This window comes from Streptomyces sp. Z423-1, from assembly GCF_013009255.1.
Lineage (GTDB): Bacteria > Actinomycetota > Actinomycetes > Streptomycetales > Streptomycetaceae > Streptomyces > Streptomyces gossypiisoli.
Genome location: NZ_CP053109.1, coordinates 2,899,569 through 2,956,183, shown reverse-complemented (window position 1 = coordinate 2,956,183; position 56,615 = coordinate 2,899,569). Strand labels below are relative to the sequence as shown.

Annotated in this window: 51 protein-coding genes (2 of these 51 cut by a window edge); 32 read left to right on the top strand and 19 right to left on the bottom strand. The window is 71.2% G+C overall.

What is annotated here, in order from left to right:
• Positions 1 to 229, bottom strand: partial view of a UBP-type zinc finger domain-containing protein gene (locus tag HJD23_RS13225; protein ID WP_171112013.1) — the 5' portion only. The gene continues 32 nt to the left of window position 1, outside the view; 229 of the gene's 261 nt are visible here — the first part of the coding sequence; its start codon is at positions 227 to 229; the stop codon falls past the left edge of the window.
• Between the two features lie 61 nt (positions 230 to 290).
• Here HJD23_RS13225 and HJD23_RS13220 point away from each other — a divergent pair, with 61 nt between their 5' ends.
• A complete protein-coding gene (locus HJD23_RS13220; RefSeq protein WP_171112011.1) occupies positions 291 to 1,886 on the top strand; it encodes a Na+/H+ antiporter in 1,596 nt (531 codons plus the stop codon).
• Positions 1,887 to 1,918: 32 nt separating this feature from the next.
• On the opposite strand, the gene HJD23_RS13215 is transcribed toward HJD23_RS13220, so the two are convergent.
• Positions 1,919 to 2,821: a pyridoxal-phosphate dependent enzyme gene (locus HJD23_RS13215; RefSeq protein ID WP_171112009.1), complete on the bottom strand. Its 903-nt coding sequence runs from the start codon at positions 2,819 to 2,821 to the stop codon at positions 1,919 to 1,921.
• 21 nt (positions 2,822 to 2,842) lie between these two features.
• Entirely contained in the window at positions 2,843 to 3,433 is a 591-nt protein-coding gene (locus tag HJD23_RS13210; protein ID WP_171112008.1) for an N-acetylmuramoyl-L-alanine amidase, read from the bottom strand.
• Positions 3,434 to 3,738: 305 nt separating this feature from the next.
• Here HJD23_RS13210 and HJD23_RS13205 point away from each other — a divergent pair, with 305 nt between their 5' ends.
• Positions 3,739 to 5,145, top strand: coding sequence for a family 2B encapsulin nanocompartment shell protein (locus HJD23_RS13205; protein WP_171112006.1), 1,407 nt, complete (start codon positions 3,739 to 3,741; stop codon positions 5,143 to 5,145).
• 118 nt (positions 5,146 to 5,263) lie between these two features.
• Entirely contained in the window at positions 5,264 to 6,511 is a 1,248-nt protein-coding gene (locus tag HJD23_RS13200; protein ID WP_240980702.1) for a family 2 encapsulin nanocompartment cargo protein polyprenyl transferase, read from the top strand.
• A gap of 150 nt (positions 6,512 to 6,661) precedes the next feature.
• Here the strand turns inward: HJD23_RS13200 and HJD23_RS13195 are convergent, their stop codons facing one another.
• Positions 6,662 to 7,252, bottom strand: a complete 591-nt coding sequence (locus HJD23_RS13195) for a TetR family transcriptional regulator (protein WP_171112004.1) — start codon at positions 7,250 to 7,252, stop codon at positions 6,662 to 6,664.
• 119 nt (positions 7,253 to 7,371) lie between these two features.
• Between HJD23_RS13195 and HJD23_RS13190 the strand changes: the two genes are divergently transcribed.
• The 5 genes from HJD23_RS13190 to HJD23_RS13170 all read left to right on the top strand — a co-directional run bounded on the left by HJD23_RS13190 (position 7,372) and on the right by HJD23_RS13170 (position 11,269).
• A complete protein-coding gene (locus tag HJD23_RS13190; RefSeq protein ID WP_171112002.1) occupies positions 7,372 to 7,956 on the top strand; it encodes a dihydrofolate reductase family protein in 585 nt (194 codons plus the stop codon).
• A 276-nt stretch (positions 7,957 to 8,232) separates the two neighbouring features.
• The gene (locus HJD23_RS13185; RefSeq protein ID WP_171112000.1) at positions 8,233 to 8,649 is read left to right on the top strand and encodes a YciI family protein; all 417 of its coding nucleotides are present in this window, start codon (positions 8,233 to 8,235) and stop codon (positions 8,647 to 8,649) included.
• 9 nt (positions 8,650 to 8,658) lie between these two features.
• Positions 8,659 to 9,885 (top strand): sigma-70 family RNA polymerase sigma factor, encoded by a 1,227-nt coding sequence (locus HJD23_RS13180; protein WP_171111999.1) that lies wholly within the window; start codon positions 8,659 to 8,661, stop codon positions 9,883 to 9,885.
• A gap of 204 nt (positions 9,886 to 10,089) precedes the next feature.
• Entirely contained in the window at positions 10,090 to 11,043 is a 954-nt protein-coding gene (locus tag HJD23_RS13175) for an IS481 family transposase (RefSeq protein WP_033306524.1), read from the top strand.
• 31 nt (positions 11,044 to 11,074) lie between these two features.
• Positions 11,075 to 11,269 carry a hypothetical protein gene (locus HJD23_RS13170; protein ID WP_240980701.1) on the top strand — a complete coding sequence of 65 codons (195 nt, stop codon included), beginning with the start codon at positions 11,075 to 11,077 and terminating at the stop codon, positions 11,267 to 11,269.
• Here HJD23_RS13170 and HJD23_RS13165 read toward each other — a convergent pair.
• Entirely contained in the window at positions 11,256 to 11,990 is a 735-nt protein-coding gene (locus HJD23_RS13165; RefSeq protein ID WP_171118361.1) for a VOC family protein, read from the bottom strand. The genes HJD23_RS13170 and HJD23_RS13165 overlap by 14 nt on opposite strands.
• Before the next feature lie 135 nt (positions 11,991 to 12,125).
• Positions 12,126 to 12,521, bottom strand: coding sequence for a superoxide dismutase, Ni (gene sodN / locus HJD23_RS13160; protein ID WP_141312035.1), 396 nt, complete (start codon positions 12,519 to 12,521; stop codon positions 12,126 to 12,128).
• A gap of 145 nt (positions 12,522 to 12,666) precedes the next feature.
• On the opposite strand from sodN, the gene sodX reads away from it, so the two are divergent.
• Entirely contained in the window at positions 12,667 to 13,101 is a 435-nt protein-coding gene (sodX, locus tag HJD23_RS13155) for a nickel-type superoxide dismutase maturation protease (protein ID WP_171119252.1), read from the top strand.
• Here sodX and HJD23_RS13150 read toward each other — a convergent pair.
• Positions 13,005 to 13,634, bottom strand: coding sequence for a CGNR zinc finger domain-containing protein (locus tag HJD23_RS13150; protein WP_171118359.1), 630 nt, complete (start codon positions 13,632 to 13,634; stop codon positions 13,005 to 13,007). The two genes, sodX and HJD23_RS13150, sit on opposite strands and share 97 nt — an antisense overlap.
• A gap of 100 nt (positions 13,635 to 13,734) precedes the next feature.
• Between HJD23_RS13150 and HJD23_RS13145 the strand changes: the two genes are divergently transcribed.
• Entirely contained in the window at positions 13,735 to 14,493 is a 759-nt protein-coding gene (locus tag HJD23_RS13145) for a class I SAM-dependent methyltransferase (protein ID WP_171118357.1), read from the top strand.
• A gap of 96 nt (positions 14,494 to 14,589) precedes the next feature.
• Here the strand turns inward: HJD23_RS13145 and HJD23_RS13140 are convergent, their stop codons facing one another.
• The 3 genes from HJD23_RS13140 to HJD23_RS13130 all read right to left on the bottom strand — a co-directional run bounded on the left by HJD23_RS13140 (position 14,590) and on the right by HJD23_RS13130 (position 17,388).
• Positions 14,590 to 15,342: an amino acid ABC transporter ATP-binding protein gene (locus tag HJD23_RS13140; protein ID WP_171119250.1), complete on the bottom strand. Its 753-nt coding sequence runs from the start codon at positions 15,340 to 15,342 to the stop codon at positions 14,590 to 14,592.
• Positions 15,343 to 15,446: 104 nt separating this feature from the next.
• Positions 15,447 to 16,385 (bottom strand): amino acid ABC transporter permease, encoded by a 939-nt coding sequence (locus HJD23_RS13135; RefSeq protein ID WP_171118355.1) that lies wholly within the window; start codon positions 16,383 to 16,385, stop codon positions 15,447 to 15,449.
• Positions 16,386 to 16,425: 40 nt separating this feature from the next.
• Positions 16,426 to 17,388, bottom strand: a complete 963-nt coding sequence (locus tag HJD23_RS13130; protein WP_171118353.1) for an ABC transporter substrate-binding protein — start codon at positions 17,386 to 17,388, stop codon at positions 16,426 to 16,428.
• 569 nt (positions 17,389 to 17,957) lie between these two features.
• On the opposite strand from HJD23_RS13130, the gene HJD23_RS13125 reads away from it, so the two are divergent.
• The 4 genes from HJD23_RS13125 (at position 17,958) to HJD23_RS13110 (ending at position 21,288) form a co-directional block, all read left to right on the top strand.
• The gene (locus tag HJD23_RS13125) at positions 17,958 to 19,181 is read left to right on the top strand and encodes an NADP-dependent malic enzyme (RefSeq protein ID WP_171118351.1); all 1,224 of its coding nucleotides are present in this window, start codon (positions 17,958 to 17,960) and stop codon (positions 19,179 to 19,181) included.
• Positions 19,182 to 19,413: 232 nt separating this feature from the next.
• A complete protein-coding gene (locus HJD23_RS13120; RefSeq protein WP_171118349.1) occupies positions 19,414 to 20,379 on the top strand; it encodes a zinc-binding dehydrogenase in 966 nt (321 codons plus the stop codon).
• 136 nt (positions 20,380 to 20,515) lie between these two features.
• On the top strand, positions 20,516 to 20,725 hold the full coding sequence (locus HJD23_RS13115; protein ID WP_129802197.1) for an HTH domain-containing protein: 210 nt from the start codon (positions 20,516 to 20,518) through the stop codon (positions 20,723 to 20,725).
• The gene (locus HJD23_RS13110) at positions 20,725 to 21,288 is read left to right on the top strand and encodes a Clp protease N-terminal domain-containing protein (RefSeq protein ID WP_171119248.1); all 564 of its coding nucleotides are present in this window, start codon (positions 20,725 to 20,727) and stop codon (positions 21,286 to 21,288) included. Before HJD23_RS13115 ends, HJD23_RS13110 begins: the two co-directional genes overlap by 1 nt.
• A gap of 109 nt (positions 21,289 to 21,397) precedes the next feature.
• Here HJD23_RS13110 and HJD23_RS13105 read toward each other — a convergent pair whose 3' ends face one another.
• The 3 genes from HJD23_RS13105 to HJD23_RS13095 all read right to left on the bottom strand — a co-directional run bounded on the left by HJD23_RS13105 (position 21,398) and on the right by HJD23_RS13095 (position 23,770).
• Positions 21,398 to 22,441: a PadR family transcriptional regulator gene (locus tag HJD23_RS13105; protein WP_171118346.1), complete on the bottom strand. Its 1,044-nt coding sequence runs from the start codon at positions 22,439 to 22,441 to the stop codon at positions 21,398 to 21,400.
• Between the two features lies 1 nt (position 22,442).
• Positions 22,443 to 23,387 (bottom strand): DUF4097 family beta strand repeat-containing protein, encoded by a 945-nt coding sequence (locus tag HJD23_RS13100; protein WP_171118344.1) that lies wholly within the window; start codon positions 23,385 to 23,387, stop codon positions 22,443 to 22,445.
• Between the two features lie 203 nt (positions 23,388 to 23,590).
• The gene (locus HJD23_RS13095) at positions 23,591 to 23,770 is read right to left on the bottom strand and encodes a DUF6104 family protein (RefSeq protein WP_023586593.1); all 180 of its coding nucleotides are present in this window, start codon (positions 23,768 to 23,770) and stop codon (positions 23,591 to 23,593) included.
• Between the two features lie 135 nt (positions 23,771 to 23,905).
• Here HJD23_RS13095 and HJD23_RS13090 point away from each other — a divergent pair, with 135 nt between their 5' ends.
• The 7 genes from HJD23_RS13090 (at position 23,906) to fxsT (ending at position 35,036) form a co-directional block, all read left to right on the top strand.
• Positions 23,906 to 24,256, top strand: coding sequence for a CU044_2847 family protein (locus HJD23_RS13090; protein ID WP_171118342.1), 351 nt, complete (start codon positions 23,906 to 23,908; stop codon positions 24,254 to 24,256).
• Positions 24,253 to 26,217, top strand: coding sequence for a trypsin-like peptidase domain-containing protein (locus HJD23_RS13085; RefSeq protein ID WP_171118340.1), 1,965 nt, complete (start codon positions 24,253 to 24,255; stop codon positions 26,215 to 26,217). Before HJD23_RS13090 ends, HJD23_RS13085 begins: the two co-directional genes overlap by 4 nt.
• 169 nt (positions 26,218 to 26,386) lie before the next feature.
• The gene (locus tag HJD23_RS13080; RefSeq protein WP_171118338.1) at positions 26,387 to 27,409 is read left to right on the top strand and encodes a MoxR family ATPase; all 1,023 of its coding nucleotides are present in this window, start codon (positions 26,387 to 26,389) and stop codon (positions 27,407 to 27,409) included.
• A 3-nt stretch (positions 27,410 to 27,412) separates the two neighbouring features.
• Positions 27,413 to 30,634, top strand: coding sequence for an SAV_2336 N-terminal domain-related protein (locus HJD23_RS13075; protein ID WP_171118336.1), 3,222 nt, complete (start codon positions 27,413 to 27,415; stop codon positions 30,632 to 30,634).
• The gene (locus HJD23_RS13070; protein ID WP_167529700.1) at positions 30,631 to 30,783 is read left to right on the top strand and encodes a hypothetical protein; all 153 of its coding nucleotides are present in this window, start codon (positions 30,631 to 30,633) and stop codon (positions 30,781 to 30,783) included. Before HJD23_RS13075 ends, HJD23_RS13070 begins: the two co-directional genes overlap by 4 nt.
• The gene (locus HJD23_RS13065; protein WP_171134022.1) at positions 30,780 to 31,979 is read left to right on the top strand and encodes an FxsB family cyclophane-forming radical SAM/SPASM peptide maturase; all 1,200 of its coding nucleotides are present in this window, start codon (positions 30,780 to 30,782) and stop codon (positions 31,977 to 31,979) included. The genes HJD23_RS13070 and HJD23_RS13065 overlap by 4 nt, the downstream gene beginning before the upstream one ends.
• 99 nt (positions 31,980 to 32,078) lie before the next feature.
• Positions 32,079 to 35,036 (top strand): FxSxx-COOH system tetratricopeptide repeat protein, encoded by a 2,958-nt coding sequence (gene fxsT, locus HJD23_RS13060; RefSeq protein WP_171118334.1) that lies wholly within the window; start codon positions 32,079 to 32,081, stop codon positions 35,034 to 35,036.
• Between the two features lie 71 nt (positions 35,037 to 35,107).
• Here the strand turns inward: fxsT and HJD23_RS13055 are convergent, their stop codons facing one another.
• The 4 genes from HJD23_RS13055 to HJD23_RS13040 form a co-directional block, all read right to left on the bottom strand.
• On the bottom strand, positions 35,108 to 38,914 hold the full coding sequence (locus HJD23_RS13055) for a multifunctional oxoglutarate decarboxylase/oxoglutarate dehydrogenase thiamine pyrophosphate-binding subunit/dihydrolipoyllysine-residue succinyltransferase subunit (protein WP_171134021.1): 3,807 nt from the start codon (positions 38,912 to 38,914) through the stop codon (positions 35,108 to 35,110).
• A gap of 281 nt (positions 38,915 to 39,195) precedes the next feature.
• A complete protein-coding gene (locus HJD23_RS13050; protein ID WP_171118332.1) occupies positions 39,196 to 40,305 on the bottom strand; it encodes an ATP-binding protein in 1,110 nt (369 codons plus the stop codon).
• A complete protein-coding gene (locus tag HJD23_RS13045; protein WP_171118330.1) occupies positions 40,302 to 41,042 on the bottom strand; it encodes a response regulator transcription factor in 741 nt (246 codons plus the stop codon). The genes HJD23_RS13050 and HJD23_RS13045 overlap by 4 nt, the downstream gene beginning before the upstream one ends.
• Positions 41,043 to 41,155: 113 nt before the next feature.
• Positions 41,156 to 41,803 (bottom strand): spermidine synthase, encoded by a 648-nt coding sequence (locus tag HJD23_RS13040; RefSeq protein ID WP_346770336.1) that lies wholly within the window; start codon positions 41,801 to 41,803, stop codon positions 41,156 to 41,158.
• A 501-nt stretch (positions 41,804 to 42,304) separates the two neighbouring features.
• Between HJD23_RS13040 and HJD23_RS13035 the strand changes: the two genes are divergently transcribed.
• The 6 genes from HJD23_RS13035 (at position 42,305) to HJD23_RS13010 (ending at position 48,576) form a co-directional block, all read left to right on the top strand.
• A complete protein-coding gene (locus HJD23_RS13035; RefSeq protein WP_332111813.1) occupies positions 42,305 to 43,045 on the top strand; it encodes a rhomboid-like protein in 741 nt (246 codons plus the stop codon).
• A 1-nt stretch (position 43,046) separates the two neighbouring features.
• Positions 43,047 to 43,703 carry a hypothetical protein gene (locus HJD23_RS13030; protein ID WP_171118326.1) on the top strand — a complete coding sequence of 219 codons (657 nt, stop codon included), beginning with the start codon at positions 43,047 to 43,049 and terminating at the stop codon, positions 43,701 to 43,703.
• A gap of 377 nt (positions 43,704 to 44,080) precedes the next feature.
• A complete protein-coding gene (locus HJD23_RS13025) occupies positions 44,081 to 44,836 on the top strand; it encodes a hypothetical protein (protein WP_171118324.1) in 756 nt (251 codons plus the stop codon).
• Between the two features lie 113 nt (positions 44,837 to 44,949).
• The gene (lon, locus tag HJD23_RS13020) at positions 44,950 to 47,370 is read left to right on the top strand and encodes an endopeptidase La (protein WP_171118323.1); all 2,421 of its coding nucleotides are present in this window, start codon (positions 44,950 to 44,952) and stop codon (positions 47,368 to 47,370) included.
• 177 nt (positions 47,371 to 47,547) lie between these two features.
• Positions 47,548 to 47,868 carry a hypothetical protein gene (locus HJD23_RS13015; RefSeq protein WP_171111924.1) on the top strand — a complete coding sequence of 107 codons (321 nt, stop codon included), beginning with the start codon at positions 47,548 to 47,550 and terminating at the stop codon, positions 47,866 to 47,868.
• Positions 47,869 to 48,084: 216 nt separating this feature from the next.
• Positions 48,085 to 48,576: a MarR family transcriptional regulator gene (locus HJD23_RS13010; RefSeq protein WP_171119244.1), complete on the top strand. Its 492-nt coding sequence runs from the start codon at positions 48,085 to 48,087 to the stop codon at positions 48,574 to 48,576.
• 10 nt (positions 48,577 to 48,586) lie between these two features.
• Here the strand turns inward: HJD23_RS13010 and HJD23_RS13005 are convergent, their stop codons facing one another.
• Positions 48,587 to 49,375: a protein phosphatase 2C domain-containing protein gene (locus HJD23_RS13005; RefSeq protein WP_171118321.1), complete on the bottom strand. Its 789-nt coding sequence runs from the start codon at positions 49,373 to 49,375 to the stop codon at positions 48,587 to 48,589.
• A gap of 375 nt (positions 49,376 to 49,750) precedes the next feature.
• Between HJD23_RS13005 and HJD23_RS13000 the strand changes: the two genes are divergently transcribed.
• Genes HJD23_RS13000 through HJD23_RS12980 form a run of 5 tightly spaced genes read left to right on the top strand, consistent with a single transcriptional unit; the run spans position 49,751 to position 55,852 of the window.
• The gene (locus HJD23_RS13000; protein ID WP_171118319.1) at positions 49,751 to 53,035 is read left to right on the top strand and encodes a nitrate- and nitrite sensing domain-containing protein; all 3,285 of its coding nucleotides are present in this window, start codon (positions 49,751 to 49,753) and stop codon (positions 53,033 to 53,035) included.
• The gene (locus HJD23_RS12995; protein ID WP_171118317.1) at positions 53,032 to 53,535 is read left to right on the top strand and encodes a roadblock/LC7 domain-containing protein; all 504 of its coding nucleotides are present in this window, start codon (positions 53,032 to 53,034) and stop codon (positions 53,533 to 53,535) included. Before HJD23_RS13000 ends, HJD23_RS12995 begins: the two co-directional genes overlap by 4 nt.
• Positions 53,532 to 53,951: a DUF742 domain-containing protein gene (locus HJD23_RS12990; protein ID WP_141315116.1), complete on the top strand. Its 420-nt coding sequence runs from the start codon at positions 53,532 to 53,534 to the stop codon at positions 53,949 to 53,951. The genes HJD23_RS12995 and HJD23_RS12990 overlap by 4 nt, the downstream gene beginning before the upstream one ends.
• A complete protein-coding gene (locus HJD23_RS12985; RefSeq protein WP_171118315.1) occupies positions 53,932 to 54,570 on the top strand; it encodes an ATP/GTP-binding protein in 639 nt (212 codons plus the stop codon). The genes HJD23_RS12990 and HJD23_RS12985 overlap by 20 nt, the downstream gene beginning before the upstream one ends.
• Before the next feature lie 25 nt (positions 54,571 to 54,595).
• Complete coding sequence (locus HJD23_RS12980) at positions 54,596 to 55,852, top strand: styrene monooxygenase/indole monooxygenase family protein (protein WP_171118313.1); 1,257 nt, start codon at positions 54,596 to 54,598, stop codon at positions 55,850 to 55,852.
• Here HJD23_RS12980 and HJD23_RS12975 read toward each other — a convergent pair.
• Positions 55,798 to 56,615, bottom strand: the 3' portion of a protein-coding gene (locus tag HJD23_RS12975; RefSeq protein WP_171118311.1) for a C40 family peptidase. The gene runs 301 nt beyond the window's last position; the window shows 818 of its 1,119 coding nt (coding positions 302-1,119); its start codon lies off the right edge, out of view; its stop codon occupies positions 55,798 to 55,800. The two genes, HJD23_RS12980 and HJD23_RS12975, sit on opposite strands and share 55 nt — an antisense overlap.

The following is a 56,615-nucleotide window of genomic DNA, read 5'->3' as shown; positions in this document are numbered from 1 at the left end:
GCCAATTCTCCCCCGGTTCGAACGTCCTCATCACCGGATGACCGGACTCCTTGAAATGCTCCGTCGCGTGTCGGCCCGGTGAGGAGTCGCAGCAGCCGACGTGACCGCAGGTGAGGCACAGCCGCAGCTGCACCGGATGCGAGCCGTCCGCCAGGCACTCGGGGCAGGTGTCCGTGAGGGCACCGGGCTCCGGGTGCGGCAGTGCGTCGGCGTGCGTGCACTGTTTCATGATTGCCAGGTTACGACGGGCGTGCGGAAGGCCGCGCGGAAAAACGAGGCGGGCGAGAACCATGGATGTGATGCCACTGCTGATGCTGGTGGCGGGCAGTGCCGCGATCGCGGCGGCCGGCCGGCGCACCCCCGTGCCGGCGCCGCTGCTGCTGGTCGCGGTCGGCCTCGCGGTGTCGTACGTGCCCGGAGTCCCGGACTACCACCTCGACCCGCACATCGTGCTGCCGCTGATCCTGCCGCCGCTGCTGCACACCGCGGCCACCGACAGCTCCTACCTCGACCTGCGCGCGCAGCTGCGGCCCGTCGCGCTGCTGTCGGTCGGGTACGTGCTCTTCGCGACCTGTGTCGTCGGCTGGGCCGCCTATGTGATCATCCCGGGACTTCCGCTGACCGCCGCGCTGGTGCTGGGCGCGGTGGTGGCGCCGCCGGACGCGGTCGCGGCCACCGCGATCGCACGCCGCGTGGGACTGCCCTCCCGGATCACCACGATCCTTCAGGGCGAGTCCCTGGTGAACGACGCCACCGCGATCACCGCCTACCGCGTCGCCCTCGCGGCCGCCGTCGGCGAGGGCGCCACCTGGGCCGGCGGAATCAGCGAGTTCCTGATCGCGGCGATCGGCGGTATCGGCGTCGGACTCGTCCTCATGGTGCCGATCCACTGGCTGCGCACCCACCTCAAGGAGCCCCTCCTTCTGAACACCCTCTCCCTGCTGATCCCGTTCGTCGCCTACGCCGTCGCCGAGCAGGTGCACGCCTCCGGTGTCCTCGCGGTCGTCGTGGTCGCCCTCTACCTCGGACACCGCGCGTGGGAGGTCGATTTCGCGACCCGCCTCCAGGAGGGGGCGGTCTGGAAGATGGTCGCCTTCGTCCTGGAGTCGTCGGTGTTTGCCCTCATCGGACTCCAACTGCCGGTGGTGCTGGAGGGACTGGGGGAGTACGAGGGTCTGGAGACCGCCTGGTACGCGCTCGCCGTCTTCCTGGTGGTCGTCGTGGCCCGGTTCGTGTGGGTGTATCCGTCGACCTTCCTGCCTCCGAGGCTGTCGACGCGGATCCGGGAACGAGAGGCGGACCCCACCTGGAAGGACGCGTTCATCGTCTCCTGGGCCGGGATGCGGGGCGTGGTCTCGCTCGCCATCGCCTTCTCGATCCCGCAGGTCGTGGAGGGCGGCGAGCCCTTCCCCGGCCGCAACCTGATCCTCTTTTTGACCTTCACGACGGTCATCGGCACCCTCGTCGTCCAGGGACTCACCCTGCCCCCGCTGATCCGGCTGCTCAAACTGCCCGGCCGGGACGTCCAGGGCGAGACGCTCGCCGAGGCCAACGCCCAGGCCCAGGCGTCCCTCGCCGCCGAGCGACGCCTCGACGAACTCCTCGCCGACGAGCGCAACGCCCTGCCCGAGCCGCTCGCCGCCCGGCTGCGCGGGGTCCTGGAGCGCCGTCGCAACGCCGTCTGGGAACGCCTCGGCCAGCCCAACCCCATCACCGGCGAAACCGCCGACGACACCTACCGCCGCCTCGCCCGGGAGATGATCAGCGCCGAGCGCGAGGTGTTCGTGAAGCTGCGCGACGGTCGCTATATCGACGACGAGATGTTGCGGACGTTGTTGCGTCGGCTGGACCTGGAGGAGGCGGCGGCGTATCGGGAGGCGACGTAGACCTCGTCCGGACAGCGACACAGGAGGGCTGGTCACGGAAAGGGCCGGCCTGTGACGACCGCCGCCACCGTGCTCCCGCGCGCGAAGGCGCCCTCCTCGGCCAGGGCCATGAGTCCGTACAGCATTTTGGCGACATACAGACGCTCGACGGGCAGCCCGTGCCGGTCCTCGAAGTCCGTGACGAAGGAGTCGAGTTCGGGGGTGGTGCGGGCGTAGCCGCCGAAGTGGAAGCGGTCGTCGAGGTGCCAGTCGCCGCGCGGCCCACCGAAGGCGGCCTCCTGGAGGTGTCGTATGTCCGCGGTCAGGAAGCCGCCCCTGACCACCGGTATGCCCAGCGTGCGCTGCCCGGGGCCCAGCCCCGCCGCCAGCCCCGCCAGCGTGCCGCCCGTTCCGCAGGCGATCGCGACGACGTCCGCCTGCCCGCGCAACTCCTCGCCGAGCGCCCGGCAGCCGCGTACGGCCGGGGAGTTGCTGCCGCCCTCGGGGACCACGTACGCGTCCTCGGCGCCGATGGTGCCCAGCAGGGCCGCGAGGCTGTCCGGATCGGTCTTGCGACGGTACGTCGATCTGTCGACGAAGTGCAGGCGCATGCCGTCGGCCGCGCAGCGGGCGAGGGAGGGGTTGAGGGGCCGGTCGGCGAGTTCCTGGCCGCGGACCACGCCGACGGTGCCAACACCGAGGAGGCGGCCCGCGGCGGCGGTGGCGCGCAGATGGTTGGAGTACGCGCCGCCGAAGGTGAGGAGCGTGCGGCCGTGGGCCGCGGTGAGGTTGGGCGCGAGCTTGCGCCACTTGTTGCCGATGAGGTCGGGGTGGATCAGGTCGTCGCGCTTGAGGAGCAGCCGTACGCCCCGCCGCGCGAAGCGCTCGTCGTGCGCTTCTTGCACCGGGGAAGGGAGCCGCGGGTGCAGGGCCGCGAGAGCGTCGGGGCTGGTCACCCGCCCATTGTCGCCCGCGGGCTACTTCAGTCGCTCGGCGATCCGCTGTCGCATCGCGGCCATCGTGAACCCGCGCGGATCCACCTTCCCCGGCTGCCACTCCAGATGGCCGATGACCGACCGGTGCGTCCAGCCGTGCTGCCGGCACACCGCGGCGGCCGCCCGCTCGATGGCCTCCAGCTGGGCTTCGGGCCAGGGGTCCTCGCCGTCGCCGAGGTTCTCGCACTCGAAGCCGTAGAAGTGCCGGTTGCCGTCGGTGTTCTTCTCGTTGTCCGGCGGCAGCGCCTTCTCCGCGATCACCGCGCGCAGGACGTCGTCGTCGCCGAGGCCCGCGTGGTTGGCGCGGCCGTAGCCGACGAGGTGGACCCTGCCGTCCTTGGTGATGACGCCGTGGCACAGCGGTCCGGGCAGGCCCTCGTAGCCGTTCCGGCAGAGGCCCACGGTGTACTCGCTGCCCCGGGTCGCGGTGTGGTGGATCATCACGCCGTGCACGGGACCCCATGGGCCCACATGGTTGCGGTTGTGCTCTCTCCAGTCGCCCACCTCGACGACGGTGAGGCCTTCGTTCCGCAGGCAGTCGAGGAAACGGTTCGCGGACAGGGGTGAGGCCATGTGCGCCTCCTTCGTGCGGCCGCGACGACCGCCCGTCGCGGCCGGCTCGTACATGCTGCTTGTACCGAACCGCGAGGAACCGGAACCACTCGTTCGTACAGTGAGCGAGCCGATTCAGTCAGGCCGGTGGCCGTAAACCGGCCGTACTCCGTTCGAAGCGGAGCCCATGTGTGCCCAGCGGGAGTTGATCCATTCCCGCTCTTTCGGGTAATAGCACGAACGCGGTGTGTGATGGAAGGCTCTCCCGCGGAGATCGGTGCCCGGCGAAAACCGCTGCCAGGGCATGACCGGGAGGGCAATTCCTTATGTCGGTAGGCGAAGAGGTCCGCACGGAGCAGACCAAGCCGCAGCAGAGTCTCGGCACGGCGGCCGCGCGGAACCTGGCCACCACGACCAAGTCCGTACCCCAGATGCAGGAGATCAGCTCGCGCTGGCTGCTGCGCATGCTGCCGTGGGTGGACGTGCAGGGCGGCACGTACCGAGTGAACCGGCGGCTCAGTTACGCCGTGGGTGACGGACGCATCACCTTCGTGAAGACCGGCGACCGTGTCGAGGTCATCCCTGCGGAGCTGGGCGAGTTGCCGGCGCTGCGGTCGTACGAGGACGCGGAGGTGCTGACCGAGCTCGCTCAGCGCTGTGAGCAGCGCGAGATCGCCGCGGGCGAGGTGATCGCCGACTTCGGCAACCAGACCGACGCGGTGTACCTGCTGGCGCACGGCAGGGTGGAGAAGATCGGCCCCGGCCCGTACGGCGACGACGAGAGCCTCGGTGTGCTCGCCGACGGGGCGTACCTGGGCGAGCAGGCGCTGCTCGACCCGGACGCCATCTGGGAGTACACGGCCCGCACGATCACCCCCTGCACGGTCCTCGTCCTGTCCCGCCAGGACGTCGAGCAGCTCGCCGAGCGCGCGGACTCGCTGCGCGAGCACCTGGAGCAGCGGCGGTCCATTCCACGGCAGCGCACCAACAAGTACGGCGAGAAGGAGATCGACCTGGCGGCCGGTCACGAGGGCGAGCCGGACATTCCGCACACCTTCGTGGACTACGAGGCGCGGCCCCGCGAGTACGAACTGAGCATCGCCCAGACCGTGCTGCGCATCCACACGCGCGTGGCCGACCTGTACAACCAGCCGATGAACCAGACCGAGCAGCAACTCCGGCTGACCGTCGAGGCGTTGAAGGAACGCCAGGAACACGAGCTGATCAACAACCGTGAGTTCGGCCTGCTGAACAACTGCGAGTACGACCAGCGGATCCAGCCGCACGACGGTGTGCCCGGCCCGGACGACATGGACGAGCTGCTCAGTCGTCGGCGCGGCACCAAGATGTTCCTGGCCCACCCGCGCGCGATCGCCGCGTTCGGCCGTGAGCTCAATAAGCGGGGTCTGGTGCCGGAGACGATCGACGTCGCCGGGAACCGCATCCCGACCTGGCGCGGTGTCCCGATCTACCCCTGCAACAAGATCCCGGTCACCGAGGCCCGGACCAGCTCGATCATCGCCATGCGTCTCGGTGAGGCGGACCAGGGTGTGATCGGTCTGCGCCAGTCCGGTATCCCGGACGAGATCGAGCCCAGCCTGTCGGTGCGGTTCATGGGCATCAACGAACAGGCCATCATCAAGTACCTCGTGACGGCCTATTACTCGGCGGCGGTTCTGGTGCCGGACGCGCTCGGCGTGCTGGAGAACGTCGAGATCGGCCGCTGGCGGTGACCTTCCCGGTCCGGGTGTCGTGTCCCCGCCCGTCAGGGCGGGTACACCTCGGGGTATGCGCCCGGCCGGAGCGGAAGCGTCACTGTCCGCAGAGTCTCCGAGGGGGGACCTCGATCCCATGACCGAGTCCATGACCGAGTCCGTGACCGAGTCGACGACCCAGCCCACGCCCCAGTCCACCGCCCAGGCCCTGACCACCCAGACCTCGACCACCCAGACCCTGGCGACCGAGCCGTTGGCGACCCAGCCCCAGCCCCAGGCGCAGCCGGAGCGGCGTCCGGCCGGGGCGCCCGAAAGGCGGAGTTCCATCGCGACCCAGACGGACAGCGGGCCGGGGCCGGTCGACGGCCCCGAGGCGGCGGTGATCCTGGAGCGTGCGCGGGCGATGGTGGACCCCGAGCTGCGCTCGGCGGTCGACTCGCTGCCCGGTTCGATGCGCCGGATCGCGCGCTACCACTTCGGCTGGGAGCACGCCGACGGCTCCCCGGCGGCCGGGAACGCGGGCAAGGCGATCCGGCCGGCGCTCGTCCTCGCCGCGGCCGCCGCACTCGGCGGCCCCCGGACACAGGCGAGTGCCGTGCGGGCGGCCGCGGCCGTGGAGCTGGTGCACAACTTCACGCTGTTGCACGACGACGTGATGGACCGGGACACCACCCGTCGGCACCGTCCCACCGCGTGGACGGTGTTCGGCGACGCCGATGCGATCCTCGCCGGGGACGCTCTCCAGGCCCTCGCCCTGCGGCTGCTCGCGGAGGACCCGCACCCGGCGTCCGCGACCGCCGCCGCCCGGCTCGCGGCCTGCGTCGTCGAGCTGTGTGAGGGCCAGCAGGCCGACACGGCGATGGAGCGGCGCGGGCCCCGCGAGGTCACCCTCGACGAGGTGCTCGCCATGGCCGAGGCCAAGACCGGGGCGCTGCTCGGGTGCGCGTGCGCGCTCGGCGCGCTGTACGCCGGGTCGACCGTGGCCGATGTCGAGGCGCTGGACGCGTTCGGCCGGGAGTCCGGGCTCGCCTTTCAGCTCATCGACGACGTCATCGGCATATGGGGCGACCCGAGCCGCACCGGCAAGCCGGCCGGGGCGGACCTCGCCGCCCGCAAGAAGTCCCTGCCCGTGGTCGCCGCGCTGGCCTCCGGGACACCGGCGGCCGTCGAACTCGCCGAGCTGTACGAAGTGCCGTACGCGGGCGGTGACCTGGAGCCCACGGTGCTGGCCGTGGAGCGGGCCGGCGGGCGGGACTGGGCGCAGGTCCAGGCGTCCGAGCGGATGGCGCGGGCCATGCAGGAGCTGTCCCGCGCGATTCCCGACCCGGAGGCGGCGGGCGGGCTGCTGGCCCTCGCCGAGTTCGTGACGCGCCGCAGCGCCTGAGCGCCGACGCGCGGCGAGAAAGACCCCGGGACCGGCGGAGCGTGCGGTTCCTGACCCCGTACGCCCTCCGCCGGTTCCGGCTCCGGCGGGTCCCGCGCATCCCCACGGTGTGCGGGACCCGCCGTTACGCGCTGACGCAGCCTGCCGCGCTCATGCCTCCGGCAGCACGGTCGCCACGATCCGCTCCACGAGCCCCTCCGGCACATCCACCCCGGGCAGCACGCCGTCCAGGACGTCCGGCAGCGTCAGGTGCTCAAGGAGCAGCCCGAGCATCGCGAGGTAGAGCACGGTGACGGTCTCGTCGCCGCCGGGCAGTCCGGCGGTGCGGTGGAACTCGATGCCTTCCTCCAGATCGGCGCGCACCGACCGCGTGTAGGAGGCGCGCAGTTCGGGGCGGCGCGTGGCCTCCAGGCGCAGCTCCAGCAGGGCCAGGTAGCCCGTGCGGTCGCGGGTCGCACGGCCCATCAGATCGTGCATGAAGGCTGTGACCAGCGAGCGGTCCTTCGGCCGGGTCATCAGTTCGGCGATCACCGCGGGGTCCGGTGCGAGCCGTGCGTGCACACGGGCGTCGATCTGGCGGAGCAGGTCGTCGCGCCCGCTGAAGTAATTGGATGCGGTGCCCACCGGCACCCCGGCCGCCGCGTCCACCGCGCGGAAGGTCAGCCCCCGCGCTCCCTCACGGGCGAGCACCTCGACCCCGGCGTCGACGAGCGCGGCCCGGCGCTCAGGGTTGCTGGCCATGCGGAATTCCCTCTCCCACTTTCCCGGTCCCCCGATATTTGGCTTGCGACCACTACAGTCGAAGTACTACAACTGGAGTTGTTGCAGCGGCGGCCGACAGCCTACGAAAAGAGACCGGCTTGCGAAAGCTCACCTACTTCATCGCCTGTTCCATCGACGGCTTCATCGGGGACCCGGACGGCGACGCGTCGGCCATGCTCCCCTTCGTGGACGCGGAGTTCTTCGAGTTCCTCAAGGCGGAGTACCCGGAGACCATCCCCACCCACGGCAGGCGCCCGCTCGGCATCGACGACCTGCCGAACAAGCGGTTCGACACGATCGTCCAGGGCCGCGCCAGCTACGACCTGGCGCTGAAGGAGGGCGTCACCAGCCCGTACGCCCATATGCGCCAGTACGTCGCGTCGCGCACCCTGACGGAGTCGCCCGACCCCGAGGTCGAGATCATCGCCGAGGACCTGGTCGGCAGGGTCCGCGAGCTGAAGGCCGAGGACGGCGAGTTCGGGGTGTACCTCTGCGGCGGGTCCCGGCTCGCGGGCGAGCTGATCGACGAGATCGACGAACTCGTCATCAAGACGTACCCGATCGTGCTGGGCAGCGGCATGCCGATGTTCGGCTCCGGCTTCGCGGTCGGCGAGTTCACGCTGGAGTCGGTGCGCACGTTCGGCAACGGCGCCGTCGTGAGGACGTACAGCAGGAAGCGCTGAGCCGTCGTCCGCCCTACGCTTGGGGGCACGCCCCAAGTGCGAGGCGTACGCCGCGGAAGGCGCCGTGTCCGAGCACAAGTGGCCGACGACGCCCGCCACCACGAAGAAGACCGAAACCGAAACCGTGGCGAAGAAGCCCTGCGCCGAGATGAAGCCCTGCGCCCGAGAAGAAGTCCCGAGAAAAAAACTCCGACCGCGTGTCGAGAATCCCCGGCCGGCTCCGACGTCCCCTGTGAGAGCCGCCCACGCCGGGCGGCCGATCAGAAGGAGACGACGATGAAGTACCTGGTCATGGTGCAGGGCACGCAGGCGGACTACGAGGCGATGCGGGGCAACGCCTCCGAGCACTCCCCGGCCTGGAGCGAGCAGGACGTGCAGGCCATGTACGCGTACATGAGCGCGATCAACGACGACCTCGCCGAAACCGGTGAACTCGTCGACGGACAGGGGCTGGCCGAGCCCGCCAGGACCCGGCTGGTCGGACTGGACGCCGACGGCAAGCCGGTGATCACCGACGGCCCGTACAGCGAGACCAAGGAACTGCTGGCCGGCTACTGGGTGCTGGACTGCGCGAGCCTGGAGCGGGTCACGGAGATCGCCGAGCGGGTGGCCCGCTGCCCCCAGCCCGCGGGCACCCCGGAGTACCCGGTGGTGATCCGGCCCATCATGGAAGGCGTCGGCGACATCGGCTGAGTGGCACCGATGCGCCCGACAGAAGAGGTCGAGGACCTGCTGCGCCGCAACGCGCCGCAGGTCCTCGGCGCGCTGGTGCGCCGGTACGGCCACTTCGACGCCGCCGAGGACGCCGTACAGGAGGCGCTGCTCGCGGCGGCCGGGCAGTGGCCCTCGGCCGGGATTCCGGACAATCCGCGAGGCTGGCTGATCAAGGTCGCCGCGCGGCGGCTGACCGACACGCTGCGCAGTGAGGCGGCACGGCGGCAGCGGGAGGAGCGGGCGGCGGCGCTCACTCCGCGCGACGCGTTCACAGCGCCGCCGCCCGGCGCGGACCGGGCGCCGCGCGAGGACGACACGCTCACGCTCCTCTTCCTGTGCTGCCACCCCGACCTCACCCCGCCCGCCCAGATCGCCCTCACCCTGCGCGCGGTCGGCGGCCTGACGACGGCGGAGATCGCCCGCGCCCACCTGGTGCCCGAGCCGACCATGGCCCAGCGGATCAGCCGGGCCAAGCAGAAGGTGCGGGGCGTGCGCTTCGGCCGCCCGGACAACTGGGCGCAGCGGCTGCCCGCCGTCCTGCACACCCTCTACCTGATCTTCAACGAGGGCTACACGGCCACCTCCGGCGCCGCCCTCCAGCGCCGCGAACTGGCCGGTGAGGCGATCCGGCTCACCCGTACGGTGCACCGGCTGCTCCCCGACGACGGCGAGGTGGCCGGTCTGCTGGCCCTGATGCTGCTCACCGACGCCCGCCGCGAGGCGCGCACGGGGCCGCACGGAGAGCTGATCCCGCTCGACGAGCAGGACCGGACCCGCTGGGACAAGGCGGCGATCGAGGAGGGCGTCGCCCTGGTCACCCGGGCGCTGTCCGGCGGCCGCCCGGGCCCGTACCAGCTGCGGGCCGCCATCGCCGCCGTGCACGACGAGGCCCCGTCGGCCGGGGCGACCGACTGGCGGGAGATCCTCGGCCTGTACGACATCCTCGTCCGCCTGGTCCCCGGTCCCGTCGAGCGCCTCAACCGTGCCGTCGCCGTCGCCATGGTCCACGGCCCGCGGGCCGGCCCCGCCGAACTGGACGCGCTGGAGGGCGAGCTGAGCAGCGGCCACCGTCTGGACGCGGTGCGGGGGCATCTGCTGGAGCGGACCGGGGAGTACGAGGCGGCCCGCGCCGCCTACGAGTCGGCGGCCGGAAAGACGCTGAGCCTGCCGGAGCAGCGGTACCTGCACGCGCGGGCGGCGCGGCTGAGGCGTTAGCGTGACGCCAAGTGCCGTGAGTGCGGGGAGGATTGCGTGAATGCGGGGAGGATTGCGTGACGACGGAGGCCGGGGGCGGGCGTCCTAGGTGTTCTGCCCACGGAGGTTGGTGACAGCGATCACTGCCGTGTGATCTTGAAATGGGTGAGGGCCTTCTGGCCTGGTGTGGATTGCGACATCTGCACCAGCAACAGAAAGGCCCTCGTGCCCCACCGTAATGCACCCCTGACCGAGACCGGCCGCCTGCGCCTGGCCCGCTGCGTCGTAGACGACAACTGGAGCCTGCGACGGGCCGCAGAACGCTTCCAGGTCTCGCCGACCACGGCCCAGCGGTGGGTCGACCGTTACCGTCGGCTCGGCGAGGCCGGCATGGCCGACCGCTCCAGCCGTCCGCGCACCAGCCCGCGCCGCACCCCGACCCGCACCGAGCGCCGGATCATCAAGGTCCGCATCCTGCGCCGGTGGGGACCGGCCCGCATCGCGCACCTGCTGCACCTGGTGCCCTCAACGGTGCACCGCGTCCTGGCCCGCTACGGCCTGGCCCGCCTTGCCCACCTGGACCGGGCCACCGGCCGTGTCATACGCCGCTACGAACGCGACCGGCCCGGCGAACTGGTCCATGTCGACATCAAGAAGCTCGGCAACATCCCCGACGGCGGCGGCCACAAAGTCCTCGGCCGCGCCGCAGGCCGCAAGAACCGCACGAACGCCGGCTACAGCTACCTGCACACCGCCGTCGACGACCACTCCCGCCTGGCCTACAGCGAGATCCACGCCGACGAGAAGAAGGAGACCGCCACCGCCTTCTGGACCCGCGCCCACGCCTTCTTCATCCAGGCCGGCATCACCGTGGAACGGGTACTGACCGACAACGGCTCCTGCTACCGCTCCCGCAACTGGCGCGACCTGCTGGCAGCGGCCGGGATCACCCACAAACGAACCCGGCCCTACCGGCCACAGACGAACGGCAAGGTCGAACGCTTCAACCGCACCCTGCTGGACGAGTGGGCCTACGCCCGCCCCTACCGGTCCGAGGCCGAACGACGGCAGGCGTTCGACGAGTGGCTGCACACCTACAATCACCACCGCGGACACACCGCGCTCAAGGGCCAACCACCCGCCAGCCGCGTCCCCAACCTCACAGGGCAATACACCTAGGGCATGGCGGTGGGCCGTTGTGGTGTGGTCCGTGACCGTGGTCGTCGGGGGTGGGCTGACGCTGTGGTTGCAGGAGTCGGCCGAGCCGCCGGGGCCGTACCGCTGGGAGGAGGCGACACCGACCCCTCTGCTTCAGCAGGACCGGGCCACTGCATGCCCCCCGCCGACGCCCCTGCCCACCGAGGACGGCATCTTCGCCTACGCCTGCATCGTCACGAACGACTAGGCAGCCCGCCCGTCTCCGGGTCCCGGCCGGTCAGGCAGTACGTGCCGCCCGCCGGGTCGCGCATCACCGTCCAGTGGGCGCCGGCGGCGACGAACGTGGCCCCGAGCCGCTCGTGTTCGGCGCGGGTCGCCGCGATGTCGGCGCAGGCCAGGTCGAGGTGGGCGGAGAGCGGCTGATCCGTGCCGAGCCGCTGGAGCAGCACACGCACCGGCAGCCCGGCGGGCGGCTTGACCACATGGAACTCCGGGAGGGAGCCCGGCAGGGACACCCAGCCGACCAGCACCTCGCTCCAGAACGCGACCTCGGCGTCGTACGACGAAGGCGGGACGTCGACGCACACCTGATCGAGTCGGCTGCCCCGCACGACGGGCGGCCGCACCGACTCCCCGTGCCACGGCACGGCACAGAACAGCCGGCCAGCGGGCGACTGCAGCACGGCCCACCCCTCGTGCTCGGCGACCACGTCGGCGCCCGCCCGCACCGCCGAGCCGATGAACCCACCCACGTCGTCGACGGCGAAGTCCAGATGCGCGCCACAGGGCCCGGAGTCGACGCCCTGCACCTTCACGCAGGCGTCCGCCCCCTCGACCGGCAGCAAGGTGATGAACTCCCCCCGGCGCGCGGAGAGCCGGGTGCCTGTGACGGCGGTCCAGAACTCCTCGGCGCGCGGCAGGACTTCGGCGGGCCGGTCGATGAAGGCGTACGTCCAGTGGATCGTCATGGCGGTGATCGTAGGCGGCGAGCCGAAGCCGCACGGAGCGCGAACGCCGAAGGGGCCCGACCGGCAGTCCGGTCGGGCCCCTTCACCTGCCCCTGACAGACGGTGATGCACCAACCGCCGGTCATGTATGAGGCGTCAGGCCTTCTTGGTCTCCCAGAAGATCTTGTCGATCTGGGCGATGTAGTCCAGAGCCTTCTGGCCGGTGGCCGGGTCGGTGGACGCCTTGGCGGCCGAGAGGGCCTTCAGGGTGTCGTTGACCAGCTGGTGCAGCTCCGGGTACTTCTCGAAGTGCGGGGGCTTGAAGTAGTCGCTCCAGAGCACCGAGACGTGGTGCTTGGCCAGCTCGGCGCGCTGCTCCTTGATGGTGGTGGCACGAGCCTGGAAGTGCGGGTCGTCGTTGCCGGCCATCTTTTCCTGGATGGCCTTCACCGACTCCGCCTCGATGCGGGCCTGGGCCGGGTCGTACACACCGCAGGGCAGGTCGCAGTGCGCGCTGACCTTGACCTTGGGGGCAAACAGGCGGGAAAGCATGAAGCATTCCTTCCTCGTGATCGTCTTCTCAGGGGGGACATTACTCCCTGAGCGACTGGATTTCGCGAGTGCCCCCATGGGCTTAGGACAAAAGTCCGGGGTGAGACTGAGACTGGTGGAGGATCGAACCGGGGAGGTGCCGGGGATGCCGGAGCTGTCGCAGGAGACCGAGCGCGAAAGGGGCGTCCCGCCCTTCGGACTGGCCGAGGTGACCGGGCCGTCCATGGTGCCCACGCTGTACCACGGGGACCGGCTCCTGCTGCGCTACGGCGTTCGTGTCAGGCCGGGGGACGTCGTCGTCCTGCGTCATCCCTTCCAGCAGGACCTGCTCGTCGTCAAGCGGGTGGCGGAGCGCCGCGAGGGCGGCTGGTGGGTGCTCGGCGACAACGCGTACGCCGGCGGGGACAGCACCGACTACGGGGTCGTACCCGACGAGCTGATCCTGGGACGGGTCCGGTTCCGCTACCGGCCGCGTCGGCCCGATCAGCGCTCACCGCTGGCGCTGCTGCGCTGGGCGCTGTCGGCGGCCAGGCCCGTCTTCTCCGACCGGTCGGCCTCCAGGCGTTTGCGGGCCCGGTAGGCGGCCACGTTGGCGCGGGTGGCGCAGCGGTCGGAGCAGTAGCGCCGGGAGCGGTTGGTGGATGTGTCGAGGTAGGCGTTGCGGCACGGGGCCGCCTCGCACAGGCCCAGGCGGTCCACGCCGTACTCGGTGAGGTGGAAGGCGAGGCCCATCGCCGCGATGGCCGCGTAGCCCGCGGTCGCGTTCGACGGGTGGTCCGCGAGGTGCATGTGCCACAGGGGGCGGCCGTCGTCGTCGCGGAAGTCGTGGCCGGAGATCTGGGGGCTGACCGGGAACTCCAGCAGCAGGGAGTTCAGCAGATCCACGGCCAGGGTCTCGTCGCCGCTGTCGGCCGCCTCGAAGACCGCGCGCAGCCGGGCCCGGACCGAGCGGAACCGCGTCACGTCCGCGTCGGTGGCGCGGCGGGCCGCCGACTGGTTGCCGCCGAAGAGCTCCCGGACTGCCTCGACCGAGGTCAGCGAGTCCTTGCCCCGGGCCGGTTCCTCGCTGTTGACGAGTCGTACGGCGTAGTCCGAGTAATAGGCCAGTTCCACTTGTAGTCCTTACGGAGGGGCTCTATGGTCGTGTCTGCGGTCACGTAACAGCTGATCGTGCTTCCAGGGTATTACGCAGGTGAGTCAAGAGGGGGTTTCCATGACCACGAGCATCGGCACCGACTGGAATGCCTGGCAGGAGAGCTGGGACCGGCAGCAGGAGTGGTACATGCCGGACCGCGAGGAGCGCTTCCGGGTCATGCTCGACATGGTCGAGGCCTTCGCCGGCACCGCGCCGCGGGTACTGGACCTCGCCTGCGGCACCGGCACCATCACCGCCCGCCTGCTCGCCCGCTTCCCCGACGCCACCAGCACCGGCATCGACCTCGACCCCGCCCTGCTCACCATCGCCCGCGGCACCTTCGACGGCGACGACCGCGTCACCCTCGTCGAGGCCGACCTGAAGGACCCCGACTGGCCCACGCGGCTGCCCTACGACACGTACGACGCCGTCCTGACCGCCACGGCCCTGCACTGGTTCCATGCCGAACCCCTTCAGGCGCTGTACGGCCGGATCGCCGGGCTCGTCCGGCACGGTGGCGTGTTCATGAACGCCGACCACATGATCGACGACACCACGCCCCGCATCAACGCCGCCGAGCGCACCCTGCGGCACGCGCGCATGGACCGGGCGCAGAAGGACGGCGCCCTCGACTGGGCCGACTGGTGGCAGCTCGCCGCCAAGGACCCCGTCCTCGCCGAGCCCACCGCCCGCCGCTTCGCGATCTACGGGGACCATGCGGACGGCGACATGCCGTCGGCGGCGTGGCACGCGCGCGTGCTGCGCGAGCAGGGGTTCGCGGAGGCGCGGGCGGTGTGGTGCTCGCCGTCGGACGCCTTGGTGCTCGCGCTCAAGTAGCGGGGCATGGAAAAGGGGGCGGTACGGGTGCTCCGTACCGCCCCCCTTTCAGCGGCGGTACGGAAAGTCCGTAGCGCCCCCTTGCTCAGCGCAGCGTCACAGCACCTTCGACAGGAACGCCTGCGTCCGCTCGTGCTGCGGGTTCGTCAGGACGTCCCTCGGGTTGCCGGACTCGACCACCACGCCGCCGTCCATGAAGACCAGGCTGTCGCCGACCTCGCGGGCGAAGCCCATCTCGTGCGTGACGACGATCATGGTCATACCGGACTCGGCGAGGTCGCGCATGACGTCGAGGACGTCACCCACCAGCTCCGGGTCGAGGGCCGAGGTCGGCTCGTCGAACAGCATCAGCTTCGGGTCCATCGCCAGGGCCCGGGCGATGGCGACGCGCTGCTGCTGGCCGCCGGAGAGCTGCGAGGGGTAGTTCCCGGCCTTGTCGGCGAGGCCGACGCGCTCCAGGAGCTGCATCGCCCGCTCCCTGGCCTGGGCCCTGCTGGTGCCCTTGACCTGGATGGGCGCCTCGATGACGTTCTCCAGCGCGGTCATGTGCGGGAACAGGTTGAAGCGCTGGAAGACCATCCCGATGTCCCGGCGCTTCAGCGCGACCTCGCTGTCCTTGAGCTCGTACAGCTTGTCGCCCTTCTGGCGGTAGCCGACCAGCTCGCCGTCGACGTACAGCCGCCCGGCGTTGATCTTCTCCAGGTGGTTGATGCACCGCAGGAAGGTCGACTTGCCGGAGCCGGAGGGGCCGATCAGGCAGAAGACCTCGCCGGTCTTCACCTCCAGGTCGATGCCCTTGAGGACCTCGACGTGGCCGAAGGACTTGTGGACGCCCTCCGCCTTGACCATGGGGATGGTGGTGGGCTTCACGGTCTTCGCGGGCTCTTCGGAGTTCTCGACCTTCTCGACCTTCTCGACCTTCTCGACCTTCTCGGTCTTCTCGCTCTTCTCGGTCATGCCATGCCTCCCTTCGGGCGGCCGAAGGACAACATGTTGGCCTTGATCTTCTGGAGCGGCGTCGGCGGCAGCGAGCGGCTCGAACCGCGGGCGTAGTACCTCTCAAGGTAGTACTGGCCGACGCTGAAGACCGAGGTCAGCAGCAGGTACCAGGCGGCGGCGAGGAACAGCATCTCGGCCGGGGCGCCGGAGGTCTGGCCGATGTCCTGGGCGACGCGCAGCAACTCGGAGTACTGGACGACCGACACCAGCGAGGTCGTCTTCAGCATGTTGATGACCTCGTTGCCCGTCGGCGGCACGATCACGCGCATCGCCTGCGGGATCACGATCCGGCGCAGCGTCTTGGAGTGGCTCATGCCCAGCGCGTGCGCCGCCTCGGTCTGGCCCTCGTCGACCGCGAGCAGACCGGCGCGGCAGATCTCCGCCATGTACGCGGCCTCGTTCAGGCCGAGGCCGAGCAGCGCGGTCAGGAACGGGGTCATGAAGTCGGACCACTCGTCCCGGTAGACCGGCCCGAGGTTGATGTACTCGAAGACCAGGCCCAGGTTGAACCAGACGATGAGCTGGACCAGCACCGGGGTGCCGCGGAAGAACCAGATGTAGAACCAGGCGATCGACGAGGTCACCGGGTTGCGCGACAGGCGCATCACCGCCAGCACGATGCCGCCGACGATGCCGATCAGCATGGACAGCACGGTCAGCAGCAGCGTGTTGCCCACACCGCCGAGGATGCGGTCGTTGAAGAAGTAGTCCGGGATCGCGCCCCAGTTGATCCTGCCCTGGGAGAACGCGTAGATGACGCCGCCCAGCAGGGCGAGCGCGACGACGGCGGAGACGTACCGCCCGTAGTGCCGGACCGGGATGGCCTTGATGGCTTCCGGTCCGGCCGGGGGCGTGTCGGCCGGACCCGTCGTCTTGTCGATGTCAACAGTCACGGGTGTTGCCTTTCAGTGCCGCTGGTCGCTGACCGAGCGGTCACTTGCCGCCGTTGATGACGGCCTTGTCGACGGCGCCGTCCTCGACGCCCCACTTCTCTATGATCTTGTCGTACTCACCGTTGGCGATGATCGCATCCAGGGCGGCCTGGAGAGCGTCCCGCAGCTGGGTGTTGCCCTTGGCCACCGCGATGCCGTACGGCGCCGCCTCGACCTGCTCGCCGACCAGCTGGAAGTCGTTGCCGCCGCCGGAGGTCTTCACGGCGTACGCGGCGACCGGGAAGTCGGAGGAGCCGGCGTCGGCGCCGCCCGCGCGCAGGCGGGTCTGGGCCTGCTGGTCGTTGTCGAAGGCCTCGATGCTCAGCTTCTTGTTCTTCGGGCACTTCTTGGCCTCGGCCTTGGCGAGGTCCTCGGAGACCGTGCCGCGCTGCAGCACGATCTTCTTGCCGCACAGGTCGGACCAGGTCTTGATGCCCTGGTCGTCGCCCTTCTTGGTGTAGATGGAGACACCGGCCGTGAAGTAGTCCACGAAGTCGACGCCCTCACCGACCTTCTTGCCGGTGTCGGAGTCGATGCCCTCCTGGCGGTCCTTGGTGTCGGTCATCGCCGACATGGCGATGTCATAGCGCTTGGAGCGCAGACCGGTGATCAGGGTGTCGAAGGTGCCGTTCTCGAACTCGAACGTCACGCCGAGCTGCTTGCCCATGGCCGCGGCGAGGTCCGGGTCGATACCGACCGTCTTGCCGGAGCTGTCCTTGAACTCGACCGGCGCGTACGCGATGTCCGAGCCGACCTTGATGACGCCCTTGTCGCGGATCTCCTTGGGCAGCTTGTCGGCCAGCGGGGCCGCGCTCTGCGTCGGGGTGTCCGTGCTGTCCGAGCCGCTGCCTTCCGTCTGGTCACCGCAGCCGGTGAGAAGCAGGGCGCCGGCGACCGCGATCGCACCGACCGCGGCTAGCCGGGAACGCGCGGCGGTCGTACGACGGGTGGAGCTTGCGGTCATTGTGGGTTCCTCCGGCGGATGGGTGAAGTGCCGATGGGCGGCAGCTGCCGATGGGTCGACGAGAACACACAGCTTCGAGTGTCGCGACCTCGTGTGATTACGGGCATCTTGCCATTCGGACTGGAGCATTCAGGTGACCCACCATGTCAAAATCGGATAACGGGTGACCCCCGAACCGGACCACTCCGGGACATCACAACCGGACCTTCTACGGGAATGTGCGGTTCCAGCCGCAAGATCTTCGGTGTGTCTCAGGATGTGGATGCCTAGAAGTCTGTGTTTGGTGGCTATTGCGTCCTTGTCAAGGGTTTGCCGGGCTCTTTCCCCATATTCAGGCATGAGTCATGTCACCGGCATGTGATCTTCCCGTTATGGACTCGTCGGCGATGCCCATCGTCCGGTAAGAAGGTTCTTTACACCCCTCATCCGGGGCTCAGGGCGCGTGTGCGGCGCGCCCGTCGCGTATGTGCCCGTACCGCATCACTCACTGGGCCGTACGCGGTGCCCGCTCACTCCTCACCAGGAGTGGACCCACCCTCAAACCATGAACACCTAAGGGGTCAGACAAAGTGGCAGCGGAGATCGTCAATCCTCGCAGCGACAGCAGTACGGAGCAGGAGGGAGGGGCCGAGCCCCTCGATTCCTTCGATCCGGCGTTCGCGCTGCACCGCGGCGGCAAGATGGCCGTGCAGGCCACCGTGCCGGTCCGTGACAAGGACGACCTGTCCCTGGCGTACACGCCCGGCGTCGCGAAGGTGTGCACCGCGATCGCCGAGCAGCCGGAACTCGTCCACGACTACACGTGGAAATCGTCCGTCGTCGCCGTCGTGACCGACGGTACGGCGGTGCTCGGACTCGGGGACATCGGGCCCGAGGCCTCCCTCCCGGTGATGGAGGGCAAGGCGATCCTGTTCAAGCAGTTCGGCGGGGTGGACGCGGTGCCGATCGCGCTCGCCTGCACGGACGTGGACGAGATCGTGGAGACCGTGGTCCGCCTCGCGCCCTCCTTCGGCGGCGTCAACCTGGAGGACATCTCGGCGCCGCGGTGCTTCGAGATCGAGCGCAGGCTCCAGGAGCGGCTGGACATCCCGGTCTTCCACGACGACCAGCACGGCACGGCGGTCGTGACGCTGGCGGCCCTGCGGAACGCCGCGCGGCTGACCGGGAAGACGCTCGTCGATCTGCGGGCGGTCATCTCGGGCGCGGGCGCGGCCGGGGTCGCGATCGCGAAGATGCTGGTCGAGGCCGGGATCGGGGACGTCGCGGTCGCCGACCGCAAGGGTGTCGTCTCCGCCGACCGGGAGGACCTGACGCCGGTCAAGCGGGAGCTCGCCGGGTTCACCAACAAGGCCGGGCTCTCCGGGTCGCTGGAGGCGGCTCTGGAGGGAGCGGACGTCTTCATCGGCGTCTCCGGCGGTACGGTGGCGGAGGCGGCCGTCGCCTCCATGGCCGAGGGCGCGTTCGTGTTCGCGATGGCCAACCCCAATCCCGAGGTGCACCCCGATGTGGCGCACAAGTACGCGGCGGTCGTCGCGACGGGCCGGTCGGACTTCCCGAACCAGATCAACAACGTGCTGGCGTTTCCGGGGATCTTCGCCGGGGCGCTGCAGGTGCGGGCGTCCCGGATCACCGAGGGCATGAAGATCGCGGCGGCCGAGGCGCTGGCGGGTGTCGTCGGGGACGACCTTGCCGCGGACTACGTCATTCCGTCGCCGTTCGATGAGCGGGTGGCGCCTGCGGTGACGGCGGCTGTTGCGGCGGCGGCGCGGGTGGAGGGGGTTGCTCGGCGCTGAGGCCTGTTTTTGGTGGCCCCGTCCTGTTTGGGCGGGGCCATTGCTTTGCCTACCCGCCCGCCCGTTCAGGTGGTTGAGGGCGGCTGTGGTTCGGTGCAGGTGGTCGTGGGCTGGTCGCGCAGTTCCCCGCGCCCCTGGGGGGTGCAGTCGGCCCGCGTCGCTATGGCAAGAGGGTGTGTCTCACAGGCTCCTAGCGTTCCGTTGGACCCTGCTGGAATCTATCGTCGGCTGCATGTTCGCTGTCTACGCCGCCCGCATCGACCGTGACCAGCCGTTGAGTGGCCTGGAGTTGGGGGAGCGTCCCGCCCCCGAGGCCAGGGCCGGCTGGAGTGTCGTCGATGTCAAGGCCGCCTCCCTCAATCACCACGACCTCTGGTCCCTGCGCGGCGTGGGCCTCGCAGAGGACAAGCTGCCGATGATCCTCGGCTGTGACGCCGCCGGCGTCGACGAGGACGGCAACGAGGTCGTCCTGCACTCGGTCATCGGCCAGACGGGGCATGGGGTCGGCCCGAAGGAACCCCGTTCCATCCTCACCGAGCGCTACCAGGGGACGTTCGCCGACCAGGTCGCCGTACCGACCTGGAACATCCTGCCCAAGCCGAAGGAGCTCTCCTTCGCGGAGGCCGCCTGCCTGCCGACCGCATGGCTGACGGCGTACCGCATGCTCTTCACCAACGCCGGCGTGCGCCCCGGCGACTCGGTGCTCGTGCAGGGCGCCGGTGGCGGTGTCGCCACGGCCGCGATCGTGCTCGGCAAGGCCGCCGGGCTGCGTGTCTTCGCCACCAGCCGGGACGAGGCCAAGCGCAAGCGCGCCCTGGAGCTGGGGGCCGTGGAAGCGGTGGAGTCCGGGGCGCGGTTGCCGCAGCGCGTCGACGCCGTCATCGAGACCGTCGGCGCCGCGACCTGGTCGCACTCGGTGAAGTCGCTGCGGCCCGGCGGCACGCTGGTCATCTCCGGCGCCACGAGCGGTGACCGGCCGTCCCATGCCGAACTGACCCGGATCTTCTTCCTGGAGCTGAAGGTCGTCGGTTCGACGATGGGCACGAAGGAGGAGCTGGAGGACCTGCTGTCCTTCTGCGCCGCCACCGGCGTACGTCCCGTCATCGACGAGGTGCTGCCGATGGACCGGGCCCGGGAGGGCTTCGAACGGCTGGAGTCGGGCGAGCAGTTCGGGAAGATCGTGCTCAGTAACGTCTGACGGTTCGTGGTGGCCTTGTCAGAGGCCTGTACGGCGGCCGGTCCGGTTTCGGATCGGCCGCTTTTGTCTGCCTGCGCGGGTCCTTATCTTGTCAACTAGGGTTGACGAGTGCCTTGTGTCAACGTAAGTTGACGTCATGACCGAAGCTACCGAACTCGCCGAGCGGGCCGGTGACCGCGATCCACGGGTCGGGCTGCGTGCCGTCGCCGCGTTGCGGCGGCTGCTGGAGCAGTTGGAGGCCGTGCAGGTGCGCAGTGCGCGCAATCAGGGCTGGTCGTGGCAGGAGATCGCCGCGGAACTCGGTGTGAGCAGGCAGGCCGTGCACAAGAAGTACGGGAGGCGATGATGTTCGAACGGTTTACGAAGGATGCCCGGGCTGTGGTGAAGGGTGCCGTAGAGCAGTGCGAGGAGGCGGGCGCGCAGACCGTCGACGCGGAGCATCTGCTGCTCGCGCTGCTCGACCGGGGGGCCGGCCGGGGTTCGTTCGCGCTGTCCGCGCTCGGGCTGGCCGAGCGGCGGGAGTCGGTGGCGCGGGCGCTGGACGAGGCCCGGCGGCGAGCGGGGCTGTCGCAGGCCGAGGCCGACGCGCTGGCCGGACTGGGGATCGACGTCTCGGAGATCGTGTCCCGCGTGGAGGAGGCGCACGGTGTGGGTGCGATGGCCGGTGACCGGAAGGACAAGGGGTGGTGGGGCGGACACCGTTCCTTCAGCCGGGGCGCCAAGGACGTCCTGGAGAAGTCGCTGCGGATCGCCGTCGCCCGCCGCGAACGGTCCATCGGCGACGAACACCTCCTCCTCGCCCTGACCGCCCGCCCGGGCGTCCCCGCGGAGGTACTCGCCGACCACGGCGTCACCTACGAGTCGGTGACGCGCGTACTGGGCGGCGGGGGAGAGGCGAAGGCGGGCTGAGGCGGGGACTGGTGGTGCCGGGCCCACCGCCGAGCCCGCCAAGCCGCACCCTGCGGAAGAGGTTGCCGCCCTCGCTCAAACGCGCTTCCCGGACGCGGGGTTGCCGCACCTACCCCTTCGGCGTCCGCAGCAACGCCCCGATGTGTGCCGCCGCCGTCGACAGATGGCGGCGGGCATCCCGGAGTTGGTCCTGCGTCACCCCGTGGTCGCGGGCCGCGTCGCGGATGTCGTCGCGGAAGCGGTCGAGGAGGCGGTCCAGGTCGCGGGCCGGGTCGCCGGTGGAGGTGTCGTCGTGGGACCAGGCCGGCTCGTAGTCGGCCGGGAAGTCCTCCGGGGTTGTCGAGTGCTCCGGTGCCGGGGTCGGCCCGGCCGCTCCGCCGCGTCCGAAACCGAAGTCCTTGCCGAAGTCCCTGCCGTAGTCCTTGCCGAACTCGCCGAACTCCTTGGCGAGTTCCGTCAGGCCCTCGCGCAGCCCCGTCGGCCAGTCGCCTCGCGCGAAGTGGTCCTGCACCTGCTCCTGAACCCGCTGGGCGATGCGCTGCATCTGCTCCTGTGCCTGCGCCCGGGCCCGGTCCTGTGCCTCCTTGGCCTGGCGCCGCGCCCGCTGGGCCTCCTCGCGGGCCCGGCGGCTCTCGTCCTTGGCGCGCCGGGCCTGTTCCTTCCACTCCTGCTTGGCCCGCCGCATCTCCTCCTTCGCGGCGCGCCAGGCCTCCTTGTCGGTGTACTCGCCGAAGTCCCCGGTGTCGCCGTTGACGGCGCCGCCCTTGCGGGCCTCACTCATCGCCGCCCGCATCTCGCGCCGCAGATCGCCCGCGGCGCCTCGCACATCGGCGCGGATCTCGGCGGCCAGCTCCGCCACCGACTCGCGGATCTCCAGCTCCAGGTCGGCCAGTTCACCGCTGCGGTCGGCCAGTTCGGCGCGGCCGGCGTCCGTGATGGCGTACACCTTGCGGCCGCCCTCGGTGGTGTGGGTGACCAGGCCCTCGGCCTCCAGCTTGGCCAGGCGGGGGTAGACAGTGCCGGCCGACGGCGCGTACAAGCCCTGGAAGCGTTCCTCCAGGAGGCGGATCACCTCGTAGCCGTGTCGCGGGGCCTCGTCGAGCAGCTTCAGCAGGTAGAGGCGGAGGCGGCCGTGAGCGAAGACGGGGGGCATGTCAGAGCACCTTCTTGTCGGTCGTGCCATCGGCCGGGGTGCTGGGCGGCGTCGTACCCTCGCCCGGACCGGAATCCGAATTCTCCCCCGAGGCATCGCGCGGTTCGTCCGCCGGGTCGGCCCACGGTCCGTCGTCCTCCACGGGCGGGCGGCGCAGCAGGGCGATCGAGCCGGAGACGGTCGTGGCCTTCAGCCGGCCGTTGCCCGCGCCGAGGCGGCCGGTGATGCGCTTGGCGCCCCACTGGCCGGTGACGCGGAGGTCCTCGAACGCGTTGGAGACGGTCCCGCTCGCCGTGTTGGCCTCCACCTCCGCGTCCGCCGGATGCGGCAGCCGGATGGCGATCTCGCCCGAGACGCTGGTCAGGCTGACGTCGGTGGGGCCGGCGGTCGGGTCTAGGTCGACGATCATCGAGCCGCTGACCGAGTCGGCCTTGACGGAGGAGCCCGCGCCCTCGACCACGGTCAGGTCGCCCGAGACGGAGTTGAAGCGCAGGTCGCCGCTGAGGGCCTGGGCCTCCACGCCCCCAGAGACGGTGTCCGCGCGGACCGGTCCCGCCAGTCCGACGAGCGTGGTGTCCCCGGAGACGCCCTTGACCTCCGTGCGCCCCTCGATCCCGGAGACCACGGCGGCGGCGCTGACGACGCCCACCTCCACGCGCGTACGCACCGGAACCGCCAGCGACACCTCGGCACTGCGGCGCCAGCCCTTGCGGTCGAGCCACTTGAGGAAGCCCTTCCAGGGCAGGTCCTCGTACGCCACCGTGAGCGTGCCGCCCTGCTGGGTGACGAGGAGGGGTGGTCCCTCGATCTCGCCGACCTGCAGGCGGGCGGAACCTTCTTCGGTGCCCACCACGTTCACCGTGCCATTGACGATGCGTACGTGGAGCTCGCTCACCGGCTCGTCGAAGGTGAGCTTGCTCGGCTCGGCGACGGACCATTCGGACATGATGGGGACCTCCTCGACACGCCATATCGCGTCTTACGTGATTCACGATATATCGTGGCCACGGGAAGTCAAGACACTCTTTTCGGTGGCCGGCGCCCCAGCGGTCGGCAACCGACGACGACACACAGACGACGACGCACAAAGGGCGCCCGAAGGCGCCCTCAACCGCGCACCCCGGGCGCCGACACGCGCCCGGCGTGGCCCTACTCCTCGTCCTCGTCGTCCAACCGCGCCAGCCATGTCGCCAGCCGCTCCACCGGCACCTCGAAATCCGGGTTCAGATCGACGAACGTGCGCAGTTGCTCGGCGAGCCACTCGAAGGTGACCTCCTCCTCGCCGCGCCGCTTCTCCAGCTCTTCGATGCCTCGGTCGGTGAAGTACATGCCTTCAGAATATGCGCCACTTGGCGCGTTAGCGGCCTCCCCCGGGAGCCGTACGGAAGGCTAGCCTCGTCACGCTTTCAAGTGTGAACCGGCTGTGGCCGGTTGGACGGAACGCGAGTTCGACGGGGGAGCGGCATGAGTCACATTCAGGACATCGAACTGCCCAACGGCATGGTGGTCACCGCCCGGATCGGGAGCGCGGACGCCTACGGAGACCAGGAGGACGTCGGCTTCACGGAGGCCGCGCGGGCCAAGGTCGAGCAGCTCCAGGAACTGATCACCGGCGTGGGCAGCACGGTGCTCGACGCCGCCCGTGCCGCCAGACCCACCGAGGCCGCCATCACCTTCGGAGTGGAGTTGACGGCCAAGGAGGGCCTGGCCGTCGCCGTCCTCGCCCGGGGAGAGGCCAAGGCCTCGCTCCAGGTGACCCTGACCTGGCAGCTCGACCGGCAGGCCGACCCCGAGCCGGGATCCACCGGCGTATGACTGAGCCCAACGAACGCCTGCACGCCCTGGCCAAGGCCGCCACCGTGCACCTGCTCCCGGCCGGCGGGGAGGACAAGCCCCTGTGGGGCAGCGGCTTCTTCGTGGCCCCGGGCTGGGTGCTGACCGCGGCCCATGTGCTGCGCCAGCACCTGAGGGCGGACCGGGAGCTGACCTTCCGGGTGCGGGGCGAGGGTGTCGACGCCGAGGCGCGGCTGGCGGAGTGGCTCCTCACCGACCCCGACCGGCCCGTCGTACCCCTGGACGAGGACATGGCCCTGGTGCGCCTGCTGGGTGAGGCCGAGGAGTATCCGCACGAGTGTGTGTGGCTCGCCGACCGGGCGGTACGGCACTCCGGTCCCGTCAAGGTGTACGGCTACTATCCCGAGCCGCCGCACACCCACGCCCGGGCCGTGGACGCCGACATCAACGGCCAGGAGGACGGGTACGGGCTGATCATCAAGCCCGACATCGACTTTCCGGCCGGGGTCTCGGGCGGCCCGCTGCTCGACCCGGTCACCGGGGCCGTCGTGGGACTGGTGAAGTCGCGGCGGAAGCAGCAGGACGGTGGGAAGGCGGTCGCGATCGCGGCGATGCGCCGATTCGGCGAGACGTACCGCGCCGTCATCGCCGCGCACGACCGGTGGCACGGCACGGAGCCGGTCTCCGAGAGCGGCGACAACTGGATCGAACAGCAGGCCGGGCCCGCGGCCGATGGCGGTGCCGGGTGGACGCCGACGGACCGGCGGGAGGCGCTGAACCTGCTGGCCGCGCTGCCCGCGCCACCCGACGCGCCCACCGTCGAGATCCTCGCGACGCGGGCCCGCAGCGGCAGCAAGTGGCCGAGCCCGACGCCCGACCTGCGGACCTGGCGCGACGGCTACGGGCTGCTCTACGAGGGCGCGCACCCGCTCGGCCCGCTCACCTTCCTGCGTTACCTGAAGTTCGTCGAGGCCTACGCGCGCTCCCGGGGCGAGCCGTGCCCCGCGCTCGGCGCCTGGATCGAGCGGCGGCTGCGCCGGGACCCGCGCCGTGAGATGCATGCCTTCGTCCGTGATGTACGGCTCCCGGACGAGTTGCGTCCCGCCCCGGCGGAGCGGACCGGCCGCATCGTGATCCCGTATCCCGGCCCGGGCGAGGGTCCCACGGTGGCGGTGCTCCTGGACCCGGTGATCGGCTCGCAGCCCACCCGCTTCTTCTGGCAGATCTGGCTCGACGGCGGCGACGGCACGGGTGAGCCGGAGCTGTATCAGACCGATGACTCCGTCCACGGCAGGCTCCCCGGGGAACTGGTCCAGGCGCTGCGCAGGCCGCTGGGCGACCTGCTGCGGGCCAAGGACCGCCAGGACCGGCCGGTGCCGCTCGAAGTGGCCCTGCCCGCCGAGTACTTCGACACCGCGGTGCACCGCTGGCGCTTCGACGACATCGCCCAGCTCGACGACGCGGGACACCTCGGCGCACGCCGTCGGGTGGTGCTGCGCTCCCTCGCGCGCCGGGGAGATCCGGACAAACTGTGGGCCGACCGCTGGCAGGCCATGACCGCACAGCGGCGCTTCGTCGGCTGGCGCACCCCGCAGCGCGGTGTCGTGACCACCGGCCGCGGCTACCGGGACGCGGCCTTCGACCGCATCCCCGTGATGTGCCGTCCGGCCGGCCGTGGTCCGGGGCGGACGGCGATGAAGCTCGCGCTGGAGAACGGGCACGGCGTCGCCCTGTGGCACATCGAGGGGCACGTCACCCGCACCTGCGCCGACGACTGCGACACCCTCTACGCCAAGGCGCAGGAACTGCTCGGCACCCTCGACTCGCTGGCCGAACTCCCGGACCGGCTGCGGCAGCTGCGGCAGGACATCAGCGAGCGGCGTGCCGACCACACCTGGGCCGAACCGCTGGCGCTGCTGTACGACGACCCGCGGCGGCCCCTCCCCGCGGAGGAGACCGAGACCCTGGACGCCCCGCTGTGAGCACCCCGCGCGCCAGGCGCCACCGGCCGAAGAGCATCGACGGCGGCTGGCCGAAAAGATCTGTGTCGCAGGCCGGAGATGGGTACATTTCCAGGGGCCCGTTGTGGGCGCGCAACGCCCCCGTCGGCCAGGACGTGGACCACCACCGACCGTCGACGAGGAGCGCAGCATGAGCGAGTGGTTCGTCTACCAGGGCAGCGGGCGTCCGGATCCGGCCAGGATCGACCGGCTGCCCGACCCGCCGCCGTGGCGCGCCTTCGACACCCCGGTCGTGCCGTACGACGTCCCGGTCCTCGACTCCGCCACCCGGCGCAGGCTCGGCACCGGCACCGCTCCGCTGCCGATCCAGGACCCGGACACCCTCGAACTCGTCAACGCCGCGCTGTATCTGAGGCGCCCGCTGCTCGTGACCGGCGAACCGGGCGTCGGCAAGTCGACGCTCGCGCACTCCGTCGCCTACGAACTCGGACTGGGCCGGGTGCTGGAGTGGCCCATCGTGTCCCGCAGTGAACTTCGGGACGGGCTCTACACGTACGACGCCATCGGCCGGCTGCAGGACGCCCAGCTCAGGCGGGCGGCCGAGGCACGGACGCCGGCGTCCGGACCGGAGTCCGAGGACATCGGCCGGTACATCAAGCTCGGCCCGCTCGGCACCGCGCTGCTCGCCGCCGAGCGGCCCCGCGTGCTGCTCATCGACGAGCTGGACAAGAGCGACATCGACCTGCCGAACGACCTGCTGAACGTCCTGGAGGAGGGCAGGTTCGCGATCCCCGAGCTGGAGCGGATCGCCGACCGGACGCCGGTGGTGCGGGTGCTCACCGACGACGGACGCAAGGTCGAGGTGACGGAGGGGCAGGTGCGCTGCCGCGCGTTCCCGTTCGTCGTGATGACCAGCAACCGGGAGCGCGAGTTCCCCGCCCCGCTGCTGCGCCGCTGTATCCCGCTGGACCTCAAGGCGCCCCGCGACGAACGCCTCGCCGCGCTGGTCCAGGCGCACTTCGGCCAGGACGCCTACGAGGCCAACCACGACATCGTCGACCACTTCACGGAGGCCGAGACGGACGGCGCGCTGCGCCCCACCGACCAGCTCCTCAACGCCATCTTCCTGGCTCAGCACGCCGCCCGGGACGCGGCACGGCGCGAGGAGATCTCGGAGCTGCTGATGCAGCCCCTGGACCGCGGGCCCAGGTAGCCGATGTCCACGGGAGCTCCCGGCGTCCCGGCCGGCGCCATGAGCGACGCGCTCGCGGCGCTGGTCGCACGCATGCGCGACGCGGGCATCGTCCCCGACGTCGAGGAGCTCGCGGACGCCCTGTGGCTGGCCCGCCACCTGCCCGCCCCCGACCGCCGGCCGGACGTCACCTCCCCCAGCCCGCCGAGCCGCACGCCCGCACCGGCGGACGGCACCGATCCGCTGTCCTTACGGGCGGCCGCGGACGGCCCCGTCACGGCGGACAGCGAGGACCGGCAGCCCGACAGCGCCCGGCTGTTCGCCCCCGGCCCCGGAGGCGACGACACCGGCACCCGGATGGCGCCCGTGAGCGTCCCCGCCGCACCGGTGCTGCCCGAACCCCTCGCCCTGCAACGCGGCATGCGCCCCCTCCAGCGCTACCGCGCACCCGTACGTCCCGTGCCGCGCACCCTCGACGAGCGGGCCACCGCCGAACGGGCCGCCGAGTCCGGGATCGTACTGCCCGTGCTGCGTACCGAGCGGCGCCGTGAGGCACGGCTGCTGCTCCTGATGGACGTCTCCACCTCCACCGTGGTCTGGCAGCAGATGCTCGACGAGCTGCGCCAGGTCTGCGAACGCGCCGGTGCCTTCCGGGAAGTACGGGTGCAGTACCTGCACGAGGCACCCGGCGGTCTCCCCGGCTATGCCGCCACACCCGAGCACATCCGCCCGCTGCACGCTCCCGAACAGCTCAGCGACCCGACCGGGCGACGCCTGACCCTCGTCCTCAGCGACTGTGCGGGCCCCATGTGGCGCAGCGGCCGGATGCAGCGGCTGCTGTACCGCTGGGCGTCGACCGCGCCCGTCGCCGTGGTCCAGCCGCTGCCGCAACGGATGTGGCTGCGCACCCATCTGCCCGCCCGGCGCGGCATGCTGCGCCGTCGCGAAGGCCCGGCCGGGACGCTGGAGTTCCAGCCGGACAACGGACGGGTCGAACAGGGCGCGCTGCCCGTCCCCGTGCTGGCGCTGCGCCGTGGCTCGGTGGAGGGCTGGGCCCGGCTGGTGTCGGGCACCACGGGACAGTCGCTGGCCACGGCGGCCGGCTGGGTGCACGCCGACCACGCCGGGTCCAGCGCGCCGGTGCGGGCCGCGGCGGACCTCAGCGGCGCCGAGCGCGTCCGGGTCTTCTGGCGGGCCGCCTCACCGGAGGCCCGCCGCCTCGCCGTGTACCTGTCGGCGGTGCCGCTGTACCTGCCGGTCATGCAGCTCGTCCAGCACGCCATGCTGGCCGGCAGCGGCCCCGAGGCGCTGTCCGAGGTGCTGCTCGGCGGGCTGCTCAGGCGCCGGGAGGACGCGGACGACCCGCGGGCCGTGCGCTACGACTTCCTGCCCGGGGTAGCCAGCGAACTACGGTCGCGGCTCGCCCTGGAGGAGGCCCAGCTCCTGTTCAAGCACTGCTCCGAGTACGTGGACCGGAAGTTCGGCCGCAGCGTACGCAACTTCCCGGCCCTGGCCGGGGCGTTCCTGCGGGGAGCGGTGGATCCGGACGTACCGGGGCCGCCCGTCGGCCCGGTGGAGGACGAACCGGCCGGGCTGCGGGCGTTCGCCGAGGTGTCGGCGGACGTGCTGCGGGACCTCGGTGCGCGGATCCCGGCGGCCCCGAAGCGACCGGAGCTCACCGCCGGGGAGCTGCTCGGCAAGGGCAGGGAAGCCATAGGGCGGTTCGAGGGAGAAGGCCTCACCCGCGAACTCGACGCCGCCGTGCGGTACTTGCAGCAGGCGCTGGAGATGTCGGCACCGGATCGGGAGCGGCTGTCCGCGGCCGAGGAGCTGGCCAACGCCCTGCTGGTGCGCTGGCGGGTGCGACGGGTCGGGGACGATCTGCGGGACGCCTGGGAGGCGGTCAGGGACCCGGATCGGCACGGGGCGCCCGGAAGCCTCACACGCGGGCTGGTCTGCTGGGCGCTGGCCGGTGAGGTGAGTGGCCGCGGCCTCGACTTCGAGGGCGTCCCCGGCAGCCTGCGGGACTGGGCCCGCGACGCGGCACACGGCCGGTACCGGGCGGAGGAGTTCGCCCGCGCCGTACTGCTGTACCTGGCCGACCGGGACCTGTCCCTGGCGATGCGGGGAGCGGGCTCCTGCCCCGAGGGCCTGAACGGTCCGCGGACCGCCGCGGCGACCCTGCCGTACGTGCGCCGGGCCATCGCGGAGGCGGGCGTGGACCACCCCGGGGCGGACGGACCCTATCCGGCGCACGCCCCCGAGGAGTGGTACCTCACCCACCTCCAGCTGGCCGTCGACGCGGCCGATGTCCGGCTGACCTTCGCCGGGCGGGAGCGCGCACAGATCGTACGGGGGCAGTTGCTGCTGGACCTGGCGCGGCAGTACGCCGGACAAGGGCGGACGAGGACGGCCCGGCCGCTGCCGGAGCGGGCCTCCGAACTGGCGCTGCGCGCCATGGACGACTTCCGGGCCGCGGCCCGCGGCAAGCGCGTCCTGTCGGAAGAGGAGCGCTGCCGCGCCTGGCTGGCGGTGGCGTCGGCCATCGAGCTCGCCTGGGCGCCGGACGACGAGGGCCGGGACGGCCAGCTGCTGTACGCCGTGGATCAGGCGCTGCGGGCCGCGAGTGGGGACGTGGCGCTGCGGCGGGAGTGCTATGCGCGGTCGGCGCGCGTCTATCAGGCGGCCTACGACCGGACCGGTGACCCCGACCAGTTGGACCGCGCCGTCGAAGCGTGGGCGCAGGCCGAACGGCTGCTGGGCGAGGACGATCCGGGCCGGGCCGACCTGCTCTACGACTACGGCACGGCTCTGATGGACAGGGGCGTGGCGCACGCGTCGGCCGACGACGCCACCCGGGCCGTCTCCCTGCTGCGCACCGCCCTCCAGGACACCCCGCCGGGTCATCCCGGCATCCCGTTTCGCTGGGCCGGCCTGGGTCAGGCGCACGTAAGGCGCTACGACCTCCAGCAGGTGCTGTCCGACCTGTACGAGGCGGAATGGACGATGGGTGAGGCCATCCGCAGCTCCGAGGAGCCCGAGTTCCTCGTACGCTGCTGGATGATCCGGGCCTCCATGCTCGAACTCCTTCACTACGAAGCGCAGAGCCTCGCCCATCTGCACCGGGCGATCGAGGCCTACGGACACGCCATCGAGCTCGCGCAGGAGGCGGGCCTGGACGACGTACTGGCCGAAGCCCGCCGGGAGCGCGCCCGCCTCCGCGAGCGAGAAACGGGCCGCGAGTGACCGCCCCGCCGGACGACACCCACATACCGCTGCCCGTCATCCCCCGACCGGACCGGACCGACCACCCGGTTCTGGCGGCGATCCTCGCCGAACTGGGCAGCAGGGACGGGGAGCCCACGGTCGTCGCCCACTACGAAGACGCCCCGTGACCACGCATCCGCGGTGGCCGTACGCCGCCCTGGACCCGACGGCTCACCGCCCCACGCCGCTGCGGCAGTTCGTGCTGAAGGTGCACAGCCGCTGCAACCTCGACTGCTCCTACTGCTACCTCTACCGGGGCAGGGACGACGGCTGGCGCGACCGTCCGCCACGCACGCCCGAGCCGACCATGCGGCGTACCGCGGCCCGGATCGCCGAGCACGTACGGGCACACGGTCTCGACCGCATCCGCGTCGAACTGCACGGCGGTGAGCCGCTCCTCGCGGGACCGGAGCCCGTTCTCGCCTACGCCCGGGCCGTCCGCGAGGCCGTCCCGGCCGGCTGCCGGGTCACCGCCACCGTCCAGACCAACGGCACCCGTCTCACCGACACCGCCCTCGACGCCCTGGCCGGGGCAGGCATCCGCGTCGGCCTCAGCCTCGACGGCGGGCGCGCCGCCCACAACGCCCGCCGCGTCGACCACGCCGGACGCCCCGCCTGGCCCGCCGCCCGCGCGGCCGCCCGGAAACTGGCCGCGCGCCCGGAGTCGTACGCCGGGATCCTCTGCACGATCGACCTGGACGCCGACCCGCACGACGTCTACCGGTCGCTGCTCGACCTCGCCCCGCCCGGCGTGGACTTCCTGCTCCCGCACGCCAACTGGGCGCACCCGCCGCCGGGACAGCCACCCGGCCGCCCCGGTCGGCACCGCCCCCGCCCCACTCCCTACGGCGACTGGCTCGCCGCCGTCTTCGACGACTGGTGGGACGGCGGACGGCCGCGCACCCGGGTCCGGCTGTTCCAGGAGATCGCCGCCCTGCTGCTCGGCGCGCCCAGCCGCGCCGAGGCCGTGGGGCTGTCCCCGGTGGCCGCCGTCGTCGTGGAGACGGACGGCGCCATCGAACAGGTCGACTCGCTCAGGTCGGCGTACCCGGGCGCGGCGGTGACCGGCCTGGACGTCTTCCGGAACTCGTTCGACCAGGCCCTGCGCCATCCCGGGATCGCCGCCCGGCAGCTCGGCGAGCGGGCACTGGCCCCGGAGTGCCTCGGCTGCCCGGTCGGCCGGGTGTGCGGAGGCGGCAACTACGTGCACCGTTACGCGCCCGGCACCGGCTTCCGGCATCCCAGCGTCTACTGCGCCGACCTGGAACGGCTCGTGCGGCACGTCGCCGACCGGTTGGAGCGGACCGTGCGCGGGTCGGCGTAAGCCTCGAAGCCGGACCAACTTGGCTCCCATGCAGGCAATCTGACGCACAATTGACACATCGGCGCACGGACGTGACAGGTCGTACGAGGGGATTGCGGGATGACGGCGGAGCTCGGACACGTCACGGTGGTCTTCGCCGGGCAGAGCGAGTCCTGGGCCAAGTGGATCGACCACCAGATCCGGGCCGCCGGGCCGGCCACGACGCTGGTGCGCTGGAACCCGCTGCGGCGACCGGCCACCGGCGAGGCACTGAAGGAGCTGTTGAGCGCCCCGGGCCGGATCCTGCTCGTCATCGACGACTGGCACGAGCAACTGGACCGCGACCGCATCGACGCCTGGGCCGGCGTGCTCAAGCAGCTGCTGACGGAGCACCCGGACCGGGTCGCCGCCGTGAGCGTCACCGCCCGGCCGATGCCCGACGCCGTCATAGCCCTGGCCCCCGTCGAACTGCGCGGGCTCAGGCCCGAGGCGGCCCGCCACCGCGTACTGCAACTCGCGGGGATCCCGGCCCCCGACGCCCTGGACCTGCGCCGCGGCCCGCGCTTCCCGGACGACCCGCCGGCGGTGTGGGGCGGGGTGCCGCGCCGCAACAGCCGCTTCGTCGGCCGCTTGGAGCTGCTGGAGCAGGTGTACGCAGCGCTCTCGGCGGCCGGACGCGACGGCGCCGCCGTGGCGCTGCGCGGGCCCAGCGGGCACGGCAAGACGCAGCTGGCGATGGAGTACGTCCACCGGTTCGCGGGCGAGTACGACATCGTCTGGTGGGTCAGCGCCGCCCAACGCGTCACCGCCCGCCAGCAGTTCGCCGAGCTCGCCCCCGCGATGGGCGTCGCGGCCACCGGCGACCTGTCCGCCACCATCAAGGCCGTCCAGCGCGAGCTCGACGGCACCGCACGCCCCTGGCTGCTCGTCCTGGACGGGGCCGACGACCCCGAGCGGCTCAGCGGCCTGGTCCCCGAGGGACGCGGCCACGTCCTGGTCACCACCCATCGCGGCGAGTGGTCGGCCCACGCCGAGGTCATCGAGGTGCCGGCCTTCGAACGCCGGGAGAGCATCGCGTTCGCCCGGCGGCGCGCGGACCGGCTCAGCGACGACGAGGCGGAGCGGCTCGCCGAGGTCGTGGAGGACATGCCGCTGCTGCTCGACCAGACGGCCGCCTGGCTCCAACTCAACCCGGGCGTGCCCGTCAACGCCTACATACGCGACATCCGGGACGGCAAGCCGGACCGTTTCGGGGTCATGGCCTCCGGCCACCACCCGAAGTACGAGGTCGCCTGGGCCAAACTGATCAACACCCTGCGGGAGAGCCACGAACCCGCCTGGAAGCTGCTCAACCTGCTGGTCTGCTTCGCCCACGACGTGGTCCCGGTACGTCTGCTGCAGACGGCCCGGCCCACCGAACTGCCGCCCGAACTGGCCGAGCTGGTCGCCGAGCCCAGCAGCTGGAACACCGCGCTGCGCAGACTCTCCGAGATCACCTCCATGCGCATCGAGTACGAGCAGGGCCCCCGCCTGGACACGCAGACCGTCGGCACGGTCCGTATGCACCGCCTCTTCCACCGGTTCGTACGGTCCGTCCAGTCGCCCGCGGACGCCGCACGCTACTCCGCCGCCGCCCGCAGGGTCCTGGTCTCCGCCGACCCGCGCGACTCCGCGTCCGCCGGCAACTGGGCCCGCTACTCCGCGATCATCCCGCACCTGGAACCGTCCGGTGCGCTGGAGTCACCCGACGGCGAGGTGCGCGACCTCGTGCTGAACTGCGTCGAGTACCTGCGGATGCGCGGCGAGTACCACGACGGCTGGTTGCTGAGCCGGCTCGCGGTGGACAGCTGGCGGCCCAAGTTCGGCGACACCGACCGGTCGGTGCTCGTGGCCGTCCACCAGCTCGGCAACATGCTGCGCCGACTCGGCCGGTACACCGACGCGGAGGACGTGGGCCGCGAGAACCTGCGGCGACTGCGCGAGGCCGGAGGGGTCCGGCCCATCGAACTGATCCGCGCCAAGGACGGCCTCGGCGGCACGCTGATGGCGCTCGGCCGCTACACCGAGGCCCGCACGCTGTTCGAGGAAGCCGCCGAGAGCGCCGCGGAGGAGCTCGGCGGCGAGAACGTGCCGCGCACCCTCAGCATCCGCAGCAACCTCGCCGTCGCCATAGGCCTGCAAGGCCACTACGCCGAGTCGCTCGCCCTGCACCGCGGCGTCTTCGAGGCCCGGGTCCAGCTGCTCGGCGGCAAGGACGCCGCCACGCTCAACTCGGCGCTGCGCAGCGCCTGGATGCTGCGGCTGCTCGGCCGCTACCGGGAGGCCCTGACGATCCAGGGCCACAACTCCCGCGTCCACAGCCAGGTCCTCGACCGCAACCACAGCCAGACGCTGCAGGCCGAGCACAACCTCGCGCTGTGCGCCCGCCGGGACGGCGACCTGCAGTTCGCGCTCGCCATGATGCGCGGGGTGCGGGAGAAGCTGCTGCGCCGGCGCGGTGCCCTGCACCCCGAGACGCTGATGGTCTCCTGCGACTACGCGATGCTGCTGCGGCACATGGAGCGCACAGCCGAGGCCAGGGAACTCGCCGAGCTCACCGCCGGGCAGTACGCCGCCCAGCTAGGCGAGCAGCACCCCTACTCCGTCGGAGCACGGGACAACGTGGCCACGGTCATGCGGGACATGGGCGACCGACGCGCCGCCCTGGAGCTGTCCCTCACCACCATCCGGGAGATGGAGCAGGCCGTCGGACGGGACCATCCGTGGGCCATCGGCTGCGCCAAGAACGGCGTCGCCGCCCTCGCCGCCAACGGTGACACGGACGCCGCGGCGGCGCTCGGCCGGGACGCCGCGGAACGTTCCGCCCGCGTGCTGGGCGAGGATCACATCCTCACGATCAGCCTCCGGGCCGGCCTCGCTCTCGATCTGGCCCAACTGGGCGAGCGCGCCGAGGCCGAGACGCTCCACGCCGATGTCGCCGACCGTCTCACCGCCCTCCTGGGCCCCGACCACCCGCACACGCAGTACATCCTCGAACGCCACCGCCCCTACTGGGACTTCGAGCCCCAGCCGATCTGACCCCCGGAACGGGGAAGGGCCCGGTTCCGGAAGCTTCCGGAACCGGGCCCTGTCAGGCGTATGTCAGAGGCTCACGCCTCGAACACCTCACGCACCAGCTGCTCCTGCTCAGCCTGGTGCCGCTTCGCCGACCCCACCGCCGGAGACGACGAGTGCGGGCGCGAGATGCGGCGCAGGCGCTCGCCGTGCGGGACGTCGGCGCCGACCGCCAGGTCCAGGTGGTCGATCAGGTTGAGGGCGATGAACGGCCAGGCGCCCTGGTTCGCCGGCTCCTCCTGGGCCCACAGGTACTTCTCGGCGTTCGGGTACTTCTTGATCTCCGCCTGGAGCTCCGCACCCGGCAGCGGGTACAGGCGCTCGATGCGGATGATCGCCGTGTCCGTGACGCCGCGCTTGACCCGCTCGGCCTCCAGGTCGTAGTAGACCTTGCCGGCGCAGAAGACGACCTTCTTCACCGCCGCCGGGTCCACCGACGCGTCGCCGATGACCGGGCGGAAGCCGCCCGTGGTGAACTCGTCCGCCTTCGACGCGGCGGCCTTCAGACGCAGCATCGACTTCGGCGTGAAGACGACCAGCGGCTTGTGGTGCGGGTTGTGCACCTGCCAGCGCAGAAGGTGGAAGTAGTTCGACGGGGACGTGGGCATCGCGACCGTCATGTTGTTCTGGGCGCACAGCTGCAGGAAGCGCTCCGGGCGCGCGGACGAGTGGTCCGGGCCCTGGCCCTCGTAGCCGTGCGGGAGGAGCAGGGTGACGCCGGACGTCTGGCCCCACTTCTGCTCCGCCGACGAGATGAACTCGTCCACGACCGTCTGCGCGCCGTTGACGAAGTCGCCGAACTGCGCCTCCCACAGCACGAGCGCGTCGGGGCGGGCCAGCGAGTAGCCGTACTCGAAGCCCATCGCCGCGTACTCGGAGAGCAGGGAGTTGTAGACGTTCAGGCGTGCCTGGTCCTCCGACAGGTACTGCAGCGGCGTGTACTCCTCGCCGGTGCTGCGGTCGATGATGACCGCGTGCCGCTGGCCGAAGGTGCCGCGCTGGGAGTCCTGGCCCGCGAGACGGACCGGGACGCCCTCCAGGAGCAGCGAGCCGAAGGCGAGGGTCTCGCCCATGCCCCAGTCGATCGTGCCGTCCTCGACCATCGACGCCCGGCGCTGCAGCTGCGGCAGCAGACGCGGGTGGACGGTGATGTGGTCGGGGACGTTGACCTGGGACTCGGCGATCCTCTTGACGATCTCCGAGGACACGGCGGTGTTCACGGCGACCGGGAACTCGGCCTGCGCTTCCGGCGTGTGGACCGTCGCCGGCTGCGAGGTGGCCTCGCGGACCTCGGTGAAGACCTTCTCCAGCTGGCCCTGGTAGTCCTGCAGCGCCTGCTCGGCCTCTTCCAGGGTGATGTCGCCGCGACCGATCAGCGATTCGGTGTACAGCTTGCGCACCGAGCGCTTCTTGTCGATCAGGTCGTACATCAGCGGCTGGGTGAAGGCCGGGTTGTCCGACTCGTTGTGACCGCGGCGGCGGTAGCAGATGAGGTCGATCACCACGTCCTTGTTGAACGCCTGGCGGAACTCGAAGGCCAGGCGGGCAACGCGGACGACCGCCTCGGGGTCGTCGCCGTTCACGTGGAAGATCGGGGCCTCGATCATGCGGGCCACGTCCGTCGCGTACATGGAGGAACGCGAGGACTCGGGGGCAGCCGTGAAGCCGACCTGGTTGTTGATGACGATGTGGACCGTGCCGCCGGTGCGGTAGCCGCGCAGCTGCGACATGTTCAGGGTCTCGGCCACCACGCCCTGGCCCGCGAAGGCCGCGTCGCCGTGGATCGCCACCGGCAGGACCGTGAAGTCCGTACCGCCCTTGTTGATGATGTCCTGCTTGGCGCGTGCGACGCCCTCCAGGACCGGGTCCACGGCCTCCAGGTGGGAGGGGTTCGCGACCAGGCTGACCTTGATCTGCTCGCCGTCGAGGCCGGTGAAGGTGCCCTCGGCGCCCAGGTGGTACTTCACGTCGCCGGAGCCGTGCATCGACTTCGGGTCGAGGTTGCCCTCGAACTCGCGGAAGATCTGCGCGTACGACTTGCCGACGATGTTGGCCAGGACGTTCAGGCGGCCGCGGTGGGCCATGCCGATGACGACCTCGTCCAGGCGGGACTCGGCGGCCGAGTCCAGCACCGCGTCCAGCAGCGGGATGACGGACTCGCCGCCCTCCAGCGAGAAGCGCTTCTGGCCGACGTACTTCGTCTGCAGGAAGGTCTCGAAGGCCTCCGCCGCGTTCAGCCGGCGCAGGACGCGCAGCTGCTCCTCGCGCTCCGGCTTGGCGTGCGGGCGTTCCACGCGGTCCTGGATCCACTTGCGCTGCTTGGGGTCCTGGATGTGCATGAACTCGATGCCGGTGGTGCGGCAGTACGAGTCGCGCAGCACGCCGAGGATGTCGCGCAGCTTCATCATCGACTTGCCGGCGAAGCCGCCGACGGCGAACTCGCGCTCCAGGTCCCAGAGTGTGAGGCCGTGCTCGACGATGTCCAGGTCGGGGTGCTTGCGCTGGCGGTACTCCAGCGGGTCGGTGTCGGCCATGACGTGACCGCGGACCCGGTAGGAGTGGATCAGCTCGAAGACGCGGGCGGCCTTGGTGACGTCGTCGTCGTGGCTGGCGTCGATGTCCTTGAGCCAGCGGACCGGCTCGTAGGGGATGCGCAGGGCCTCGAAGATCTCGTCGTAGAAGCCGTTCTCGCCGAGGAGGAGGTTCGCGACCTGGCGCAGGAACTCGCCGGACGCGGCGCCCTGGATGACGCGGTGGTCGTACGTCGACGTCAGCGTCATGACCTTGGAGATGCCGAGCTTGTTCAGCGTGTCCTGGGACGTGCCCTGGAACTCCGCCGGGTAGTCCATGGACCCGACGCCCATGATCACCGACTGGCCGGGCATCAGACGCGGCACCGAGTGGACGGTGCCGAGGCCGCCCGGGTTGGTCAGGGAGACCGTGACGCCGGTGAAGTCGTCCATCGTCAGCTTGCCGTCGCGGGCGCGGCGGACGATGTCCTCGTAGGCCTGCCAGAACTCGAAGAAGTTCAGCGTCTCGGCCTTCTTGATCGCCGCGACGACCAGCTGGCGGTCGCCGTTCGGCTTGACCAGGTCGATGGCGAGGCCGAGGTTGACGTGCGGCGGCTTGACGAGGGTCGGCTTGCCGTCCTTCTCGCCGAACGACCAGTTCATCGACGGCATGGCCTTGATGGCCTGCACCATCGCGTAGCCGATCAGGTGCGTGAAGGAGATCTTCCCGCCCCGGGCGCGCTTGAGGTGGTTGTTGATGACGATGCGGTTGTCGAAGAGCAGCTTCACCGGGACCGCGCGGACCGAGGTGGCGGTCGGCAGCTCCAGCGAGGCGTTCATGTTCTTCGCGACGGCGGCGGCCGGGCCGCGCAGCGTGATCAGCTCCGGGCCGTCGGGGGCCGCGGCGGCCGGTTCGGCGGCGGCCTTGGGCTTCGGCTGCGGCTTGGTGGCGGCCGGGGCGGGAGCCGGGGCCGGGGCCTTGGGCCGCGCGGGGGCCTGAGCCGGGGCAGGAGCGGCCGCGGCGGGCTTCGGGGCCGCGGGGGCGGCCGGGGCCGCCGGAGCGGCCTGGGCGGGAGCCTGAGCCGTGCTGGTGGTCTCCGCGGCCCCCGCGGCCGTGGGGGCCGCCGGCGCCGGGGTGGCAGCCGCCCCCGGCTTGTAGTCGGCGAAGAAGTCCCACCAGGCGCGGTCTACCGAATTCGGGTCCTGGAGGTACTGCTGATAGATCTCGTCGACGAGCCACTCGTTCGGACCGAACGCGGCGGCGGGATTCTTGCCCGCTTGGTCTGCGTCGGTCGAGACACTCGATGCGTTACTGGGGGACTGTGGCGACACGGCGGCAACCGCCCTCTTCCGCTTCACAAGGTGATGGACAGCGGGAATAAAGGCTACGCCTCCATGACCGAGAAGGTGAGGTCGGGTCCGTTCATCGTCGCGTAAGTCACATCAGAAGGCGTGTTTCGGGGCTTGAAATGGCGGGAAACAAGTGTGGTTCCGCTGCAAAAGGGATGCGACGAGCACGGCCCGGCGCGCCGGAGACGCGGGCCTCGGCCTGATCACACGTGTCCGACTGTGCGGACGCCCGTGGATCTTGTGGCTCCGCTTCGAACTTTACGTCAACTTGGCACAGAAGGCAGGCCCGGAAGGGTGACAAGGATCCGGCAACCCCGCTCGGATTCGGCCACTCGGATCCTGCCGCCGTGCAGATCCACCGCCCAGCGGGCGATCGCCAGTCCGAGGCCGGTGCCGCCGTCGCTGCCGGGGCCGTGCGGCCGGCTGACCGCACCCCGGTTGAACCGCTCGAAGACCCGGTGCCACTCCGAGCGCGGAATGCCGGGGCCCTCGTCCAGGACCTCCAGCTCCAGCGACTCCGGCAGCGCCCCGCGCCGCGCCCTGACCGTCACCCGGCCGTGCGGCGGGCTGTGCTTGACCGCGTTGTCGATCAGATTGGCGACGACCTGGTGGATCCGCTCCGGGTCGGCGTGCGCGGTCAGCTCCGGCGGGGACACGTCGAGGTGCAGATGGACGTCCGTACGGGTGTGACTGCCGGAGCCGGAGGCGATGCCCGCGCGCGCGGAGGCCACCATGTTGGCCTCCTTCAGCACCCCGGACAGATACGGCCACACCTCGAACCGCCGCTGCTTCAGCGGGACGACGCCGTTGTCCAGGCGCGACAGGTCGAGCAGCGTCTCCACCAGCCGCCCCAGGCGCTCGGTCTGCGTCAGGGCCGTGCGCATGGTCTCGGGGTCGGCCTGCGTGACGCCGTCCACGATGTTCTCCAGCACGGCGCGCAGACCCGCGATCGGGGTCCTCAGCTCGTGCGAGACGTTCGCGACCAGTTCCTTGCGCTGGCGGTCCTGGGCCTCCAGGTCGTCGGCCATGCGATTGATGGTGACGGCCAGGTCGCCCAGCTCGTCCCAGCGGTTCTCCCGCACCCGGCGGGTGTAGTCCCCGTGCGAGATGGAGCGGGCCACCGCGTTCATCTCGTCCAGCGGCGCGGTGAGCGAATGTGCCACGAACTGCGTGATCAGCAGTGTGGCGATCATCGAGAAGACCGTGATGAAGCGCAGCTCGGTCTCGGTGCGCATGGCGATCATCATCAGACCGGTGGTGATCAGCACCGAGATCACGACCAGCGCGCCCAGCTTGGTCTTGATCGAGAACGGGCGTACGCCGCCCCAGGGCTCCCCGGGGCTCCTCCGTGCGGCCGGCCGCCCCTCGCTCATGGCGTCGGTGTCTCCAGCGCGTAGCCCACACCGTGCACGGTGCGGATCCGCTCGGCGCCGATCTTCCGGCGCAGCGCCTTGATGTGGCTGTCGACGGTCCGGGTGCCGGAGGCGTCCGCCCAGTCCCACACCTCGGCCAGCAGCTGCTCACGGGAGAGCACAGCGCGCGGGGTGTTCGCCAGGCAGACGAGGAGGTCGAACTCGGTGGGGGTGAGGTGCACGTCCTCGCTGCGCACCCGTACCCGGCGCTGGGCGTGGTCGATCTCCAGCTCGCCGAGCCGCAGGATGCCGCTGCGCGGCGTCGCGGCGGCCAGCGCGGCCCGCTCCACCCGGCGCAGCAGTACGTGCACGCGTGCGGCCAGCTCGCGCATGGAGAAAGGCTTCGTCATGTAGTCGTCGGCGCCGACGCCGAGCCCCACCAGCATGTCCGTCTCGTCGTCGCGCGCAGTGAGCATCAGCACCGGCACCGGCCGCTGGGCCTGCACGCGCCGGCAGACCTCCAGGCCGTCGAAGCCCGGCAGCATGATGTCCAGGATCAGCAGATCGGGCTGCCAGGCCTCGGCGGTGTCGACGGCGGCCGGGCCGTCGGTGGCCGTCTGAACGAGAAATCCCTCGGCGCGCAGGCGGGCCGCGACGGCGTCGACGATCGTCGGGTCGTCCTCAACCACCAGAACCCGGCGCTGTGCGCCCGGGGTGGCCGCCGCGGTGCCGTTGTGGGAGGTGTGTGTCTGCTCCATCGCCCGCCCCTGAAGTGTGCTTTCCGGAATCCGTGGGGTGATCCCATGACTGCGCTTGACGCTTGAATGATCGGCGTCAGGGGAGCAGCGTACGGGGAGTCACCGCAGCTCGGCTATCCAGGTCGGACGCCGAGATGCACGACGTCGGGAACTCCCCGGGCAACGGGGATCTCTTCGGTACGCACATGCCGGAAACCGGCATTCCGCAAGCTTCCTTCAAATTCCGGGGAGGGTTTCGCCGACCATACGGCGAGTACCCCGCCGGGCCTCAACACCCTTGCGCAGGCTGCGAGTCCGGCCGTCGAGTACAGCCCCGCGTTGGCTTCCGTGACGGTCCAGTCGGGCCCGTTGTCGATGTCCAGGCACAGCGCGTCGAACGTGTCGGAAGTCTCATTGACGTAATCGACCAGATCCGTTTCGACGATCTCCGTACGAGGGTCGGTGAGCGCATTGCCGGACACTTCGGAAAGGGGTCCCGCGCGGTGCCAGTCAATCACCGCGCGCTCCCGCTCGACCACCGTGATCCGGCCCCAGCGCGGGTTGCCGCAGGCATGTGCGAGCGAGAATCCGACACCGAGCCCGCCGATCAGTACATGCGGTTCGGGGCGCCCGTCGAGGGCGTCGAGCGCCGCGTCGACCAGCAGCCGTTCCGAGCGTCCGTCGGAGGTGTCCATCAGGAAGCAGCCGTTGGCGATGATCTGCAGCAACGCCCCGTGCTGCCGCAGTACGACCTCGCCGTGCGGGCCCTCACGTCGGTCCAGGACTTCGGGGATGTCGTCGGTGGTGGGCATCAGCCCATCGTGGCACTTCTCTGACGGAACGTTGACGGAATTACGGAGGCAGCGTTGACGGGAGGTGAAGGGTGGGGCGTCGCATCCCGGGTACGGGTTCGTGGCGCCGGTCATAGACAGCGGGCCGGGGTGGGCGAAGGGTGGGGGCGACGGAAGGAGCGCCTCACTGTGGAACGCACCGCTGCGGCCGATACGACGGACTCCAACGCGCCTTCTGGTACGGCGACGTCTGCTGCGGGTTCCGGTACGGCGATGTCTGCGGCGGCTTCTGGTACGGCGGTGTCTGCTGCGGCTTTTGATGCGACGGGGTCCGCTGTGCCTTTGGACGCGGCGACGTCCGCCGCGCCTTCGGACACGGCGGTGTCTGCTGTGGCTTGCGGTACGGCGGTGTCTGCGGCGGCCTTTGATACGGCGACGTCCGCTGCCCCCTCCAGCACGACGACGCCCGCGGCGCTTCCCGGCGGGCGGCGGTTGCTTGACGGGGTCCCGCGGCAACGTGGTCGTGCCGTCGTCGCGCTGCTCGGGCCCTCGCCGCGCTTCCGGCGCCCCTGGCGGCTGCTGCCCACCCCGACCGGAACACCGTTCACCTTCGCCTACGGAGCCGTGCTGGCCGGTACGTCGCTGGTGGCGGCGTATGCCGACCCCGAGTTGGTGCACCGCCTGCTCCAGGGCTCCAGCACCGATGTGGCGCACCTCGTGCGGACGCCCGTGCTGGTGCTGGTGGCCAGCGCGCTGTGGGTCGCGGGCGGGATCGTGTCGCCGTTCGCGATCGGCTTTCTGCTGGTGCTCACCGCGCTGGAACGGCGCATTGGTGGGGTGCGGACGGCCGGTGTGTTTCTGCTGGGGCATGTGCTGGCCACGCTGGCGACCGAGGTGCCGGTGGGACTGGCGGTGCTGGCGGGTCGGCTGCCCGAGAGTTCGCTGCATCGTCTCGACTACGGCGTCAGCTTCGGCGTCGCGGCGGGGTGCGGGGCGCTGGCGGGGCTGCTCGGTCCGTGGGTGCGGTGGCCGGTGCTGGCCGGGCTCGGCGCCGTGCTGTTCGGTGAACTGCTCGCCCTCACGGACCCGTTGACCGACTGGGGCCACCTGGTCGCGCTGGCGGTCGGGATCGCCACCTGGCCGGTGATCCGGCGTCGGGCGCGGGGCGACTCCGGTGCATCCGATGATTCCGAAGTGCCTTCCTCGCACCGCGCGGCCGCCCTACGCTCGTGACGTGGACGTGCCGATGCTGATCCTGCTGGGAGCGGTGGGGGGTGCGCTGCGCGGGGCCCTCGACCTCTACATCCAGTTCGTGAACTGGCGTTCGGCGCGTAGCCGGCACCGGCAGCCGGGGCAGGGACAACCGCCGGAGCAGGACCTGCCCGCTCCCCGGTTTCTGGACTACTTCGACCCCGCCGTCGATCTGACCGCCGCTGTGGTGCACAGCGCGATGGGGGCCGCCCTTGCGGTGCTCTTCGGCATGACCGGGCAGATCAGCGGGCCGTACGCGGCCATCGTGGTGGGTATCTCGGCGCCGGTGATCCTGACGCAGCTCGCGCGGATCCAGTCGGTGAGTGAGGCGGTGGGGCCGGGTCCCGTCGAGTCGTCCGCGCAGCCGGTACCGGCGGTGGCGCCGGTGGAGGGCGGTGAGGACGGTGCCGGTGCCCCGGCCGCGCCCGCCGTCACGGGCGGCGGCGTGTCCGTGCCCGCCCAGCCTTCGCAATACGTCCGGCCCGCCGCCGTCCAGCCGGACGCCGAGGGTGCCGAGCCGCAGCCGAACGGGCGGCCCGCCGATCCGGCGGCCGGAACGGGACGCGGGCCGCTGCGGGGCGGCCGGGGTACGCCGTCGCTGCCGCACGGGCAGGCCGTGAGTGAGGAGGGGACGTCATGACCGACCGGCCCTCCTTCGGACGCCGGGTCGCCGCGTCGCTGTTCGGCGTCGAGCGTGCCGGACGCGCGCCCACGGAGGTCGCGGCGCGGCGTCGTCTGCCGTTCGGCAGGCGGTTGTTGGCCGCGGTGCTTGGGGTGCGGGCGGGGCCGCAGCGGGAGGCCCCGGCTGCGGCGGCGAGCGTGACCGAGCAGGTGGCATCTGCGTCAATTCCTGCGCCTGCGCCTGCGCCTGCGCCTTCGTCTGAGCCTTCGTCTGAGCCTTCGTCTGCGCCTGCGCCTGCGCCTTCGTTTGAGCCTTCGTCTGAGCCGAGACCGGCTCCGGGACCGACACCTGCGCCGTACAGGGCCGTTGCGCACGCCCCGGCGGCGACGAACACCGTGCCGCAGCATCTGCTGAGCGAGGACCGCCAGGAATACGAGCGGCTCCTCGACGAGGCGCTGCGCTCCGCACCCCACCGACCTGATCTGGCCGCTGTGGGACAGCGGCTCAACCCCGAACAACTGCGCGCCATGGCGCTCAACGCCACCGCACTCATCACGGCGGCCGCCGCGAGCCAGTACCAGCACTACGTGCAGGTCCGCGAGGAGCTGCGCCGCCCGGCGCCGCTCGCCGGTGCCGGGGAAGGCGCTCCCGGGACCGACGCTTCGAGCGCCCTCGTCGTCACCGCGGTCCTCGCCCCCGTCGTCGGTGGCACGGCGGCCGCGATCTTCCTGTTCGTCGGGTACCTCCTGACCCTGTTCGATCCCGAGCCGGACTTCGCCCAGACGCTGATCACCACCGGTTGGGTGTTCGGCGCCGTGACCGCCGTCTCGATCCTGGTGGCCGCCGTCGGGCTGCTGGTCACCGCACTGCGCAACCAGTCCTCGTCGGCTGCCGGACGCGACGAACTCAGCGGCGAGGTGGATCGGGCCAGGGACGCCTGGCGCGAGGCCCTGCTGGAGCGCGGCATCCTGCCCTTCCTGCGGGCGGCGCTGGCCGACCCCGGCTCGCCCCCGGGACACGTCACGGCCTCACCGACCAGCCGCATCCCCCACCTCGGCTACTCCCGCCCGGACTTCACCAGCCCCGACTACCCAGGTTCCGGGCGTCAGCCGGGCAGCACCCCGGCCTCCCACGAACAGCAGTCGGACTGAGCCTTCCACCCTCCCTCCCGGTGATCGCTCACAGCGAACGCACCCCGGGGAACAATGCGTCGCGCCCAAGCATTGAGTCGGCATAGCTCAACTTGACTGCCGAAGGGGAGATCATGGCTGCTGAGTCCACGGCGTTCACACCGCTCACCCTGCCCGTGCTGCCGCTCGACGGCGAGGTCGTTCTGCCCGGGATGGTGGTTCCGCTGGATCTGAGCGACGCCGATGTCCGGGCCGCGGTGGAGGCCGCGCAGGCCGCTGCCCGATCCGCGCCGGGAAAGCCCAAGGTGCTGCTGGTGCCCCGCATCGACGGCACCTACGCGAGCACGGGTGTGCTCGGCACCGTCGAGCAGGTCGGACGGCTCGCCGACGGTGACCCGGGTGCCCTGATCCGGGGTCGGGGCCGGGTGCGGATCGGCGCCGGGACCACCGGACCGGGTGCGGCGCTGTGGGTCGAGGGGACCAGGGTCGACGAGAGCGTGCCGGAGCCGTTGCCCGGGCACGTCGCCGAGCTGGTCAAGGAGTACAAGGCGCTCGCCACCGCCTGGCTGAAGAAGCGCGGCGCCTGGCAGGTCGTCGACCGCGTGCAGGCCATCGACGACGTGTCCGCCCTCGCCGACAACTCGGGCTACTCGCCCTTCCTGACCCTGGACCAGAAGATCGAGCTGCTGGAGACCGCCGACCCCGTCGCCCGCCTCAAGCTCGCCACCCAGCAGCTGCGCGACCACCTCGCCGAGCAGGACGTCGCCGAGACCATCGCCAAGGACGTCCAGGAGGGCGTCGACAAGCAGCAGCGGGAGTTCCTGCTGCGGCGGCAGCTGGAGGCCGTACGCAAGGAGCTGCGTGAGCTGAACGGCGAACAGGAGGGCGAGGAGTCGGACGACTACCGCGCCCGGGTCGAGGCCGCCGACCTGCCCGAGAAGGTGCGGGAGGCCGCGCTGAAGGAGGTCGACAAGCTGGAGCGGGCCTCCGACCAGTCGCCCGAGGGCTCCTGGATCCGCACCTGGCTCGACACCGTGCTCGAACTGCCGTGGAACGAGCGGACCGAGGACTCGTACGACATCCAGGGCGCGAAGGCCGTGCTGGACGCCGAGCACGCCGGGCTGGAGGACGTGAAGGAGCGGATCACCGAGTACCTGGCGGTGCGCAAGCGGCGTGCCGAGCGCGGGCTCGGGATCGTCGGTGGGCGGCGTGGCGGAGCCGTGCTCGCCCTCGTCGGGCCGCCCGGTGTCGGCAAGACGTCGCTCGGTGAGTCCGTGGCGCACGCCATGGGGCGCAAGTTCGTACGGGTCGCCCTGGGCGGCGTCCGTGACGAGGCCGAGATCCGCGGCCACCGGCGTACATACGTCGGCGCGCTGCCCGGTCGTGTCGTCCGCGCCATCAAGGAGGCCGGGTCGATGAACCCGGTCGTACTGCTCGACGAGATCGACAAGGTGGGGTCGGACTTCCGGGGCGACCCGGCCGCGGCCCTGCTGGAGGTCCTGGACCCCGCGCAGAACCACACCTTCCGCGACCACTACCTCGAAGTCGAACTCGACCTGTCCGACGTCGTCTTCCTCGCCACCGCCAACGTGCTGGAGGCCATCCCGGAGGCTCTGCTCGACCGTATGGAGCTGGTCCGGCTCGACGGCTACACCGAGGACGAGAAGGTCGTCATCGCCCGCGACCACCTGGTGCCCCGTCAGCTGGAGCGCGCCGGGCTGGACAAGGACGAGGTGACCCTCGACGAGAGCGCGCTGCGCAAGCTGGCCGGCGAGTACACCCGCGAGGCGGGCGTGCGCAACCTGGAGCGGTCCGTCGCCCGGCTGCTGCGCAAGGTGGCCGCCCAGCACGAACTGGGCGAGCGGAAGCTGCCGTTCACCGTCACGGACGCCGACCTGCGCGACCTCATCGGCCGGCCGCACCACGTGCCCGAGTCCGCCCAGGACCCGGCCGAGCGGCGGACGTCGGTGCCGGGTGTCGCGACCGGGCTCGCGGTGACGGGCGCCGGCGGTGACGTCCTCTACGTCGAGGCGTCGCTGTCCGACCCGGAGACGGGCGCGGCGGGGCTGACCCTGACCGGCCAGCTGGGCGACGTGATGAAGGAGAGCGCGCAGATCGCCCTGTCCTTCCTGCGCAGCCACGGCGCCGAGCTGGAGCTGCCGGTCGCCGACCTGAAGGACCGGGGGGTGCACATCCACTTCCCGGCGGGCGCGGTGCCGAAGGACGGCCCGAGCGCGGGCATCACCATGACGACCGCGCTGGCCTCGCTGCTCTCCGGCCGCCTGGTCCGTACGGACGTGGCGATGACCGGTGAGGTCTCGCTGACCGGCCGCGTGCTGCCCATCGGCGGCGTGAAGCAGAAGCTGCTCGCGGCGCACCGGGCGGGCGTCACCACCGTGATCATCCCCAAGCGCAACGAGCCCGACCTGGACGACGTCCCGGCGGAGGTGCTGGACAAGCTCGACGTCCACGCCGTCACCGATGTCCGCCAGGTCCTTCAGCTGGCGCTTTCGCCGGCCACGCACGGCGCGCCGGAGGTTCCGGTCGCGGCGTGACGGACGCGGCCGGACAGCAGAAGGCCCGGGTCCCGTGAGGGAGGCCCGGGCCTTCCTGTCAAGTCCCGAATCCTCGGAACATGACCTATTTGCCGATTTTCGGCCTACTTGAAGTGCAGGCCGCACCGGAAACACCGGACAACGCGAAGGGCCCTCGGAGAGTAGGAGAAACCCGTGATGCGTACGAAGGCAGACAAGCAGGAATTCCGTCCGAAGCGGAAGCGTGGGATCCGTGTCGCGACACTCGTGGCCTCGGGCGCGGTCGCCGCCGGAGGGATGTTCCTCTCGGCGGGCGCGGCCTCGGCGTCCCCGCTGCCTGAATCGCCCGCCGTGAGCACGGTCGTCCAGCAGGGTGACCATGGGCACTCGTTCAAGCCCTACGACAAGCACGACCACCACGGGAAGGGCAAGCACGACCACCACGGCAAGGGCAAGCACGACCATCACGGGAAGGACAAGCACGACCACCACGGGAAGGACAAGCACGACCGCGACTGAGCCGCACCGGCTCGCTGCCCCGCCGTCCCTCGACCGGCGGGGCAGCGCTGTGTCCGTCAGGAGCGCGTGGTCAGGACGCTATGCGCGTAGATAGCGGGTGGGAGGGGGACCGGAGGCTGCCGTTGGTCTATGCCTGCGAAATACTGACGGAGCTGCGGCGATGACGGCCGCCTGGCGACAACTTTCAGGACCGGGAAAATGGATCAGGGTGCTGACGTGCACGAGGGCGGAAACGACGGCAGACATCGCGGCGAAGCGGACGCGTCGCCACATGGTGTGGACCAGGAGTTCCTGGCGCTGGAGCGCGAGCTGACCGTGTTCCTGCGGCGGGCCCGCGCGAACCAGGGCGAGATGGCGCGCGAGGTCCACCCCGACCTGGAGTCGGCGGCGTACGGACTGCTCGTACGCCTGGACGAGTGCGGCCGGCAGCGGGCCACCGAGCTCGCCGCCTACATCGGGGTCGGCAAGGCCACCATGTCCCGTCAGCTGCGCGCCCTGGAGGAGCTGGGCCTGGTGGCCCGCGAGCCCGACCCCGCGGACGGCCGCGCCTGGCTGGTGCACCTGACCGAGGAGGGCCGGACCCGGGTGCAGCGCGTCCGGGAGGCCCGCCGCGCCCGCTACGTCAGCAAGCTCGCCCACTGGGACCGCCGCGAGGTGGCGGAACTCGCCCGGCTGCTGCACCAGTTGAACTCCGGGATGGAGAAATAGCGCAGACGCGTCACAGCTCCGCGTACACGGCCGTCGCGTCGTCGTGGGTCTTGCTGCGGCCCAGATACGTCCGCTCCTCGCGGTCGGCGGTCTCCCGTGCCCGTACCCGGTCGACCAGCGCCGCTACGCCGTTTTTGCGCACGAAGGTGAACAGGTCCGTCCAGTCGCCCTCCCGGAACGTCTCCGTCCACCGGGTCGCGCCGTCCGTCAGCGCGGCCAGGGCCCGCACCTCGCCGCGCGGCAGCACCCCGGTCACCGCCCGCTCGACCACCGAGGGATCCGCGGCCGCCGTGAAGAAGCCGCCCTCCTTGTTGCGGACGGTGGCGTCGACCAGGGCATCGGTGGCCAGGGTCGCCCGGGGCAGCCGGGACAGGCGGTCGTCGAGGTGGGGGGTGACCAGGCCGTCGGGGGACTCCACGAGGAGGGCCGAGTCGGAGAGGACCAGGTACTCGACGGTCTCCCGTGACCAGCGGGCGAGGACCACGGTCGCCTGCGGGGTTCGTGGGTGAGAAAGGTCACAGGTTTGCCGGTGCGCCTCGGCGGTACGCGCGATGGCACGGGCCAGGGCCTCGGACAGGGGAACATCCGGGAGCGAAACGGTCAGTTCGGTCAGGGCTCCGCCCAGGCGGGCGGTGTACCAGTGAACGGAATGCAGACAGCCGGTGCCGTCCCTCGGCGGGGTCACCCCGTCCAGCACCACGAGGGAACCGCCCTGTCCGCAGGCGGGTAGTCCCACACTGGCGAAGTCCTCGTTGGGGCGGGACGGGTCACCCGGCCGGGAAACAAGTTCCGTGCGCATCCGGCCAGTCTGCACGACCCCTTCACAGCGTCCGCAAAAGGGTGGCAACGATCGCCGAATCACCGTACTGCCGCAGGTCAGTCGTCTGATTTGAGGTGGAATGGCGGACTCCGGGAAGGCGTGGCGGCGAATACTGCCAAAGCCCGCCGCCGACGTCCAACCGGCGCACCCTTCCAGGCCGACGCAAGCGCCGGAGGAACTTGCCCGCCAACTCCCCTCCGATGTTCACTCCTTCGGGTGGCGGGTCGGGTGATGTGCAATGACTGACCACCGGCACTGGGAGGGTCGGGGACCGTACGTACCGGGTGGTGGGCACACCAGTTGACGGGGCGTCACCCGGGCCCATGGGTAGACGAGTCAGGAATGCGAGCACCGGTGCAGAAGACGCGGCCTCGGCGCACAGGCAAGCAGACGGCCTCCGAGGGGGGCGCGGAGCGCACCCCTGTCGGCAAGGGCCGCCCGACCCACGTACGCAACCGGCTCATCGTGGCCGTTGCCGTCGTGGCCGCCGCCATCGCCGGTGCGGGCACACCCTCCGTGATCGCCGCCTCCGGGCAGCTCAGCGACAGCCAGGACCTGGTCACGCTGAGCGGGCAGACGCAGGACGCCCTCGCGCTCGCCCACTCCCTGGCGGACGAGCGGGACGAGGTCACCTCCTACATCGCGGCCGGGCGGCCCAAGTCCAAGGCGCCCTCCGAGCAGCGCAGCGCGCGCGTCGACCGGCAGGTCGAGGAGCTGCGCGCGAACACCGACACCCCGGCCGGGCTGCGCTCGGACCTGGACGGCATCGCCACCGTACGAAGGGCGGCGCTCACCGGACAGAGCACCGCTCTGCAGGCGCACGAGGCCTACTCCGACGCCATAGCCGAGCTGCACAGGCTCGCCGAGGACCTCGCCGAACAGCTGCCGCCCCGCGCGGGCTCCGGCGCCTACGCCCTCGCCGAACTCGACACCGCCGTCCAGCAGGCCGCCGCCACCCGGGGCCTGCTCCTCGCCGCCCTCAGCGTGCCCAGCACGACCCAGACGGTCTACGACCCCGTCACCGGTCTGCCCACCGAGACCAGCGTCTCCACCGAGGCCGACAGCAAACAGCGCGCCGCCCTCACCGCCGCCGCCCAGCAGGCCCGGCTGCGGTCCGACTCGGCGCTCGCCGACTTCCACGACACCGCCACCAAGGCCGCCCGCGGCACCTACGACTCCACGGTCACCGGCCCCGAAGTCAACTCCGCCGACAAGTACCTCGCCGCCCTCACCGACCAGCCCACCCTCTCCGACGAGGACCTCGGCACCAGCGCCGACAAGCTGAACGCCGCGCTCACCGCCCGTATCGACCTCATGCGCGGCGCCGAGTCCTCCCTCTACGAGCGCCGCACCACCGCCCTGGAGCAGCTGCGCGACGACGACGTCACCGCGCTGGAGATCCGCATCGCGATCCTCGGCGCCCTGATGCTGCTCGCCGTCGGCGTGGCCACCGGCATGGCCCGCAGCCTCACCCGCCCGCTCGCCGTGCTGCGCCTCGGCTCCGCGCGGCTGGCCGGCGCGGAGGACCCGGCCGCGGAGGAAGCGGTCAAGTTCACCGGCCGCAACGACGAGTTCGCCCAGGTCGTGCGCTCCGTCAACGCCCTGCACGCGCACGCCGTCGCCCTGCACGAGCGGATCACCACCCTGGAGGCCGACCGCAAGCACCTGGTCGGCCAGCGGCAGAAGATGGCCGACGCGCGCGAGGAGCTGCGCACCGAACTCGCCGAGTCCGCCGCGCAGCTGGAGCGGCTGCGCGAGAGCATCGGCGGCACCTTCGTCAACCTCGCGCTGCGCACGCTGGGCCTGGTGGAACGTCAGCTCGGCGTGATCGAGGGTCTGGAGGAGCGCGAGCAGGACCCCGAGCGGCTCTCCACCCTCTTCAAGCTCGACCACTTCGCCACCGTCATGCGTCGGCACAGCGAGAACCTCCTCGTGCTGGCCGGCACCGAGCACGTCCAGCAGCACGCGGGTCCGGTCCCGATGGTCGATGTCGTACGGGCGGCGGTCAGCGAGATCGAGCGGTACGAGCGGGTCCGGATCACCGCGCTGCCGCCGCACGCGCACATCGCCGGTTTCGCCGCGGACGACCTCTCTCATCTCTTGGCCGAACTCCTGGAGAACGCCACCTCGTTCTCCCCGCCCGACGTGCCCGTCGAGGTCTCCGGCTGGCTGCTGGAGAACGGCGAGGTGATGCTCTCCGTCCAGGACGAGGGCATCGGGATGACGAGCGATCGCATGACCCGGCTCAACGCCCGGCTCGCCGACTTCGACCCCGAGTCGCCGTACGACCAGGAGGGCGAGGACGGTCTCGGGCTCGGGCTGTACGTCGTCGCCCGGCTCGCCCACCGGCACAGGGTGCGTGTGCAGCTGCGCGAGCAGAAGCAGGGCGGCATCGCGGCGGTGGTGGTCCTGCCCCAGCCGCTGCTCGCGGAGGCCACGCCGGCCGCCGTCCCGTCCCCCACGCCCGCGTCCCTCTCCGAGGGCCCGTACACCTTCTCCCTGCCCGGCGCCGACGCGGAGGCCAACTCCAACGTCCTGCACGGCCGCTCGGAGAACACCGACCCGCTGGTGGCACTGGCGGAGCGCACGGTACGGGCGAAGCAGGACCCGACGCCCGCTCAGAGCACTCCGGAGTCCCCGGCCGAGACCACGATGGAGCTCCTGCTTCCGGAGCAGCCGACCGAAGACACCGCGAGGGCGAACGAGGACCGCGACGCGCCGACCGAGCGGGGCCCAGAGCCGGAGCGGGGCCACGAGCGGCGGGTCGAGCAGGGCTCGGAGCGGTCGGCCGTACAGGGTCCGGACGGCGAGCGAGCCCAGGAATTGCGGGCCGAGCGCGCCCCGGAGCCGTCGGTCCGGCAGGACCCGGCCGCTGAGCGCGCCTCCGAGTGGTCGGTCCGGCAGGACCCGCTTGCCGAGCGCGCCCCGGAGTGGTCGGGCGAGCAGGACTCCGCCGCTGAGCGCCCCTCCGAGTGGTCGGTCCGGCAGGACCCCGTTGCCGAGCGCGCCCCGGAGTGGTCGGGCGAGCAGGACCCCGCCGCCGAGCGCCCCTCTGAGTGGTCGGGCGAGCAGGACCCGGTTGCCGAGGCCGCCCCGCAGGGCGAGCAGGCCCGGGGCCGGTCCGCCGGCCAGGGCCCGGCCCCGGCCCCGGAGTCGGCCGTGGCCCACGTCCAGTCTCCCGCTCCCACCGCCGCCGATCCCTACGCCATCGGCCCCGACACCCACGAGCGCGCCCCCGACGAGGGGGACGAGCCCGAGCCCGTCACCGACAAGGGGCTGCCCAAGCGCACGCCGAGGATCAACGCGCCCGCGTCGGTGCCCCGGCCGCGCACCGGATCCGTCGACGCCGACGCGCTGCGCCGCCGCCTGGGCGGCTTCCTCCAGGGCGCGGAGGCCGGCCGGCGTGACGTCGAGGCGGAGATCGCCGAGCGCACGGGCCGGACGGCGACACCGTCCACCCCGACACCGGACGCCACGGCCCGCGACGCGTCACCCCACGGCGCCACGGACCGCGACGCAGCGCTGCCCGCCGCAGCCACCCACGCCACAGCCACCCGCGCCGCCGCCGCGGAGACCGACCGAGCGCACGCACATGCCGAAGAATCCACGGGGGGCACCGTCGAGGAGGCAAGCAGTTGACCGCGCCCAGTACCTTCGGACTGAGCAGTGAGGCCCGCAATCTGCACTGGCTGCTGACGAACCTCGTCGAGGAGGTGCCCGGCATCCTCTCCGTCGCGGTGGTCTCCTCCGACGGACTGCTGCTGCTCTCCTCCGACCCGGGGCGGAACGAGGCCGCCCGGGCCGCGAGGGAAGGCCGCCCCACCGGCCCGCGCGGCTCCTCCGCCGACCTCGCCACCATCGTCTCCGGCATCGGCAGCCTCACCATCGGCGCCGCCAAGCTGCTGGACTTCGGCCCGGTGAAGCACACCATGGTCGCGATGGACGAGGGCAGCCTGTTCGTGATGTCGATCAGCGACGGCTCGCTGCTCGGGGTGCACGGCTCCGCGGACTGCGACATGAGTGTGGTGGCGTACCACATGGCACTCTTCGTCGGCCGCGCCGGCCATGTCCTGACCCCCGAACTCCGCAGCGAGCTCCGAAAATCCCTGGAGTCCGAACCGACGGGGAGTGCCCGATGAGCAGTACACCCGGTACGCCGAAGAAGCTCCCGGTGCGCGGCGGCGACCGCAAGCCCGCCCGCGTCCGCCCCTACTCGCTCACCGGCGGCCGTACCCGCTTCGGGCACGTGCTGCTGGTCGAGACGTTCGTGGCGGCGCTGGACGCGCCCGAGGAGCGCAAGGAACTGACGAACGGCCACCTGAAGACCACCGTCATGCCGGAGCTGCGGGCCATCGTCGAACTGTGCCGCCGGATGCGCACGGTGGCCGAGATCGCCGCGCTGCTGAGGATGCCGCTCGGCGTGGTCCGCGTGCTGCTCAGCGATCTCGCGGACCAGGGAAGAATCCGTGTGTACGGAACGGGAACCGGTCACGGCACGGGCCGGCCGGACCGCGCTCTGCTGGAAAGGGTGCTGAGTGGACTCCGTCGTCTCTGACGCCGCTCCCGGCGTCTCCCCGCTCGTCGAACCCGACGAGAACCTGAGGTCCTGGCAGACGGACCGCACCCGTGCCCCCATCGCCACCAAGATCGTGGTGGCGGGCGGCTTCGGCGTCGGCAAGACCACGCTGGTCACCTCCGTATCGGAGATCACGCCGTTGCAGACCGAGGCGCTGATGACCGAGGCGAGCGAGGAGACCGACGACCTCACCGCCACGCCGGGCAAGCTGACCACCACGGTGGCCATGGACTTCGGCCGTATCACGCTCGACGACGACCTGGTGCTCTACCTGTTCGGCACGCCGGGCCAGCAGCGGTTCTGGTTCATGTGGGACGACCTGGTGCGCGGTGCGATCGGCGCGGTCGTGATGGCCGACACCCGCCGCCTGAAGGACTGCTTCCCCGCGCTCGACTACTTCGAGAGCTGCGGACTGCCGTACGTCGTCGCGGTCAACCACTTCGACGGCAGCGAGTTCTTCGAGCCGGAGGATGTGCGGGAGGCATTGACGATCCCGAAGCACATACCTGTAATGATCATGGACGCGCGCCGCCGGATCTCCGTGATCGAGACCCTCCTCGCTCTCGTCGGCCACGCGCTCGACGAAACTCCCGAGTAGACCCGACCTAGGAGTCACCACCCGCATGCGGAAGATACTCGTCGTCGGAGCCGGTCAGTCCGGACTCCAGCTCGCCCTCGGACTCCAGTCGCACGGGTACGAGGTCACCCTGATGTCGAACCGGACGGCGGACGAGATCCGCTCCGGCCGGGTGATGTCGACGCAGTGCATGTTCCACACGGCCCTGCAGCACGAGCGCGACCTGCAGCTGAACTTCTGGGAGTCCCAGGCCCCGAAGATCGAAGGACTCGGCGTCTCGGTCGCGGCGCCCGGCTCCTTCGACCCGGGCCCCTCGCAGCGGGCCATCGACTGGGTGGGCACGCTGGACGGGTACGCCCAGTCGGTGGACCAGCGGGTGAAGATGGCCGGCTGGATGGAGACGTTCGCGCAGCGCGGCGGCCAGCTGGTGATCCACGGCGCGGCGGTCGGGGACCTCGACTACTTCTCCCGTACGTACGACCTGGTGCTCGTCTCGGCGGGCAAGGGTGAGCTGGTGCAGATGTTCGCCCGCGACCCCGAGCGCTCCCCGTACAGCGAGCCGCAGCGCGCCCTCGCCGTGGCCTACGTGCACGGTCTGGGCCCGCGTCCGGAGCACCCGGAGTTCGAGGCGGTGCGCTGCAACCTGGTGCCCGGCGTCGGCGAGCTGTTCGTGATGCCGACCTACACCACCTCGGGCCGCGCCGACATCCTGTTCTGGGAGGGCATACCCGGCGGCCCGCTGGACGTCTTCAACGGCGTCAAGGACCCCGCGGAGCACCTCTCCCTGACCCTGGAACTCATGGAGAAGTTCCTCCCGTGGGAGTACGCGCGGGCCACCAAGGTCGAACTGACCGATGCGAACGGCACCCTCTCCGGCCGGTACGCCCCGACCGTGCGCAACCCCATCGGCCGGCTGCCCGGCGGCGGCCTGGTGCTCGGGGTCGCCGACGTGGTCGTCGCCAACGACCCGATCACCGGCCAGGGCTCCAACTCGGCGTCCAAGTGCGCCGCCTCGTACCTCGCCTCGATCCTGGACCACGGCGACCAGCCGTTCGACGAGGCCTGGATGCAGCAGACGTTCGACCGCTACTGGGCCACCGCCCAGCACGTCACCAAGTGGACCAATGCCATGCTGGCCCCGCCGCCCGAGCACATCCTCAACCTGATCGGCGCCGCCGGCCAGCTCCAGCCGGTCGCCGACCGCTTCGCCAACGGTTTCAACGACCCGGCGGACTTCGAGAACTTCTTCTACGAGCCCGAGAAGACCGAGGCATACCTGGCTTCTCTGACCGAGTCGCGGTAGGGGTGCGGGCTGTTCCGCCGCTGCGGGTCGTCCGGGCGGACGGCTCCCAGGATCGGGTTGTTCGCGAGGGGAGCGACCTCGATCTTCTCGCCGGTGCGGGGGGCGTGGACGACCTTGCCCTCGCCCAGGTACATCGCCACGTGCGTGGCCTCGGGGAAGTAGACCACCAGGTCGCCGGGGCGCAGTTCCTTCAGCGGAATGTGGGGGAGCCGGGCCCACTGCTCCTGGCTGGTGCGGGGGATGGCGGTCCCGGCGTGGGCCCAGGCCCTGGAGGTCAGCCCGGAGCAGTCGTACCTCTTCGGGCCCTCCGCGCCCCACTCGTACGGCTTCCCGAGCTGCCGCATGGCGTAGCGCACGGCCCGGCCGCCGCGTGAGGACGGTTTGGCGTCGTCGCCGAGCGCACCGGAGGACACCAGCTCCTGCTGCGCTTTGGCGATCCCCTTGTCCTCGAACTCGGCGAGCGCGGCAAGCTGCCCGGCGCTGAGCGAGGCGAGCAGCTTCTCCACCTCGTCGAGCCGCTTGCGCACCGCGTCCCGTTCCTTCTTCCGGCGCTCGGCGAGGGCGAGTTGCCGGTCCAGCGCGGCCCGCGCCTTGCGGGCCAGCTCGTCGGCCTTCTTCTCGTGGCCGGCCAGGTCCTTCACCGTCTTGGCCCGCTCCCGCGCCAGCTGCCCGATCACATGGCCCTGTTCCAGCGCGTGCTGCGGATCCCGGGCGAGCAGCAGGCGGAGGTACGGCGAGAGGTCGCTGCGGCCCTGGTACTGCT

Coding starts and splice junctions, on each gene's coding strand:
- HJD23_RS13220 (WP_171112011.1), top strand. CDS start 291: ATGGATGTGATGCCACTGCTGATGCTGGTGGCGGGCAGTGCCGCGATC.
- HJD23_RS13210 (WP_171112008.1), bottom strand. CDS start 3,433: ATGGCCTCACCCCTGTCCGCGAACCGTTTCCTCGACTGCCTGCGGAAC.
- HJD23_RS13205 (WP_171112006.1), top strand. CDS start 3,739: ATGTCGGTAGGCGAAGAGGTCCGCACGGAGCAGACCAAGCCGCAGCAG.
- HJD23_RS13200 (WP_240980702.1), top strand. CDS start 5,264: ATGACCGAGTCCATGACCGAGTCCGTGACCGAGTCGACGACCCAGCCC.
- HJD23_RS13195 (WP_171112004.1), bottom strand. CDS start 7,252: ATGGCCAGCAACCCTGAGCGCCGGGCCGCGCTCGTCGACGCCGGGGTC.
- HJD23_RS13185 (WP_171112000.1), top strand. CDS start 8,233: ATGAAGTACCTGGTCATGGTGCAGGGCACGCAGGCGGACTACGAGGCG.
- HJD23_RS13180 (WP_171111999.1), top strand. CDS start 8,659: ATGCGCCCGACAGAAGAGGTCGAGGACCTGCTGCGCCGCAACGCGCCG.
- HJD23_RS13165 (WP_171118361.1), bottom strand. CDS start 11,990: ATGACGATCCACTGGACGTACGCCTTCATCGACCGGCCCGCCGAAGTC.
- sodN (WP_141312035.1), bottom strand. CDS start 12,521: ATGCTTTCCCGCCTGTTTGCCCCCAAGGTCAAGGTCAGCGCGCACTGC.
- sodX (WP_171119252.1), top strand. CDS start 12,667: ATGCCGGAGCTGTCGCAGGAGACCGAGCGCGAAAGGGGCGTCCCGCCC.
- HJD23_RS13145 (WP_171118357.1), top strand. CDS start 13,735: ATGACCACGAGCATCGGCACCGACTGGAATGCCTGGCAGGAGAGCTGG.
- HJD23_RS13140 (WP_171119250.1), bottom strand. CDS start 15,342: ATGGTCAAGGCGGAGGGCGTCCACAAGTCCTTCGGCCACGTCGAGGTC.
- HJD23_RS13130 (WP_171118353.1), bottom strand. CDS start 17,388: ATGACCGCAAGCTCCACCCGTCGTACGACCGCCGCGCGTTCCCGGCTA.
- HJD23_RS13120 (WP_171118349.1), top strand. CDS start 19,414: ATGTTCGCTGTCTACGCCGCCCGCATCGACCGTGACCAGCCGTTGAGT.
- HJD23_RS13115 (WP_129802197.1), top strand. CDS start 20,516: ATGACCGAAGCTACCGAACTCGCCGAGCGGGCCGGTGACCGCGATCCA.
- HJD23_RS13110 (WP_171119248.1), top strand. CDS start 20,725: ATGTTCGAACGGTTTACGAAGGATGCCCGGGCTGTGGTGAAGGGTGCC.
- HJD23_RS13105 (WP_171118346.1), bottom strand. CDS start 22,441: ATGCCCCCCGTCTTCGCTCACGGCCGCCTCCGCCTCTACCTGCTGAAG.
- HJD23_RS13100 (WP_171118344.1), bottom strand. CDS start 23,387: ATGTCCGAATGGTCCGTCGCCGAGCCGAGCAAGCTCACCTTCGACGAG.
- HJD23_RS13095 (WP_023586593.1), bottom strand. CDS start 23,770: ATGTACTTCACCGACCGAGGCATCGAAGAGCTGGAGAAGCGGCGCGGC.
- HJD23_RS13090 (WP_171118342.1), top strand. CDS start 23,906: ATGAGTCACATTCAGGACATCGAACTGCCCAACGGCATGGTGGTCACC.
- HJD23_RS13085 (WP_171118340.1), top strand. CDS start 24,253: ATGACTGAGCCCAACGAACGCCTGCACGCCCTGGCCAAGGCCGCCACC.
- HJD23_RS13080 (WP_171118338.1), top strand. CDS start 26,387: ATGAGCGAGTGGTTCGTCTACCAGGGCAGCGGGCGTCCGGATCCGGCC.
- HJD23_RS13075 (WP_171118336.1), top strand. CDS start 27,413: ATGTCCACGGGAGCTCCCGGCGTCCCGGCCGGCGCCATGAGCGACGCG.
- fxsT (WP_171118334.1), top strand. CDS start 32,079: ATGACGGCGGAGCTCGGACACGTCACGGTGGTCTTCGCCGGGCAGAGC.
- HJD23_RS13050 (WP_171118332.1), bottom strand. CDS start 40,305: ATGAGCGAGGGGCGGCCGGCCGCACGGAGGAGCCCCGGGGAGCCCTGG.
- HJD23_RS13045 (WP_171118330.1), bottom strand. CDS start 41,042: ATGGAGCAGACACACACCTCCCACAACGGCACCGCGGCGGCCACCCCG.
- lon (WP_171118323.1), top strand. CDS start 44,950: ATGGCTGCTGAGTCCACGGCGTTCACACCGCTCACCCTGCCCGTGCTG.
- HJD23_RS13015 (WP_171111924.1), top strand. CDS start 47,548: ATGCGTACGAAGGCAGACAAGCAGGAATTCCGTCCGAAGCGGAAGCGT.
- HJD23_RS13005 (WP_171118321.1), bottom strand. CDS start 49,375: ATGCGCACGGAACTTGTTTCCCGGCCGGGTGACCCGTCCCGCCCCAAC.
- HJD23_RS12990 (WP_141315116.1), top strand. CDS start 53,532: ATGAGCAGTACACCCGGTACGCCGAAGAAGCTCCCGGTGCGCGGCGGC.
- HJD23_RS12980 (WP_171118313.1), top strand. CDS start 54,596: ATGCGGAAGATACTCGTCGTCGGAGCCGGTCAGTCCGGACTCCAGCTC.